This is a genomic window from Salipaludibacillus sp. CUR1 (assembly GCF_021028955.1).
Lineage (GTDB): Bacteria > Bacillota > Bacilli > Bacillales > Salisediminibacteriaceae > Salipaludibacillus.
On record NZ_JAIWPE010000018.1, the window covers coordinates 1 to 57,671 of the forward strand.

49 protein-coding genes and 3 riboswitches (1 of these 52 running past the window's edge) are annotated in these 57,671 nt (G+C 44.8%); of the genes, 35 read left to right on the forward strand and 14 right to left on the reverse strand.

Annotation, left to right across the window (positions count from 1 at the left end; translation table 11 throughout):
- Positions 1–204 precede the first annotated feature (204 nt).
- Complete coding sequence (locus K8O68_RS03945; RefSeq protein WP_230895640.1) at positions 205–1,791, reverse strand: alkaline phosphatase family protein; 1,587 nt, start codon at positions 1,789–1,791, stop codon at positions 205–207.
- Between the two features lie 259 nt (positions 1,792–2,050).
- Between K8O68_RS03945 and K8O68_RS03950 the strand changes: the two genes are divergently transcribed.
- From K8O68_RS03950 to K8O68_RS04005, 12 genes are all read left to right on the forward strand, one after another.
- Positions 2,051–3,649: an aspartate:alanine exchanger family transporter gene (locus K8O68_RS03950; protein ID WP_230895641.1), complete on the forward strand. Its 1,599-nt coding sequence runs from the start codon at positions 2,051–2,053 to the stop codon at positions 3,647–3,649.
- Between the two features lie 196 nt (positions 3,650–3,845).
- A complete protein-coding gene (gene srrE, locus K8O68_RS03955) occupies positions 3,846–4,922 on the forward strand; it encodes a respiratory selenite reductase-associated lipoprotein SrrE (protein ID WP_230895642.1) in 1,077 nt (358 codons plus the stop codon).
- A 22-nt stretch (positions 4,923–4,944) separates the two neighbouring features.
- A complete protein-coding gene (srrA, locus tag K8O68_RS03960; protein WP_230895643.1) occupies positions 4,945–7,158 on the forward strand; it encodes a respiratory selenite reductase catalytic subunit SrrA in 2,214 nt (737 codons plus the stop codon).
- A complete protein-coding gene (gene srrB / locus K8O68_RS03965) occupies positions 7,158–7,694 on the forward strand; it encodes a respiratory selenite reductase subunit SrrB (protein ID WP_230895644.1) in 537 nt (178 codons plus the stop codon). The genes srrA and srrB overlap by 1 nt, the downstream gene beginning before the upstream one ends.
- Positions 7,695–7,711: 17 nt before the next feature.
- Positions 7,712–8,908: a respiratory selenite reductase subunit SrrC gene (gene srrC, locus K8O68_RS03970; protein WP_230895645.1), complete on the forward strand. Its 1,197-nt coding sequence runs from the start codon at positions 7,712–7,714 to the stop codon at positions 8,906–8,908.
- Positions 8,909–8,939: 31 nt separating this feature from the next.
- Positions 8,940–9,563 carry a TorD/DmsD family molecular chaperone gene (locus K8O68_RS03975; RefSeq protein ID WP_230895730.1) on the forward strand — a complete coding sequence of 208 codons (624 nt, stop codon included), beginning with the start codon at positions 8,940–8,942 and terminating at the stop codon, positions 9,561–9,563.
- A gap of 5 nt (positions 9,564–9,568) precedes the next feature.
- Complete coding sequence (gene srrF, locus K8O68_RS03980; RefSeq protein WP_230895646.1) at positions 9,569–10,828, forward strand: respiratory selenite reductase-associated lipoprotein SrrF; 1,260 nt, start codon at positions 9,569–9,571, stop codon at positions 10,826–10,828.
- A gap of 237 nt (positions 10,829–11,065) precedes the next feature.
- Entirely contained in the window at positions 11,066–11,767 is a 702-nt protein-coding gene (locus K8O68_RS03985) for a response regulator transcription factor (RefSeq protein ID WP_370640483.1), read from the forward strand.
- Positions 11,764–13,176: a sensor histidine kinase gene (locus K8O68_RS03990; RefSeq protein WP_230895647.1), complete on the forward strand. Its 1,413-nt coding sequence runs from the start codon at positions 11,764–11,766 to the stop codon at positions 13,174–13,176. The genes K8O68_RS03985 and K8O68_RS03990 overlap by 4 nt, the downstream gene beginning before the upstream one ends.
- 97 nt (positions 13,177–13,273) lie before the next feature.
- On the forward strand, positions 13,274–14,239 hold the full coding sequence (locus K8O68_RS03995; RefSeq protein ID WP_230895648.1) for a calcium/sodium antiporter: 966 nt from the start codon (positions 13,274–13,276) through the stop codon (positions 14,237–14,239).
- 227 nt (positions 14,240–14,466) lie between these two features.
- The gene (locus K8O68_RS04000; RefSeq protein WP_230895649.1) at positions 14,467–14,919 is read left to right on the forward strand and encodes a GNAT family N-acetyltransferase; all 453 of its coding nucleotides are present in this window, start codon (positions 14,467–14,469) and stop codon (positions 14,917–14,919) included.
- 20 nt (positions 14,920–14,939) lie between these two features.
- Positions 14,940–15,725, forward strand: coding sequence for an SDR family oxidoreductase (locus K8O68_RS04005; protein WP_230895650.1), 786 nt, complete (start codon positions 14,940–14,942; stop codon positions 15,723–15,725).
- 115 nt (positions 15,726–15,840) lie between these two features.
- On the opposite strand, the gene K8O68_RS04010 is transcribed toward K8O68_RS04005, so the two are convergent.
- The 8 genes from K8O68_RS04010 to K8O68_RS04045 all read right to left on the reverse strand — a co-directional run bounded on the left by K8O68_RS04010 (position 15,841) and on the right by K8O68_RS04045 (position 26,434).
- The gene (locus tag K8O68_RS04010; protein WP_230895651.1) at positions 15,841–17,511 is read right to left on the reverse strand and encodes a glycoside hydrolase family 13 protein; all 1,671 of its coding nucleotides are present in this window, start codon (positions 17,509–17,511) and stop codon (positions 15,841–15,843) included.
- A 339-nt stretch (positions 17,512–17,850) separates the two neighbouring features.
- Entirely contained in the window at positions 17,851–19,254 is a 1,404-nt protein-coding gene (locus K8O68_RS04015; protein ID WP_230895652.1) for a sigma-54-dependent transcriptional regulator, read from the reverse strand.
- Positions 19,247–21,385 (reverse strand): sensor histidine kinase, encoded by a 2,139-nt coding sequence (locus K8O68_RS04020; RefSeq protein ID WP_230895653.1) that lies wholly within the window; start codon positions 21,383–21,385, stop codon positions 19,247–19,249. The genes K8O68_RS04015 and K8O68_RS04020 overlap by 8 nt, the downstream gene beginning before the upstream one ends.
- Before the next feature lie 107 nt (positions 21,386–21,492).
- On the reverse strand, positions 21,493–22,986 hold the full coding sequence (asnB, locus tag K8O68_RS04025; protein ID WP_230895654.1) for an asparagine synthase B: 1,494 nt from the start codon (positions 22,984–22,986) through the stop codon (positions 21,493–21,495).
- Positions 22,987–23,077: 91 nt separating this feature from the next.
- Positions 23,078–23,992: a glycine betaine ABC transporter substrate-binding protein gene (locus K8O68_RS04030; protein WP_230895655.1), complete on the reverse strand. Its 915-nt coding sequence runs from the start codon at positions 23,990–23,992 to the stop codon at positions 23,078–23,080.
- Between the two features lie 35 nt (positions 23,993–24,027).
- Positions 24,028–24,777, reverse strand: coding sequence for an ABC transporter permease (locus tag K8O68_RS04035; protein WP_230895656.1), 750 nt, complete (start codon positions 24,775–24,777; stop codon positions 24,028–24,030).
- A 14-nt stretch (positions 24,778–24,791) separates the two neighbouring features.
- On the reverse strand, positions 24,792–25,754 hold the full coding sequence (locus K8O68_RS04040) for an ABC transporter ATP-binding protein (RefSeq protein WP_230895657.1): 963 nt from the start codon (positions 25,752–25,754) through the stop codon (positions 24,792–24,794).
- A 20-nt stretch (positions 25,755–25,774) separates the two neighbouring features.
- Positions 25,775–26,434: an ABC transporter permease gene (locus K8O68_RS04045; RefSeq protein WP_230895658.1), complete on the reverse strand. Its 660-nt coding sequence runs from the start codon at positions 26,432–26,434 to the stop codon at positions 25,775–25,777.
- Between the two features lie 423 nt (positions 26,435–26,857).
- Here K8O68_RS04045 and K8O68_RS04050 point away from each other — a divergent pair, with 423 nt between their 5' ends.
- The 21 genes from K8O68_RS04050 (at position 26,858) to ade (ending at position 51,965) form a co-directional block, all read left to right on the forward strand.
- Positions 26,858–28,618, forward strand: a complete 1,761-nt coding sequence (locus K8O68_RS04050) for a nitrilase-related carbon-nitrogen hydrolase (protein WP_230895659.1) — start codon at positions 26,858–26,860, stop codon at positions 28,616–28,618.
- A gap of 44 nt (positions 28,619–28,662) precedes the next feature.
- A riboswitch (cobalamin riboswitch) is annotated at positions 28,663–28,863 on the forward strand.
- 137 nt (positions 28,864–29,000) lie between these two features.
- The gene (locus K8O68_RS04055; RefSeq protein ID WP_230895660.1) at positions 29,001–29,546 is read left to right on the forward strand and encodes a cob(I)yrinic acid a,c-diamide adenosyltransferase; all 546 of its coding nucleotides are present in this window, start codon (positions 29,001–29,003) and stop codon (positions 29,544–29,546) included.
- A gap of 26 nt (positions 29,547–29,572) precedes the next feature.
- Positions 29,573–30,946 carry a cobyrinic acid a,c-diamide synthase CobB gene (locus K8O68_RS04060; protein WP_230895661.1) on the forward strand — a complete coding sequence of 458 codons (1,374 nt, stop codon included), beginning with the start codon at positions 29,573–29,575 and terminating at the stop codon, positions 30,944–30,946.
- Positions 30,939–32,468: a cobyric acid synthase gene (locus K8O68_RS04065; protein ID WP_230895662.1), complete on the forward strand. Its 1,530-nt coding sequence runs from the start codon at positions 30,939–30,941 to the stop codon at positions 32,466–32,468. Before K8O68_RS04060 ends, K8O68_RS04065 begins: the two co-directional genes overlap by 8 nt.
- Positions 32,465–33,523, forward strand: a complete 1,059-nt coding sequence (gene cobT / locus K8O68_RS04070) for a nicotinate-nucleotide--dimethylbenzimidazole phosphoribosyltransferase (protein ID WP_230895663.1) — start codon at positions 32,465–32,467, stop codon at positions 33,521–33,523. Before K8O68_RS04065 ends, cobT begins: the two co-directional genes overlap by 4 nt.
- A 58-nt stretch (positions 33,524–33,581) precedes the next feature.
- Positions 33,582–33,790, forward strand: a riboswitch (cobalamin riboswitch).
- 172 nt (positions 33,791–33,962) lie between these two features.
- Positions 33,963–35,003 carry an ABC transporter substrate-binding protein gene (locus tag K8O68_RS04075; RefSeq protein WP_230895664.1) on the forward strand — a complete coding sequence of 347 codons (1,041 nt, stop codon included), beginning with the start codon at positions 33,963–33,965 and terminating at the stop codon, positions 35,001–35,003.
- On the forward strand, positions 34,969–36,039 hold the full coding sequence (locus K8O68_RS04080) for a FecCD family ABC transporter permease (protein WP_230895665.1): 1,071 nt from the start codon (positions 34,969–34,971) through the stop codon (positions 36,037–36,039). The genes K8O68_RS04075 and K8O68_RS04080 overlap by 35 nt, the downstream gene beginning before the upstream one ends.
- Complete coding sequence (locus K8O68_RS04085) at positions 36,036–37,508, forward strand: adenosylcobinamide amidohydrolase (RefSeq protein ID WP_230895666.1); 1,473 nt, start codon at positions 36,036–36,038, stop codon at positions 37,506–37,508. Before K8O68_RS04080 ends, K8O68_RS04085 begins: the two co-directional genes overlap by 4 nt.
- On the forward strand, positions 37,509–38,474 hold the full coding sequence (gene cbiB / locus K8O68_RS04090; RefSeq protein WP_230895667.1) for an adenosylcobinamide-phosphate synthase CbiB: 966 nt from the start codon (positions 37,509–37,511) through the stop codon (positions 38,472–38,474).
- 21 nt (positions 38,475–38,495) lie between these two features.
- Positions 38,496–39,584, forward strand: coding sequence for a pyridoxal phosphate-dependent aminotransferase (locus K8O68_RS04095; protein ID WP_230895668.1), 1,089 nt, complete (start codon positions 38,496–38,498; stop codon positions 39,582–39,584).
- Positions 39,584–40,138 carry a bifunctional adenosylcobinamide kinase/adenosylcobinamide-phosphate guanylyltransferase gene (locus K8O68_RS04100; protein WP_230895669.1) on the forward strand — a complete coding sequence of 185 codons (555 nt, stop codon included), beginning with the start codon at positions 39,584–39,586 and terminating at the stop codon, positions 40,136–40,138. Before K8O68_RS04095 ends, K8O68_RS04100 begins: the two co-directional genes overlap by 1 nt.
- Positions 40,135–40,899, forward strand: a complete 765-nt coding sequence (locus tag K8O68_RS04105; protein WP_230895670.1) for an adenosylcobinamide-GDP ribazoletransferase — start codon at positions 40,135–40,137, stop codon at positions 40,897–40,899. The genes K8O68_RS04100 and K8O68_RS04105 overlap by 4 nt, the downstream gene beginning before the upstream one ends.
- On the forward strand, positions 40,851–41,489 hold the full coding sequence (locus tag K8O68_RS04110; RefSeq protein WP_230895671.1) for a histidine phosphatase family protein: 639 nt from the start codon (positions 40,851–40,853) through the stop codon (positions 41,487–41,489). Before K8O68_RS04105 ends, K8O68_RS04110 begins: the two co-directional genes overlap by 49 nt.
- Positions 41,441–41,887: a bifunctional adenosylcobinamide kinase/adenosylcobinamide-phosphate guanylyltransferase gene (locus tag K8O68_RS04115; RefSeq protein ID WP_230895672.1), complete on the forward strand. Its 447-nt coding sequence runs from the start codon at positions 41,441–41,443 to the stop codon at positions 41,885–41,887. The genes K8O68_RS04110 and K8O68_RS04115 overlap by 49 nt, the downstream gene beginning before the upstream one ends.
- A 164-nt stretch (positions 41,888–42,051) precedes the next feature.
- Complete coding sequence (locus K8O68_RS04120; RefSeq protein ID WP_230895673.1) at positions 42,052–42,171, forward strand: putative holin-like toxin; 120 nt, start codon at positions 42,052–42,054, stop codon at positions 42,169–42,171.
- 443 nt (positions 42,172–42,614) lie between these two features.
- Positions 42,615–43,733, forward strand: coding sequence for a CdaR family transcriptional regulator (locus K8O68_RS04125; protein WP_230895674.1), 1,119 nt, complete (start codon positions 42,615–42,617; stop codon positions 43,731–43,733).
- Between the two features lie 118 nt (positions 43,734–43,851).
- Positions 43,852–45,117: a GntP family permease gene (locus tag K8O68_RS04130; protein ID WP_230895675.1), complete on the forward strand. Its 1,266-nt coding sequence runs from the start codon at positions 43,852–43,854 to the stop codon at positions 45,115–45,117.
- Positions 45,118–45,143: 26 nt separating this feature from the next.
- On the forward strand, positions 45,144–46,286 hold the full coding sequence (locus tag K8O68_RS04135) for a glycerate kinase family protein (RefSeq protein WP_230895676.1): 1,143 nt from the start codon (positions 45,144–45,146) through the stop codon (positions 46,284–46,286).
- A 243-nt stretch (positions 46,287–46,529) separates the two neighbouring features.
- The gene (locus K8O68_RS04140) at positions 46,530–48,263 is read left to right on the forward strand and encodes an ABC transporter ATP-binding protein (RefSeq protein ID WP_230895677.1); all 1,734 of its coding nucleotides are present in this window, start codon (positions 46,530–46,532) and stop codon (positions 48,261–48,263) included.
- The gene (locus K8O68_RS04145) at positions 48,253–50,085 is read left to right on the forward strand and encodes an ABC transporter ATP-binding protein (RefSeq protein ID WP_230895678.1); all 1,833 of its coding nucleotides are present in this window, start codon (positions 48,253–48,255) and stop codon (positions 50,083–50,085) included. The genes K8O68_RS04140 and K8O68_RS04145 overlap by 11 nt, the downstream gene beginning before the upstream one ends.
- A 140-nt stretch (positions 50,086–50,225) precedes the next feature.
- Entirely contained in the window at positions 50,226–51,965 is a 1,740-nt protein-coding gene (ade, locus tag K8O68_RS04150) for an adenine deaminase (RefSeq protein ID WP_230895679.1), read from the forward strand.
- A gap of 264 nt (positions 51,966–52,229) precedes the next feature.
- Here the strand turns inward: ade and K8O68_RS21380 are convergent, their stop codons facing one another.
- The 5 genes from K8O68_RS21380 to thiM form a co-directional block, all read right to left on the reverse strand.
- Positions 52,230–52,364, reverse strand: a complete 135-nt coding sequence (locus K8O68_RS21380; RefSeq protein WP_255717000.1) for a hypothetical protein — start codon at positions 52,362–52,364, stop codon at positions 52,230–52,232.
- On the reverse strand, positions 52,361–53,659 hold the full coding sequence (locus K8O68_RS04155) for a helix-turn-helix transcriptional regulator (RefSeq protein WP_230895680.1): 1,299 nt from the start codon (positions 53,657–53,659) through the stop codon (positions 52,361–52,363). The genes K8O68_RS21380 and K8O68_RS04155 overlap by 4 nt, the downstream gene beginning before the upstream one ends.
- 110 nt (positions 53,660–53,769) lie before the next feature.
- On the reverse strand, positions 53,770–54,426 hold the full coding sequence (thiE, locus tag K8O68_RS04160; RefSeq protein WP_230895681.1) for a thiamine phosphate synthase: 657 nt from the start codon (positions 54,424–54,426) through the stop codon (positions 53,770–53,772).
- The gene (gene thiD / locus K8O68_RS04165; RefSeq protein ID WP_230895682.1) at positions 54,423–55,253 is read right to left on the reverse strand and encodes a bifunctional hydroxymethylpyrimidine kinase/phosphomethylpyrimidine kinase; all 831 of its coding nucleotides are present in this window, start codon (positions 55,251–55,253) and stop codon (positions 54,423–54,425) included. The genes thiE and thiD overlap by 4 nt, the downstream gene beginning before the upstream one ends.
- Positions 55,254–55,266: 13 nt before the next feature.
- On the reverse strand, positions 55,267–56,064 hold the full coding sequence (gene thiM, locus K8O68_RS04170; protein WP_370640484.1) for a hydroxyethylthiazole kinase: 798 nt from the start codon (positions 56,062–56,064) through the stop codon (positions 55,267–55,269).
- A gap of 68 nt (positions 56,065–56,132) precedes the next feature.
- A riboswitch (TPP riboswitch) is annotated at positions 56,133–56,233 on the reverse strand.
- 85 nt (positions 56,234–56,318) lie between these two features.
- On the opposite strand from thiM, the gene K8O68_RS04175 reads away from it, so the two are divergent.
- Together K8O68_RS04175 and K8O68_RS04180 are read left to right on the forward strand one after the other, a co-directional pair.
- Entirely contained in the window at positions 56,319–57,416 is a 1,098-nt protein-coding gene (locus K8O68_RS04175) for a nitric oxide synthase oxygenase (protein ID WP_370640485.1), read from the forward strand.
- A gap of 130 nt (positions 57,417–57,546) precedes the next feature.
- Positions 57,547–57,671, forward strand: partial view of an anaerobic C4-dicarboxylate transporter family protein gene (locus K8O68_RS04180; RefSeq protein ID WP_230895685.1) — the start only. Its footprint extends 1,186 nt past the window's final position; the window shows 125 of its 1,311 coding nt (coding positions 1–125); it begins with the start codon at positions 57,547–57,549; its stop codon lies beyond the right edge, outside the window.

Sequence of the window (57,671 nt, forward strand, 5' to 3'; positions counted from 1 at the left end):
AATCTCCTAGTAATTTCCATTTAATTACTAGGCTAGTTTCTTACGGCCTTTTTCAGGAAAAATGGGACTTAATAATTTAATACCTGATTAATTGTCAATTGACATACCACCGCAGGACTTTAAAAGAATAGTCCATCAGTTTTATTATTGTTAAAGAAAGAGGAAAAAATGTATCCACACCATTAAAGTAATTACTTCCATTCCTTATTCCTTATCTTCAAAATGGTTTAATATATAATTTTTCAAATCGACGATACGAATGGTGTCCGGTTCCTGGTCAGTTCCGGCAATAACGAGTGCGCCAAGGAGGTCATTTTTATGGAGCCCGCCATGTTCTCCGCCATCCTCATGGACAGCAATACCATCTGCGTAAAAAGAATGGCCTGGTCTGGCAGTAAGAACCAGTTTGGCTGGTTCATGGCTTTTCAGCGCAGTTTCCAAATGGTTCAGGCCATCCGGATAATTACCATAGCTCATGTCATTATCACCCTTTTTATTCAAATCCAGGATCTTTTTATTTCCTTGAATCGTCCAATTTTGCCCGTATATATCCGTTTTTTCTCCGCCTCTTTTAAAACGCAGCTCTCCCTTATGGGCAGGACTCATCACTTTAACCCATCCATCCTCCATCCAAGCCGCAATGTCAATATCCGGATGATTTAGCGCACGCCCCGCTAGAGAGGGAATCAGGTCTCTGTTATGCAAGTCATAAATATAGGCGCTCCGCTGATTGATGCCTAAACCAATGTCTCCTTCACTGACCGGGTCCCCTAAATCAGCAATATAATAATCGCCATAAAGGCTCTCTAAATCAATCGCTGTCTCTTCTTCAGTTTTGTTAAGCTGGTCCTGGGCATGGTCACCGAAAATGATAAACACATTTTCTTCAAGCGCTTCTTCCCAGCTGCCATAGCTATTAAGGATTCCCTGTAAACAGCCATCGGCTTTTTCAAACCCATCCCGGTGCAAGGAACCGTGTTTATGGATTTCTTTATCATTGTCAGGAAAAAATAAAAGGAGAAAATCCGGCTGCCTATTATTTTTTATAAGGCGCTGGGCAGCTTCCATTGAATACTTGTCCACCAGGCCTGCACGGTTAAAAATACCATCTGTAAATGCCTCACTTTCAAATCCGTCAGGTTTCTTAATACGCCCGAAAGAGAGATTGTCAGGTCCCTTTGTTTCAATAGTGCCTGGCAGGTCACTCAAATGTTCGGTTAAGGGAGGCATGTCAAGCGTATGTTCTGTATTTCCGCGGTATAACACCGTATTGACAGCTCCGGAAGTAAATCCCTGGGCGTCAAGATCGTCAAAGACCGTAGGAACATCTTTATTTAGATGCTCATTATTCAGGTTATATAGCACATCATACAGTCCTTGGGATAATCCGTTTTCCCGCCAGAATTCCCAATTAGACCCGTAGTTCACAATCCGGTCTTCATCCTGTTTAAACCAGGATAAACCAGGAACGCCGTGTTTATCAGGCATTTCTCCAGTGATTAACGTACTTTCGACCGTGACAGACATGCTTGGAAAAGGCGCCACTAAATCTTTATAATACTGGCCATTCTCTATTAAGTATTCAAGAGCGGGAACGCTCCCTTCCTCCAGGCTCTCGTCAAGTGTGGAGCCCATTAATGAGTCAATCATCACCATCACCACTTTTTTATCAGACGACGAGTCGGGAGCCCGGCTGTACAAATAATCTCCCTGCTCGTTTTCAATACTGCTGCCCATCTGACAAGAGGTTAATAGAACTATTAGTACTAAAAGGTATTTAATTTTCGCCACCTCCCGTTATTCTCTGCCTAAAACGATCGAACGTATGATTATAGTGTTCTTTTGAATCCGTTTTTAATGCATGGGATTATCTGCTCATTTAAGAGATGTTTGAGAGCGTTATCATTGACAACTGTATGAACGTTTCTCTAAAAATGTGTGAATACTTTAGTTTACAGGGGGATAACACTTTTTTTTATTTGCAGGAGGTCTATAATTGAAAGTATTCATTTAATGGTCACCAGTTGTTTTACAGATGGAGGGAAACAGTATGGAACCGCTCATACAATTACTGCAAGAGCCGCTTGTGCTCCTTTTTGTTATTTTATTTCTCGGTTCACTTCTTGGCCAGGCAACAATAAAAGGGCTGAGTCTCGGTACGTCCGGTGTGCTGCTTGTGGCCATGGTATTCGGCCATTTCGGTTACCAGATCTCGCCGGTGGTACAAAACCTCGGCCTCAGTCTGTTTATTGTTGCTGTCGGGCTGCAGGCAGGCCCAAGGTTTTTCAGAATGATGAAAACATCCGGAATTATTTTTGGCATTATTGGTTTGCTGATTGTGCTGATCGCTTCTTTGACAACTATTTTAGTTTCAAAGGTACTTGGACTGTCGCCCGCTTTAAGTATCGGGCTTATGACAGGCGCTCTTACCAGTACGCCGGGCCTTGCTGCTGCCCTCCAATCGACTAACGATCCACTCGCGTCAGTCGGTTACGGGATAGCTTATCCGTTCGGTGTGGTGGCTGTTGTTCTGTTTGTTCAGCTGTTCCCAAAGCTGCTGCAGATTGATTTAGAAAAAGATTTAAAACGGAAAGTGGGGCCTGTAAGACACAAAACTTCTCCGGAAGCGATGACTATTGAAGTGACGTCGGACCATATGCATAAAAAAACGCTGAAGGAACTGAAGCTTGCGCCTAATAGTTCAGCTGTAATCAGCCGTGTCATAAGAGGAAACCGGAACATTATCAGTTTAAGCGATACAGTCATTTTAAAAGGCGACCGCCTTGTAGCTGTAGGGATACCGCGTGACCTGGAAAAATTATGTGAGGATATCGGCCGGAAAGTAGACACGAATTTTTCCAATGCCGACCATATAAAATTGAGAAAGGTCACCGTGGATTCGGAAGACATGATAGGAAAAAGTATAAGGGAGCTGCGGTTGCGAAGCAGGTTCGGTGTAACCGTCACGCGAATGGAGCGGGGAGGCTTTGAGTTCAACCAGAATCCCGGCTGGCGCCTTGAACGGGGAGACATCTTAACCGTCGTAAGCAGTGAGGACCGTCTGAATGAGGTTGAACAGATTTTCAGCAGAAAAAAGCTCGCTGTTACTAATGTGCATATTTTTTCATTAAGTTTAATTTTGCTTATAGGCATTTTCGTCGGCTTAATGCCGATCTATTTGCCTGGGCTTGGCACATTGACGCTCGGTGTGGCGGGCGGTCCATTATTCGTTGCCTTAATTATCGGCCACTTCGGAAAACTGGGGCCCATCCAGGCACGGTTTTTCCAGCCTTCCAATCAGGTCATTCGTGACATAGGCCTCGTGCTGTTTCTGGCCGGGGCCGGCACCACAGCAGGGGAAGGCCTGGTAGAGGTCGTCATGGCAGAAGGGCTTCGTCTAGTTTTCGGAGGGGCGCTTATCACCATTTTGCCCATACTGACCGGATTTTTAATTGCAAAAAAACTCTTCCACTTAAGCATTCTTCATTCGCTCGGCGCTCTTTGCGGGGGATTAACGAGTACGCCGGGTTTAGGAGCTGTGAACCAGCTTACTAAAGGGGATGAGCCTGCTATTGCTTACGCTGCCGCTTATCCGTTTGCTCTTATCTTTGTAGCGATCGCCGCACAGCTTCTCGTCTTTGTACTTTAACCATTTACAGGTTCGTGTTCGTTTATTTATAATCCGCGCCTCACAGGCCGTCTTAACGACGGTTTGTGAGGCGTTTTTTTTTCAGCTGTTCACAGAATGCTCTGAAGGATTTCATGCTCATTTCATAATTGTTTTCTAAGCTTAAATTATAACGGAAAGACGGCTTTATCAGGAAAAGTAAAGGGAGGTTGAATTTATGATACTTAAATGGGCAGGTTTATCAGTTGGACTGCTGCTGCTTGTGTTATCGGCCTGCGGAAATGAAGACGCATTAACGGCAAAGGAAGTAAAAGCGGATGCGGCAAATGACCAGGAAGAGACGGAAACTGCTCTTGAGACAGACGTCTTTGAGGACATCCGCCAGCAATCCTACGAGTATATGCAGGAGCCGGATTTTAACATCATAACCGCTAAAGAGCTGTATGAGAAAGTGATTTTTGAAGACAGTACGGAGTTTCTCATTCTGGATGTGAGGGATACATCCACTTTTGCTCAAGGTCATATCCCAGGAGCCGTAAATATCCCGTACCGGATTTCCGGGAAAGAAAACATGCTGGACCAGCTGCCTGAGGATAAAACAATTTATGTGGTATGTTTCTCAGGGCATACGGCAAGCCAGACGGCGGGGACGCTGAATCTTTTAGGTTATGAAGCGAAAACGCTTCAATTCGGAATGGGAGGCTATGCTGCAGGGACTGAGCTTGGCGCCAGTATTCCGGGGGCACCGGCGGAGCTGGAAGTTGTGACGCACTCTTCTGACACAGAAGGTTCCTATGAACTGCCTGAAGTGACTTATATGGACGATCTCACAATCAGTGAAATAGTTATGAACCAGGCACAAAATTATCTGGATAAAGACATGCCAGCGGTCATAGGCGTTTCAGATGTTAAAGAAATGGTTGAAAAAGAAGAATTTGAAGACTACCAGTTAGTTGATATCAGACTTGAAGACGATTATAAGAGAGGCCACGTGCCTCATGCGATCAACATTCCGTATACAGATTTATTTGAATCAGACCAGCTGAAGCTGCTTGATCCTGAAAAAACGACGGTATTAATTGGCTATAACGGCTATGATGCGAGCCAGGTGAACCGCCTGCTTAACCAGCTTGAAATACCGGCTGTCCCGATGGCTTACGGGATGAGTATGTGGGCTGGTGATGAAGGCATCATTGGACAGACGCCGCTTAATTTTGACGGCACAGAGACGCTCCCTGTTGAGGAGCTTAAATACGATTTAGACGGCGGCGAGGTAGAGACGAGCTGCAGTTAAACGAAAGGAGTGAAAAGACGAGATGAAAATGAAGCGAAGAAGTTTTCTAAAAGCGGGAGCTGCCACTGCGGCAGCAGCGGCCATCCCGTTTAAACTCTCAATCAGTGACTTTAAAGAAGCGGCAGAGAATGAAGATATGAAAAGAATTGCCACAACATGCAACGGATGTGCGAGTATGTGCGGTATTTACGCGTATATGAAAAATGGGCGCTTATGGCGTGTGGAAGGCCACCCCGTTCATCTGAAGTCGAAAGGCAGACTCTGCGCGAGAGGACATGGAATGGCAGCGGACCTTTACGGCAAGGGCCGTGTGCCGGGACCGATGAAAAAAGTAGCGGAAGGTGAATTTGAACCTATTTCCTGGGAGCAGGCATTTAAGGAAATAGGGGAAAAGCTGACTAAAATAAATGAGGAGCATAGCGGAAACAGTTTTCTCTGGCTTGAACACGGCGTCAGGGGCAAGCGGTACGCCGATCCTCTTCTCGATCGTATCGGATCATCCAACTATATCACGCATTACTCCACGTGCTTTTCCTCAAAGACGAATGCGTGGCAGCAGATGGTTGGCGGTATGCTTAACGGTGACCATGCCAACGCGAAGTATATGATCTTTGAAGGCAGAAACTTTGCCGGAGGAATTATTCCAAATGGTATGAATCAGATCACGAAAGCGAAAGAGAACGGGGCAAAAATCGTTGTTATTGATCCGAAATACTCTGAAATAGCAAAAATAGCCGATGACTGGATCCCGATAAGACCTGGAAGCGATTTAGCTCTCCGCCTTGCTATGGCCCAAGTGATGATCAGTGAGAACCTCTATGACAAAGCTTTTGTTAAAAAGTACGTCGACGGCTTTGAGGAATACTGGCACGAAAACAAAGATAAAACACCTGAATGGGCAGAAGAGCTGACTGGCATCCCCGCTGATAAAATCAGGGAGATCAGCAGGGAGTTTGCCGCAAACGCTCCTGAGGCGTTTATTGAACCGGGGTGGCACGGACTTCATTGCCATTATATTAACAGCACACAAACAGCGCAGATGGGAGTCATTTTAAACGCTTTGGCCGGCAATTTCTACAAACGCGGCGGTTTAATGCCGAGCGCGAACGTGGACTTCGGAGAATACCTTCATAAAGATATTGTTGAAACAGAGAAAGGACCGCGGGCAGACGGGGCAGGGGTAGAAGGCGAATATATGACTGTCGAGCCGGGCCGCGGCATTTCCCAAACGGTCCCTGATATGATTGCTGACGGCAAAATTAAATCTGTCTTTATTTATCACTTCAATCCTTTAAGAACAGCGCCTGACCCGGAGTATCAGAAGAAAATAAAAGAAGCGGAGCTGGTGGTTTCCATCCCTGTTGACTGGAATGAAACCTCTGTTTTTACAGCGGATTATATTCTGCCTGAAAGTTATTATCTGGAGAGAACAGAAGTGCCTACAGCCGTGTCCGGCCATATTTCACACGATTACCCTCAGATTTCAATTCGACAGCAGGTGGCAGACCCGCTCCACGATACAAAACCGCTGATTGATATTATGAGAGGGGTCACAAAAGCGATGGGTTATAATGCCCTTTATGATTTTACGGTAGAAGATGAAATGAAAGCGATGCTGGAGCCTGTAGGCGTGTCACCTGAACAACTAAAAGAAGCGGGGACTGTGGAACTTCAGACCAGCTCGGTTAAGCCTGAATTTCCGGTGAATATGCAAGGCAAACCAGCTCTTGGAACGTACACAGGTAAAATCCAGTTTTCTGCTGAGTTGTTCCGCATTGACGGCAAAAAAGGAATTCCAACATGGATTCCGCCTAAAGTGGAGCCGGACCGGTCAAAAGCTGATCAGTTCAGGCTGATTCATGGAAAGCAGCCGTATCATTCCCATCACGTCACAAGCAACAATCCCCACCTTGTCAAAATTACTGAAAAGTACAATGGGACCGCGATGTGGATGAATAGTGAAAGAGCTGAAAAACTAGGCATTAAAGACGGTGATCAGGTGACTATAGCTTCGGATCTGGCGACTAAAAGCATCCCCGTTAAAGTGACTGAACTGATTCATCCTGAATGCGTATGGATCTCTTCCGCTTATGGCGGATTCTCGGATAAACTACAAACTTCTTATAACCTGGGAGTTAACTACAATGATTTTATTCCTGCTATGGTTGAACCTTATTCCGGCACAACGATGTCACAGGAAGTCGTCGTGACTGTCAGCAAAGGTGGTGAAGCATAATGGCCCGTTACGGACTTTTAATAGACGCCTCAAAATGCACAGGATGCCACGCCTGCAGTGTTGCATGCAGTATGTATAACGAACTTGAGGAAGAAGTCACTTATAACAGACTTGAATTTATTGAACGGGGAAAATATCCGCATGCTGTCATGGAAATTGTCCCGCTCCAATGTATGCACTGCGATAATCCGCCGTGTGCCACGGTGTGCCCGACTAATGCCACTTTCAAAAGGGAGGACGGCATCGTTTCGATTGATGAAAATAAATGTATCGGATGTAAAGCCTGTATGACGGCTTGTCCTTACGATGCCCGTAACCTGAATGAAGGAAGAATACCGGAAAAATGCCGGTGGTGTCCTGAAATGCTGGAAAATGGAAAGCAGCCTGCGTGTTCAAGTACTTGTATGAATGAAGTAAGGCTTTTCGGGGATTTGGATGATCCGGGTAGTGAAATAAATAAAAAAATGGCTCAACATGAAGTGAAACAAATCATTCCTGAAAAAGGAACACAGCCGCGAATCTATTACATTAAATAATAAGCGAGGTGAGTATTATGCTGAAGCAAAAACTTTGGATCGGAATATCCGCTCTCCTGGTCTTAATTGGGATGGCAGGAATGATTAATATTTTTCTTCATGGAGAACATGTGATGGGGACCACTAACTATGTGCCATGGGGATCACTGATTGGAGCGTATGTCTTTTTTGTAGCAACCAGTACAGGGTTAACTTTTATTTCGTCATTGGCACACACATTTAAAGTTCATAAGTTCGATGTGCTAACGAAAAGAATGACGCTGGCATCGATTGCTACTTTGCTAATGGGTTTTGTCATGATCGGAATTGAACTTGGAAACCCTTTGGCAATGGTGTATATCATTCTTTCCCCAAACTTTACCGCTCCAATTTTCTGGATGGGCCTGCTTTACAGTTTCTATCTCGCGTTACATGTTGTCGAATTTTACTTTCAGCTTAAAGGGGATCATAAGAAAATTAATGTGATCAGTCCGATCGTTCTGGCCGTTGCAGTAGCTGCTCAAAGTACTCTCGGTGCTGTATTCGGTATGGCAGTCGCCAGAGGATACTGGAACGATGCTTACATTTCTATTTATTTTATTCTGCTGGCCTTTATTTCTGGTCTCGCATTTGTCAGCATTATGATGTTCCTCATGTCTAAAGCAGATGTTATTTCGAAAAAGACAAAAGACCAAATCAGTCAGTTGCCCCCCGTAATGTCTAAAATGATATTAGGCTTACTGGCAGCTGCCGTATTCTTTAATGTGTGGAAGTGGATTTACACTCTTTCCGGAAATGTACCCGGACAGGCTGATGCAGCTATGCTCATGGCCGGCGGGGCCCTGACACTGCCATATTGGCTTCTTGAAGTAGGCTTTGTCTTTGTTGTGCCAATTGTTTTGCTGCTCACCTTAAAAAAACAGCAAGGACTTGCACTAATGTTGTCGGGACTATCCATGCTAATTGGTATTTTTGCAATGAGAATGATTATGGTGTTTGCAGGGCAGGCCATACCTTTAAATATTATTCCAGGAGCAGAGTCTGCAACAGGTCTCAGAGAATTTTCTATTACGTGGTCTGAATGGGCCACTTTCGGATTTGGGGTTGGCGGGACTATTCTAATTTACATCCTGGGCGAAAAATTATTTAACTTAAATTTAGAAGATGACCACCACACTGAATCTGAAAAATCCGGGGAAAAAATGACCAATACCGGCTATAAATACGCTCGCTGAAATTCTAAATAGTGGAGGTGAGAAAGTGATCATGCCAGCTGTGAAAAATAATTATCAAATGCTGCTTACACTGTTTGCGGAACTGTATAAATATCCTGATGAGGAGATAGAAAGAGATATTATGAACGGAGCTGCTGAAAATGAAATGACCCGGGGGTTCATATCCTGCTCCGTGCCTGTTACAACAAAGCTCGATCTTCATCAGCTGAGCTTCGAAGAGAACAATGTACAAAAACAGTTTATGACGGCATTCAGCGGGTTGAGCAAACCTTTTTCGCCTCCCGTAGAATCTCTTTATAAACCTTGGAGTACCGACGCTGATGCTCCTAAACAGCTTGCGAAAAAAAGAGGCTATTATATGGGGGACAGCGCACTTCATATGAATCATTTACTAAGCTGTTACGGCTTTGGAGTGCCTGAAGAATTTAAGATGATGCCTGACCATCTTGTGATTGAACTGGAATTTTATGCTTTTTTGCTTGGAGAAGACACCCGTATGGCTGTCACCTTCTATGAAGAACATTTGGACTGGATAAAAGATTTTGAGAAAGAGATGAACAAATTAGGCGGGGTGCCTTTTTATCAGGAAGTGACGAGAAGGCTGAGAAACCTGCTGTCGATCCATCCATTGGAGATAATAAACGGAGAGGAGTGATGACAATGAACCGGATTTACGGGCTGCTGTTGGGAGCTTTAATCATGGCCGGAGCTGCCGGGTGCGGAACAGAGGCCCAACTGGAAGCAGCCGAACCGGAGCCTTTCACAAGCGCTTCTGAACAGGATCTGTCTGACTACATCATAACGGAGGAAGAGGAAGACGAAGAGGAGCATGTTCCTTATAATGAAGACTGGAACTATATTACCACTCTTGAATTAATGAGGGTACTGGACGGACAGGAGACGACCAGCCAGGACCGGAGTTCATATGACGAAGTGCCTCCTGAATGGAACGGCGTAGCCCTGATCGATTCAAGACCGAGGGAAGTTTTTGCAGCCGGGCATATCAATGGGGCGGTAAACATCCCTGACAGCGAGTTTGATTCCTTTACAGACATGCTTCCGGAAGATAAAGAAACAATGCTTATTTTTTACTGCGGAGGACTTCACTGTCCTTTAAGCGGCAATTCTGCTGAAAAAGCGATGGAACTTGGCTATGACAATTCGTATGTCTATCAGGAAGGCACGCCGGCCTGGAAGAAGGCAGGGAATTACTTTACGGTCGATGAGTCCTACGTGGAAGAAAAAATCATGGAATCCTACGTTGCCAGAGAGGATACCAAACCTGTTTTATTAATTGACACCAGAACGTATGAAGGCTACTTTAATGAACACATTCCTACCGCTGTTTTTTGGGATGATACGCAGTACGGTGTCAAATATGCCGGGTTTGCTCCGGAAAATAAAGAGGCAGAAATCATTGTATACTGCGGAGGTTTTTTCTGTCATAAAAGCCATGAACTGGCTGAAAGTTTACTTGGCGACGGTTATACGAATGTGAAAGTGTTTGCCGGTGGTATGCCGGCGTGGAAGCAGGCAGCGCTTCCGGTGTTTGGAATGGAAAGCGGCGGAGAAGACTTTGACGTATCAGCCGGAAAAGTCGACAGATCGGTCAGCTCAGATGAGTTTGATGATCTCGTACAAAAGGGCTCAACCGTGATTGACGTACGCGGCGAATCTGAGACAGCCAGCGGGATGATCGATAACGCTATCCATATTCCGGATGGAGATATTCATGCAAACGATCCTGGGGTAGAAGAGAATTTACCAGAAGATAAAAATGATACGCTTGTTATCCACTGTGCAAGCGGCGCCCGGGCAGCCGGAGTGGTAGAAAAGATAGCAGATCTCGGTTATGAAGAGGTATATTATTTAAACGGACCGATTTCAATTTCTTCTGACGGCAGTTATTCTCTTGATTAAACCTATTTTGAGGGGTTGTCCCAAAAGTTAACCTTTTGAGGACAACCCCTTTGCATCTTCATTTTTTTGTCCAAGTACTGCTCAATCGCCCATCCGCTCCATTGCCTCACCCTAATCATCCTCACCCAAAAACTTTATATGCTTTTTTTGTCAATTATCGCACACTTTAACGGATATGCTAGGAGAGGGATGAATTTTTTCGTATGATAAGGGTAACAGGTAAAAACGGGGGCGGGTATGATGGGGCAGAGAAACTTCACAATTTTAGTAGCCGATGATGAAGCCGAAATGGCGGCGTTTATTTCTGAGTATATCGAGAAGGAAGGCTACCGGGTGGTTACGGCAGAAAACGGGCGTGAACTACTGGATATAATTAACACCCATAAAATAGATCTTATTCTTCTCGATGTGATGATGCCGGTAATGAACGGGTTTGAGGCATTAAAAGAAGTTCGGATGACCAGGAAAATTCCAGTCATAATGGTCACAGCAAAGTCAGATGAGAATGACCGGATCCAGGGACTTAAATCCGGAGCTGATGATTATATTATTAAACCTTTCAGTCCAAGGGAACTGCTGGCCAGAGTTGAAGCCCAGCTGCGGAGAAACTACGAATTTAATGAAGAAAACGATACAGGGGAGATCACCTACGGAATTATAGAAGTAAACCCTGGTGCCCGTAAAGTTTATGTTAAGAATGAACTGATCAGCTTAACCCGGAAAGAGTATGATCTGCTAATCCATTTTTTGAATCATCCAGAGCAGGTGTTTAACCGGGAACAGTTGCTGGACCGGGTATGGGGAATGAATTATACGGCAGGCGGGCACCGCACGGTCGATACTCATATGAAAACATTAAGGTTCAAGATGAAACAGGCTGGGGAGTATTTCCAGACTGTTTATGGTGTCGGTTATGTCCTTGAGAAGGTGAAAACATGACATGGTCGCTTAAGAAAAAAACGTGGATTTTCATTATTGCTTTTACAAGTGTCACGATGTTTTCAATTATTATGCTGACAAATTATTTATATGAGCAGTATTATATGGAAAACCAGGTCGCCCAGTTAAGCGCAAGGGGGGACGTCCTTGCTGAAGCTTACTATGAGCAGAATGATGAGGAAAAGGAAGAATTCCATCAGCTTATTTCCTTTATGTCCAGGTGTGCTGCTGCCAATATACAATATGATGACTCGGAAAACCTGTTGAATGGGCAACTCCCGTTAAATATTCCTTTACACGACGCTGAACGCCAATTGACTGATGAAGAAATGGTGAACCTGGCTCAGAATAATCCTTTGATTTCGACCAAAGCAGGCCACAATGAAGATTATCTCGTTATACTAAACCCATTACTGGATGATCACGACACGCTGCTCGGGGCTGTCATAATATCTACTCCAGTTACCGCTACTTTTGCACCTTTCCAATCGGTTCAAGGGCTGATATTTGCTGTTTTAGCTTTGGCATTTACAGTCATTGTGTTTATTTTAAAAAAAGTGGCAGATTACGTCATTAACCCGGTTGAGAAAATAACAGCTATTTCAAAGGACGTAGCCAAGGGGGATTTTTCAAGGAAGATAGAGGTTTCTAATAAGGACGAAATAGGTGACCTTGCCGCCTCTTTTAATTACATGAGTACTTCCTTAGCTGAAGCTGACCAGAAAAAACAGGAATTCCTTGGCAATGTGTCGCATGAATTAAGGACACCTTTAAGTTATTTAAAAGGATATTCGGAAGTGCTGTTGGATCAGAAGGGAAAAGGGGAACCACTGGAAACAAAATATATAGAAAAAATACAGGCCGAGGGGAACAGGATGGAGAGTCTTATTCATGACCTCCTTGATTTAGCGAGGCTGGAAGGAGACTCCTACCCAATGTCGCTCGCTCCGATACCCTTTGCGCAACTCATAGAAGAGGCAGTCGAACGAATGGATTTATTATGCAGGCAGCAGGATATAGAAATCAGAACTGACCTGGATTACAGCGCCATTATTAATGGGGATGAAAAACGGATTGAACAAGTTCTCGTCAATTTAATAGAAAACGCTGTCCGATACGGAAAAGAAGGACATTATATCGACGTCTTAATGGAAACAGAAGGAGACGAGGCTGTATTAAAGGTTATTGATTACGGGGAAGGCATCCCGGAAGAAGCATTGAAGCAGCTCACCGAACGTTTCTACCGGATTGATAAATCGAGATCACGCGCCTCTGGAGGGACAGGATTGGGCCTTACGATTGTTAAAGAAATAATCAAAAAGCATAACGGTTCGCTGGCATTTGAATCTGAACCAGGTAAAGGCATGACTGTGACAGTAAAACTGCCCTTGTTTAGAGAGAGCTTTTAGCACGGGAGAAGGTTTCTACTCTTCTCCCCGAATAGAATAAAAGACCGTTTAACCATGCATAATAAAACCGTTGCAACAGATAAGGACGGTGAGATGCATGGTTTATGTTTTGCTCGTTGCAGGTTTTATACTTTTAATTAAGGGAGCAGACTGGTTTGTAACCGGTGCGTCAGAAATAGCCCGTATTTTAAAGGTCTCACCTGTACTGGTCGGATTAACCATTGTCGCTTTTGGAACTGGCGCGCCTGAGGCGACTGTCAGTATTATTGCTGCGCTGGAAGACAGCCCGGGGCTCACTTTCGGAAACGTGATAGGCAGTAATATTATTAATATTGCAGGGGTTGTCGGCCTTACTGCTGTGATCTTACCGTTAAAAGTTGAAAGCCAGACGGTCCGTAAAGAAATTCCATTTACCTTGCTCGCAGGGATCGCCATTATGGCCCTGGTAGCCGACACCTGGGTGGATGCAGAAGCGTCTAATATTCTATCCCGCGGGGACGGCATTGTCCTGTTACTATTTTTCGCTATTTTTATGTACTATGTATTTGAATTGGCGAGAAACCATAGAGACAAAGCCATAACCGAGGGTGTGGATGAACGCACAGCCTCAGGGGGCGGGTGGGGAAAAAACAGTTTATTTACTCTTGCTGGGCTTGGAGCGGTAGTTCTTGGCGGCTACTGGGTCGTGGAAAGCAGTACAGACATAGCTCTCCAGTTTGGAATGAGCGAAACACTTGTAGGTTTGACTGTCGTCTCTGTAGGTTCATCTCTTCCTGAATTTGTTACCGCGATCACTGCAGCCATCAGGAAGTTCAGTGATCTGGCTTTAGGAAGCATTGTCGGAAGCTGTATTTTTAATATTTTATTTGTATTAGGAGCTGCTTCTATTATTAATCCGCTTAACATAGACAGCAGAATATTTGTTGATGTCACATTTATGATTATTCTTACGGTCTCGCTGCTCATGTTCTCCAGGACAGGCTGGAAAGTCGGCAGGCTGGAAGGAGCCGTACTTGTCAGCTCCTACATTATTTATCTCATTTATATTATTTATCGTAATTAAAAGCACCTGCCGCATGAGCCTGGCAGGTGCTTTTATATGAGCTGTATACTTTTTATATCAGGCTATTCTCACCCACCCCGCATCAGCACGGAAATATAATTATAATCGACGTTCAGCACGAAAGGGTTTATAATAATTTGAAAATTCCACAAACATTGATAGAATGAAGCTGATGCACAGGCTTTTTTGCTTGCTGTGTCAAATTGCTGCAGGAGGTACTATTCGGCATGGACTGGTACATAAAAAAATTTGAAGAATTAACTGCAAATGAACTTTACGCCCTGCTCAGGGAAAGAGTGAATGTTTTTGTCGTAGAACAGAATTGCCCTTATCCCGAAGTAGACGATAAGGATCAGGCATCCTATCACCTTTACGCTAAAAAAAATGGCGAAGTGGTTGCCTATACGAGGCTTCTCCCAGCTGGTGTCAGTTATGAACAGGCATCGATCGGCCGTGTGCTTGTAAAAGAAAGCTGCCGGAAAACAGGCCTTGGCAGAGAATTAATGGAGCGGTCTATGGATTTTTTAAAGAATCACCTGAAAGAAAAGGAAGTTAAACTGCAGGCTCAGGAATATGCAATGCACTTTTATGGCTCATTCGGATTTAAACCAGTGTCAGAAGTATATTTGGAAGATGATATTCCCCATGTAGATATGGTTTGGAAGGATGTCTCACACTAATTTTTCTAGGAGCTGATTAAATGGACTTAGGGTTAAAAGGAAAACGTGTACTTGTACTGGCTTCGAGCAAAGGTCTCGGAAAAGCGGCAGCAGAGGCTTATGCGAAAGCAGGAGCGAATGTCATGCTGACGAGCCGGACGGTGAAAAATGTGAAACAGACAGCTGAGAACCTCTCATCCTTTGCAGAAGGAACAATTGCGTATCATCCTTGTGATGTGTCAAAAAAAGAGGACATAAAAAAATTAATTGATGAAACGGCAGCCCGCTTTGGCGGAATCGATGTGTTAGTCAACAATGCGGGAGGACCGCCTCCGGGAAAATTTGAAGACCTTGACGAGGAAGACTGGGAATGGGCTTATCAGCTCACATTAATGAGCACCGTCAGGGCCATCCGGTATGCTCTTCCGTATTTAAAACAGTCTAAAGGACGTATCGTCAATATTACCTCTTCGTCAATTAAAGAGCCGATTGACGGCCTTCTGCTTTCAAACGTTTACCGAATGGGGATAGTTGGACTGGCTAAAACTCTGTCTAAAGAGCTAGCTCCGGACGGCGTATTGATCAATACGGTAGGCCCTGGAAGAATTGATACTGAGAGAGTAAGGACGCTTGATGCAGCTAAAGCAGAAAAAATGCAGCTCACTCCAGAGGAAGTGCGTGAACAATCGGAAGCTGCTATTCCGCTCGGCAGGTATGGTGAACCTGAAGAGTTTGCCAACATTATTCTGTTCCTGGGCTCAGGTTTAAATACCTATGTGACAGGGCAGATGTTTGTTGCTGACGGAGGGATGACCCACTCTTACTAGATGGCGCTCTGACAGGTGCGTGCAAAATAGACCTGTAGTGAAGTAGGTAAACAAGGAATATAAAACAAGAAGCCCGGACGGTGATTGCCACTGCCCGGGCTTTAAGTGTGTCAATTTATTTGATTAAATACACTCTTGCTTCATAAGGTTTTAACGGAACTTCAGAGACATCTTTGTGCGCTTCCGCTTCATAATTTGAGAGTGCAAGATCAGAGCCGGATACTTTAGGCGCCTCTTTACCTGCCTTCCAGACCGCGTCATCCTCTGTCAGATTAGTGATAACGAGAGCTGTTTCACCGTTAAGCTCTCTTTTATAAGCAAAAATCTGAGTATCTTCAGCCATCAGCAAGTCGTAACTTCCATACGTAAAGATATCATTAGCCTTTTTAAGCTTAATCATCTCTTTATAAAACTGAAGGATAGACCTGTCATCATTCAGCTGTTTTTCTACGTTGATGTCTTTATAGTTCGGGTTAACCTTCAGCCATGGCTTTCCTGTCGTGAACCCGCCGTTCAGCTCATCTGACCATTGCATTGGCGTCCGGCTGTTGTCTCTTGACGTATGTGCCAGGACATCAAGAATTTTTTCGGGAGACTCACCGGCTGCTGTTTGTTCTGCAAACATATTTATGGCAGCGACATCGTTATAATCGTCGAGGTGGTCAAAATAAATATTCGTCATACCGATTTCCTGGCCCTGGTAAATATAAGGCGTGCCTTTCATTAAGAAATACATGGCACCCAGCGCTGTGGCGCTTTCCCTCCAGTATTCCCTGTCATTGCCCCAGGTGGAGACCACTCTTGCTTTATCATGGTTTTCAATAAACAAGGCATTCCATCCGTCGTGTTCCAGTCCCTTTTGCCAGCGGGTGAGAGTTTTTTTCAGCTGGCTGACATCCAGTCCTCCGCCTACTTCATAATCCCAAAGATCCAGGTGTTCGAACTGGAAAACCATATCCATTTTCCCGTGTTCGCCTACCCATAAGTGAGCTTCATCTACACTTACACCGTTGGCTTCACCGACTGTCATCGCGTCCGGGTATTTTCCGTAAGTTTCGTCTTTATATTCCTGCAGAAAGTCATGGATGCCTTCCTGGTTCATGTGCATGTCGAATGAAGGGACATATTTATTTTCTTCAGGATTTGGCATATCCGGAAAGCCGGGCCGTTTTTTAATATGGCTGATTGCGTCAATACGGAATCCGTCTATTCCTTTTTCAAGCCACCAGTTCACCATATCATAGAGGGCGTATCTCACTTCTTCGTTTTCCCAGTTCAAGTCAGGCTGTCTCCGGGAAAAAACGTGAAGGTAGTACTGGCCAGTCTGTTCGTCGTATTCCCAGGCAGACCCGCCGAAAATGCTTTCCCAGTTGTTAGGCTCTTCTCCATTTACTCCGTCACGCCAAATGTACCAGTCCCGTTTAGGGTTGTCCCTGGAGGAACGGGATTCAATGAACCAGGGATGCTCATCGCTTGTATGGTTTAACACAAGGTCTATAATCAGCCGCATACCGCGTTTATGTACCTCTTGGAGCAGCTCGTCAAAATCAGCCATTGTACCGAAGTCTTCTAAAATATCCTGATAGTCAGAAATATCGTAACCGTTATCATCTAACGGAGATTTATACATAGGGCAGATCCAAATAAAATCCACTCCCAAATCTTTCAAGTAATCAAGCCTTTGAATCATTCCGCGCAAGTCACCAAAGCCGTCCCCGTTGCTGTCCTGAAAACTGCGGGGATATACCTGGTAACCAACTGCTTCTTTCCACCATACTCTATCCATTACTTCCACCTCTTTACATCTTTGAAAACAATTAGTATCTTTCGGTGCTGCAACTGGTGTGCAAACGTTTTTCCTGACACTAGATTATCATAACTGGACTAAACATGGAATACAATTCTCTTTGGGCAATTTTGTATATTGTGTACCTGATAAAAAACAGGGAGGGAGTAGTAATCACATTTCGCCAGGCGAACGCTTGCCTTAATATCCGGTTCACTCTCGCGGAAGGCTTACACCACAGGCATAAGTGCAACATCGTCGCAGGGGTCTTGGGCTAACCCCTTCACGTCCTGTGAAAACGCCCAAGTCACCACATCTGTGTGAAAAAATGCAACCTTGTTAAATATGCTCGAGATCAACGTCATACTTTCTCACTTTATAAAGCAGGCTTTGTCTTGAAATTCCCAATGTTTCAGCTGCTTTGGACTGATTTCCGTTTGCTTCTTTTAAAGCATTTTCTATAGCGTTCCGTTCAAAGTATTCCATTTGTTCAGGGAGGGACCGGGATTCGGCATCTCTGTTCAGGTTCCCATGGTCGTATGCTTTTTCTGCTGTCTGGCGCAAAAGGTTCAATTCTTCTTGTATTTCTTTAGGGAAATCTTTTAATTCAAGCTCAGAGCCTGCCGATAAAACTGTCGCCCGGGCCAGGGCATTGTAAAGTTCCCGGATGTTTCCGGGCCAAGAATAGTGCGCGAGCTGTTTGACTGTTTCTTCTGATAATGAATAAGCCCTGCGATGTTCAGTTTCAAAGTTTGAAAGAAGCTGATAGATAAGAGAGGGGATATCTTCTTTTCTCTCTTGCAAAGGCGGGAGGTCGATCCCTATGATATTTAAACGGTAATAAAGGTCTTCGCGAAACTTTCCTTCCTGTACAAGTTTCCATAAATTACGGTTCGTTGCTGCAATTAGCCTCACATCAGCCTCTTTAGTCGTAGAACTCCCTAAAGGGATAAACTGTTTTTCCTGGGTGACCTGAAGCAGTTTGCTTTGAAGCTCCAAAGGCATGTCTCCGATTTCATCCAGAAACAATGTTCCTCCTTCAGCGGCTTCTACTTTACCTTTCCGGTTATCCGCAGCTCCTGTAAAAGCCCCTTTCACGTATCCAAAAAGTTCACTTTCCAGAAGGTTTGCGGGTATAGCGGCACAATTTAATGAAATGAATGGTCCGTGCTGCCGTGAGCTTTCAAGGTGAATAGCTTTAGCGCAGTGGGATTTCCCAGTACCGCTTTCCCCTTGCAGAAGAACCGTTACATCCTGTTTTGACACCCGTTGAATCATGTCAAATACTTGTTTCATATTTTCACTGACACCAATCATTCCGTGCAGCTGAAATTTGGTTTGCATTTCTTTTTTTAATTCACGGTTTTCTTCATTCATAGCCTGCCAGCGTAACGCCCGTTCAATAACAACCTTTAACTCTTCTGATTTGACTGGTTTAGTCAGATAATCGAAAGCTCCAAGTTTCATTGCTTCTACCGCATCTTCCACATCCCCGTAGGCAGTCGAAAGTATTAACGGTATACCGGGATACAAAGGCTTCCATGCTTCCAGCAGTTTTATTCCTGTCGTATCCGGGAGAAGGATATCAAGGACGGCTGCATCTATCCAGTGGTCTTTCATTAACTGGTTTGCTTCTTTGCCGTTATGGGCCCCGTAGACAGTGTAGCCTTCTTTTTCTAATGTTTGCCGAATAAGCCGGTGAAGTTTTTTGTTATCTTCCACCAGCAGGATTGATTTACTCATTATGAGGGCTCCTTTCTTTTGCTTCAGGTAAATACAGTTTAAAAGTGGTCCCGAGTCCCGCTTCGCTTTCAACGTCAATTCTGCCGCCATGCTCTTTAATAATGTCATGGGTGATGGACAGGCCAAGGCCTGTCCCTTCCTGTTTATTGGAGAAAAAAGGATGAAAGATTCTGTTTATTTTTGAAGGTTCTATTCCTTCACCGGTATCGCTGATCGTTAGTATCAGGTCATTATGTTGTTTTTTTACTGCCACTCGCAAATTTCCGCCCTGTTCCTGCATTGCCTCAACCGCATTAAGATACACGTTCATAAATGCCTGAATTAATTGACTTTCGTCTCCCAGTACAAGGTCCTTCTCAGGGAAACGGCCTGAATAAAGGTCAATATCGTAGTATCGGAACTGATGAGCTAGTAAGTGGAGCACTTTATCATTCACTTCTTTTAGTTTCAAAAGTTTTTCTTCAGATTTTTTATTTTTACTCACTTGTAAAAATTTTTTTACGAGGTTATCCAGGCGCTTTGTTTCGTCCTGAATATCCCCGGCTGCTTCAAGAATCATGGAAAAACGGCCCGTGTCCCTCGGATTATTAAGAAAGATTTCTTTGACTTCTTCATGGATCACTTCTGCAGCCATCTGAACTGTCCCGAGAGGGTTCTTTACTTCGTGGGCAAGACCGGCAGTCATTTGGCCAATGGCTGCTAAATGCTCAGACCGCTGCAGGTGGCCCTCTAATTCCTTTATCGTTGTATAATCCCACAGTGTGACGAGTTGGCCGATTAATTGATTGTCCTCATTCCGCAGCGGAGAAATAGTCAGTTTCATATGTTTTGTTTTACCTGTCTGATCTACGTATTTTATCTCGTCCGTGACTGTTTCGGTCAGCCTGGATTTCTTCAGGTGGCGGTCAAACAGTTTAACGAGCTTTTTAGAAGGGAGCCGGCGGTAGGATTTGCCGACAAACTGTTTTTTCGAATGTTCAATTAACTGTTCTCCGACTTTATTAAGAGAGGTCACAATGCCTTCTTCATCGATTGTGAGCACTCCATAGGGGAACGATTCCAGAATAAGTTTCAGGTAGCGTTCTTTCGCTTTCAGATCTTCCGCCATATGATGCATCGATTTAGAAAGTGTTTTGATTTCGTTTTTTTCGCTTAGCAGATTTATTTTCCATGCTTCACCTTCAGCATAATCATAGGATTGTTTAGTCAGTTTTTTTATAGGGACCACCATTTTTCTCCGCGTAATAATAATCATCGCAATTCCTGACGTGAAAAGGATCATCCAGCCTAATGCAAGCACTTCTGTTAATCTCTCTGTAGAAGCATAAGCGTAATCTTTATCCGTAATAATAACCGTATATAAAGGATGGCGGTCTACTGCATGGTGGGCAATTAACACCTCATTCTCACGCCAGGATGTATCGATCACCTCGGTGCGTTCTCTTTTTATGTCACGGTAGAAATTTTCACCGGCGATACTTTCACCTGTTTCCCTGTAAGAACTGTCCATATAAACGTTCCCTTGACTGTCTGCCAATAAGGCACGGGTTCCTGCTTCGTCTGCAAACGTCCGGAAAAAGTTATGTAAGTATGTGGAGCTGATTTTTGAAACAATAACACCTTCGATGGGCGAGTGATCTTCATTCTGTATCGGCACCGCCATATAAAGGCCCAAAGGCTCTTGAGAAGAATTAGTAAAAATAAAAGAGGAACGTCTCCATTCCATTTTTTCAGCTACATTACTGAGAACAGTCTGAAGCGCCGGGGACACGTTCGTACCTTGAGAGGAAAATTCAACATTTCCCTGGGCATCGAGAATATTGGATCCCCGATAAAAAGGGTCACTGAGATGCAGCTCATTTACTAAAGCTTGAAAGGCTTCCGCATTCCCTGTATCACGGTAATGATAGACGGCACTTTCCATACGGTTAATTTTATCCTCAACCATCTGATTAGTCTGAATAGCCATATATAATGCTTCCTGGTTGGTCTGATTATGGGTTCTTTCAGTCAGATAGGCCTGGGAGACAGTTACAGCAACAATAAACACTAACGTGACGGGCAAAAGAATCAAAAATAAACCGAGGAAAAAAAACCTCCCCGTCAGTCCTTTAGGAAATAAGTTTTTCATACATTTCTCCTTCAATAGAAATATATTCTTACTCTTTCATCATATCATGATTCGACAAATTATATATAAAAGGGCTGCCGTATTAAATTGGCAGCCCTTCCGTATTGTTAAGTTACAGCCCATTGTCCGACTGTATCCAGCGCAGATTTATGAGGGTAATGTTCTTTGAAAATATGGTAATAGAGATGTTCCTGTTTGCTTCTTAATCCGCTTTCTTGAAGTTCCTGGTCTGACACTTGTTCATTGGCATAGGTTTCCAAAACATCCAAAGCCCCGCTCCCTTCAGAGAATTCTGCTTTTTTGCGCCATAGAAGAGAATCAGGGAGATACCCGTTAAATGCTTTTCTTAAGAGAGTTTTTTCCATTGACTCGTCGCTCGATAACTTCCATTCTGCAGGAAGAGAGAGGACGTAATCAATTAATTCCAAATCTAAAAACGGCACCCGGCCTTCCAGGGAGTGAGCCATACTCATGCGGTCAAGCCTCTGAAGGTTTATGTTATGCAAAGAATTCACAATGCGGTAAAGTTCTTTATTTAATTCTACCGGATTCTGAATCTCCTGAAGGTACGCATAGCCGGAAAACAGCTCATCAGCCCCTTCTCCTGACAGAATAACTTTGACATAGTCAGAAGCAAGCTTGGATACAAAATAAGTAGGAATAGCGCTTCTGACGAGAGAAGGGTCGTAAGATTCCAGATAGTAGATTACTTTAGGCAGAGCTTCTACTAATTCTTCTTTTGTATACACGTATTCATGATGTATCGTACCAATGTAGTCAGCGACTTCCCGGGCAGCTTGTAAATCCGGGCTCCCTTCATTTCCTACACAGAAGGAGTGTAAGGGCTGGTCCTGCCGTTTAATCCGTTGCCCGATCGCTGAAATTAAGCTGCTGTCGAGTCCTCCGCTTAGAAGGACACCGACCTCCACATCTGCCATAAATCTTTTTCTTACGGCGTCCGTTAGTTTATTGCGGATGCCTTCAAGGACTTCGTGCTCTTTGAAATTTTCAGCAGGGACGGGTTCCTGTCCGGCTTCGATAGTGCGGTAGGCCTTGAAGCCTGTTTCCGGAGTATAATAATATCCTTGCGGAAATTCTTTCGCATCGCTTGTAAACTCATAAATTCCTTTTAATTCAGAGGAAAAAACCATTGACCCGTCCGTCATTTTCCCATAATAAAGCGGCTTAATGCCTAACGTATCACGCGCGGCCATAAAGGTATTATTCGTTTCATCCGCAAGAAAAAAGGCAAACATGCCATCGAGCTTTTCTACACCCTGAGGCCCCTCTTTTTCATAAACTTTTAACACGGCTTCACTATCGGAATGCGTGTGAAACGTTTCAGTAGTCTGTAAGTCTTTTTTTAAAGACAGGTAGTTATAAATTTCACCATTACATACAATATGCACGTTCTTCTCTTCATTTGAAATTGGCTGTATCCCGTCGTTTAAGCCTACTATTGAGAGGCGGCGGTGGCCGATATGAAAATTGCCCCTGACTAATTGTCCCCCTTCATCCGGCCCCCGGTGGTAGAGCTTATCTAATACTCTCGTCATTTTGTCTTTTGAAACTTCTTTGGTGACAGCGATAATGCCGCACATAAAATAGATTCACCTCATATTATCCCATTGTATTTCTCTCTGCCTTAAAAGAAGGAGAGAGATAAATAAAACATTTTACATTGGAAGACAGTTAATCAATTAACCCGTTCTCTTCAAGCCATTCTCTGGATACTTCTGTTTCGCTTCTTTGTTCCATATCCACCTGGTAATTCAGTTCTGTCATTGTTTCAGTATCCAGTTGTTCAGACAGAGCCTGTAATGTGTCTTCCAGTTCCGGATTATTTTCCAGGATGCCTTCACGTACAGTTGGTGCTGCGTTGTAGGCAGGGAAGAAGCCCTCGTCATCCTCTAATGTAAGTAAATCAAATCCTTTAATTCTGCTGTCTGTCGCAAAGCCCATTGCTACGTCGACCTGCTCTTCATCCAAGGCCTGATAAGTAAGACCTGAATCCATACGGACAACCTGGTTACTTCCGAATTCAAAACCATACGTTTCCTGTACCCCTGCAAGTCCGTCCGCACGTGAAGCAAATTCCGCATTGGAAGCGAACTCTAATTCCCCTGGATTGTTATTAACATAATCGGCCAGATCACTTAAAGAAGAAATGCCAAGTTCATCAGCGTTCTCTTCGCGCATCATGAGTGTATACGTGTTGTTAATCTCAGCAGCATCCAGCCAGATAATGCCGTTTTCTTCATCTAACTCTTTTACTAAGTCATAGGCTTCTTCTGAAGAAGCAACAGGGTCCTCATTTAAATAGTTTACGAGTCCTGTGCCGGTATATTCCCAATAAAGATCAACCTGTTCATTTTCTAAAGCCTGGCGCAAAACTTCAGAGCCCATGTTCGTATTCTCAGTTACATCATACCCTTGTTCTTCTAAATAAATTGATGTGATTTTCGCCAGAATAAACTGTTCAGTAAAATTTTTTCCACCGACTTCAATACTTCCTTTTGAATCACCGTTCCCGCCGGCATCTTCATTATTTCCGCAGCCGGCCAGTACGGCAGCTGCCAGAGCAGATAACATTAAACTTTTCTTCATAAAAAAATTCCTCCTTGAAAGTAGAGATAGTGATATTAAGACGCTTCAGCAGTTTCGGCAGAGCGCCTAAGCCCTTTGGAAACTGTTATTTTTTCAATAAAACGTAAGAAAAAGTCAATACAAATGGCAAGCAGTGTGACTGGTACAGCGCCGGAAATAAGGTATTCCTGACTCTGCATCACAATGCCTGTAAAAATAAAATCGCCCAGACCTCCGCCGCCAACAAGATAAGCTAAAGCAGCGGAACCGACGTTCATAACCATTGCTGTCCGTATCCCTGCCATAATTGGATAGGCAGCATTGGGCATTTCTACTTTGAAAAGAATTTGGGAGGGTGTAAACCCCATTCCTTTTGCAGCATCTTTTAAAGCCGGGTCTACTGAATTCAGCCCTGCGACAGTATTCCGCAGCACAGGGAGAATAGAAAAAACAAACAATGCAAAAACGGCAGAATAAAATCCTATTCCTAAATAAGTCATTACGAGCGCCAGAATGGCGATACTCGGGATTGTTTGACCAAGGTTAGCCAGGTTTAATACCGGCCATTCAAGTTTACGAAAAGCAGGTCTCGTAACGAGGATACCTGCAGGGATGGCAATCCCTACCGCAAGAAGCGAAGAGACGAGTACAAGAAGCACATGCTGGCGTAACAGCCGGAGAAACTCGTCAGTCTGTTCAAATATGAGGCTGAAGTATCCTTGGATAAAAGCCCACAAGAAGAAGACAAGAACGATGCCATAGAAAAAATAGCGGATGAACGTTGATGCTTTCCGTTTATTAGTCATTTCTTCCCTCCTTTCTAGGCTGATTGGTTCGTCTGATGAAGGTATTTTTGGACATCCTGAATCGTAATGCTCCCCATAGGTTTCTTTTCCTCATCGACTACCACAAGCTCTTCATAGCCTTCATTAAAGAAGATGGATAAAATCTGGCGTAAATCTGTTTTGAGTGAAATCTGTTTCGAATCAGCAGCCACCGGTGTAACTTTGAGCTGATTAACTAAGTCAGCAACGGTATGGAGGCCAAGACTCTTAATGGCACGGTCTGCCCCTACAAATGTGGAAACAAATTCGTTAGCCGGATTTGCTAAAATATCGTCCGGCGCATCATACTGCATCAGACGGCCATCCTTAAAAATAGCGACCTGATCACCCATTGTTATAGCTTCATCAATATCATGGCTGACAAAAAGGATTGTTTTCTGGACTTCTTTCTGAATCTGCAAAAATTCCTTTTGGAGGTGCGAACGTATGATAGGGTCCAAAGCCCCGAACGGTTCGTCCATCAGCATGACTGGCGGGTCGGCTGCCATAGCTCGTGCAATTCCTATTCTTTGCTGCTGTCCGCCTGACAGTTCATGCGGATACCGTTTACGGAAGTCATCAGGCTTCAAGCCGATAAGGTCCATAAGTTCAAAGAAGCGGCTGCGCATTTTCTCTTTATCCCATCCGAGAAGCTTAGGAACGACAGTGACGTTATCTTCAATGGTCATATTCGGAAAAAGACCGTTGCTTTGTATGACATATCCAATATTCCGCCTTAATTGAATTTCATTTAAAGAATTTGTATTTTCCCCATCGATAAATATTTCCCCTTTCGTAATAGGGACCAGGCGGTTGACCATTCTTAGGAGTGTCGTCTTGCCGCAGCCTGAAGGTCCGAGAAAGACAGCAATATTGCCTTGAGGTACTGTAAATGACACGTCATCCACAGCATTGACTTTTCCATCATATGTTTTCGTCACATTTTTAAATTCAATCATAAAACAGGCCTCCTTTACTATTAAGCGTTTATATTCATTCCTTTAGGTGTGAGCACTCGCTGTAAAATTCCTAACACTGTATCCGCAATAATTGCAAGCAGCGATACGCCGACTGCGCCGACGACTATCATATCCCGGTTATACCTTGAAATGCCCTGGTCTATTAACACGCCCAGGCCTCCTGCGCCAATAAATGCCGCAATGGCACCGATACCGATACTAAGAACTACTGCATTCCTGACGCCGGCCATAATAACAGGAAGAGCAATAGGAATTTCCACCATGCGTATCCGTTCCCAGGAAGACATGCCAATGCCTTTGGCTGCATCACGCATGTTCGGATCCACATTCTGCACGGCCACATAAGTATTTCGGATAATCGGCAGCTGTGAATAAAGGATTAGCGCTATGAGAGCCGGTAAAAACCCAATTCCCTGATTAATCACAGACAGGACCGGAATCATAAGACCAAATAAAGCAATACTTGGAATTGTCATGATGATCGCCGCTATTTGCAGCACCACATCGGCAACTGCATCATTTGTTGTGAGGTAGATGCCGATTGGCACTCCTATTAAAATAGCGATTACTGTAGCCAGGCCGACCAGCTGGATGTGTTGTAACGTCAAAGCTAACACTTCGTCCTGGTTATTCATAAAATATTGAAACGCTCCGTTCATTCATATTTCACCTCCATAAATTCGTACAAAAATCTTCCTCTTTTATCTGATGCAAGATTAATGCCAATTTTTTCAGAAATTGGGAGGAGGTATGGCTGATGGGGAAAGATTCTATTTTTTCGTAAATTTAACGCTCCGTAAAACAGAAAAATTGTCCTGGATTTGTAAAGAAATTTTACCAGGACAGGGCGAATGTAAAATAATTTTTACAAGTGTGTGATTGGATTCCGAAAAATACAGCTTTGTTAAAGGCTTAAAGGATAAAAAAATTTAAGCCTTCCGCCACGACTTGGCGTCACCCGTATTTTTAATGGGATGATGAGTAAATAGACTATTGCCAAAGTATATAAGAGTATGGTAAATATATCTTTGGTTAATGGAAAATTAAGACCGATTATCGTCGTAAAAGGAGGTATACGGGCTATGAACTTTTTAGCTTCAGCCATTCAATTTCATCCACAATTAGGGGAAATGGAAAATAATATACAGCGGCTGGAGGCAGCTGTTGAGCAGTCAGCTTCTTCAGGCGCAAGGCTTATCGTCACACCAGAGTTAGCAACTTCAGGTTATATGTACAAAGAACGTAAAAATATTTTACCTTTTTCAGACACCATTCCCGGTGAAACGACAGACCGGTTTCACCGCTTATGCGTGAAATGGAACAGTTATCTTGTTCTCGGAATGCCTGAATATGATAAAGAAACAGGCCTTCTTTATAATTCGGCGGTATTAATCGGTCCGGAAGGATATATAGGTAAATACCGTAAAACTCATTTATGGGAAGCCGAAGCTCATTGGGCCACTCCTGGAAATCTGGGTTTTCCCGTGTTTTATACAGAGATAGGCAAGATCGCTATCAATATTTGCATGGATGCTGTTTATATGGAAAGCTCCCGAATACCAGCACTAAATGGCGCCGATATTCTTGCTTTTCCGACAAACTCCAGCGCCCAGACCATTTCCATGCTCCAAGGCTGGGCAACGCTTAATGGCATGTATGTTGTCAGTTCCAACCGGGCTGATGAAGAAGAAGGATTTCAAATGGCAGGGGCCAGTGCGATCTGGTCTCCTTATGGGGAGAAGCTTGTTGAAGCCAACACCTCGCTTGATGGAGGAAACGAAGAGATTATTTACGCTGTGATAGACCCTGCGCATTATCTTAATCCAAATAAGGAACGGCTGTTACGGCGCCGGCCTGATATTTATAAAAGTCTTATGCTCCATATCGGTCCGTGGAATTACCGGAAATCCCTTCATCCGGCAGAAGTCACCATTCATTGTCTTTCAGGACCGGCTCAAGGAGAACTTAAGTCACTCAGTGATTTTTTTGCTTACTGGGCGGCTCAAGTCACACCGCTCAGGGAGAAAGATAAATATGAAGGTGTAGAATCATTATTTGTTCTTCCAGCTTTAAGCGCCACGGGCTTTGTATCTCATTTGCCTTACGAAGAGTTAGTGCTGCTCTCCCAGAGGTTTGCGGTAGAGTGGCTGCCTGAGTATCAAATATATGCGCAAACACTGGAGGCGAATTTAGTGGTAAGCGCCCCGGAATGCGCTGACGGTAACGTGTACCTGTCAGCCTGGATCATTAATTCAAGTGGAGAGATTGAACATGTGCACAGAAGTACGCATCTCAGAGAAGAGGAAATGCAGTGGGCTACCCCGGGGGATGACCTAATAACAGTGCCAATTAAAGGACTGGGCAGGGTCGGTGTAATTTTTGAAGAAGAAGGCTACTATCCTGAGGTCACAACGAGTTACGGTATTCAGCGGGCTGATGTGGTCGCCCTTTTAGCCGGCGAGCATTCTGACGAAGAATACGCGCCGTTAATAAAGGACGCTTTTCACGCAAATGGAAAAGACAGAAAAACATTAAAAGCGGTGTGGGAAAACTTAGCAATGAGTATACAGGCTTACATTGCATTCGCTGCGTGGGAAAAATCTGATGGGACTTCCACAACCGCTGTTTATGCCGTCGATCCTTATTATGAAAAAGAAAAGACAGCCGCGGCCAGAAATGGCACAGCCTCTAAAAAAGTCACCACTCTAAGGAATGAAGCCTGGTATAATCAGCAGCAGTGGATTGTCTCAAGGAGAGTGGAGCATTATTATCCGTTAATTTCAGAGGGGCATGCCCTCGCGCCAGCACTCTCTCCCCAGGAAGAGGATGATATGATGGCTTAATAAACAGTTGTGTTTCTGTTTATTCTTCATTACACTTAAATAAAATAAATACGATGCAACCAGGTTCCTTGCATTTTCAAAATGAAAGTTTGCAAGGTTAAAAGGGAAGCCGGTGAAAATCCGGCACGGTCCCGCCACTGTAAACGTTTAGGAAAGCTTTAATTGCCACTGTGCTGAAAACACGGGAAGGCTGGCTCTTCCGGAAAGACGTAAGTCAGGATACCTGCCTGTTTGCCGGTTAAAACTCCTTCGAGGAAAGGGTGTTTAACGTCTGCCCAGTCCGGCTTCCAGTGAGTGTATACTGTCAGCTGCACAAAGCGAGCGTTTCACGCTTTCCTTTAACGAAGGAAGGCGTTTTTATTTTTTTAAAGGAGGATTTAAAATGAGAGAAGAAAGCCGTCACGGAATGACGCTCGTTTTTACAGGAAACGGCAAAGGGAAAACAACGTCAGCTGTAGGGGTGGCTGTACGCGCTGCCGGCCATAATTACAAGGTGAAAATGTTTCAGTTCATTAAGTCACCTGAGAGAACTTATGGAGAACAAAAAAGCCTTGAAAAACTTGGGGTAGAGATGGTCCAGTTGGGGAGAGGATTTACTTGGACGAAGACCCCTGAAGAACACAGGGAAGCTTTAAGAAAAGGCTGGCCGCTGGCAAAACAGGCTATATTAAGCGGGGACTACGATGTGATTATTCTTGATGAAATAAATAACGCTCTTGCAATAGACAGCTTTCCGGTCAATGATGTCCTGCCTCTTGAAGAGGTTGTGGAGACCATTAACAAGAAGCCTTCACACGTGCACCTTCTGCTGACTGGAAGAGACGCACATGAGCGCGTTAAAGACGCGGCAGACCTTGTATCAGTGATGGAACCTGAAAAGCATTATTATGATGAAGGACATCCGGCGATTAAAGGAATTGAGTTCTAAAAACACAAAAAACAGGAGGACTGAACATGTCAGACAGACGGTTAGTCATAGCCGGAACGGGAAGCGGCGCCGGTAAAACGACCCTTACAATCGGACTTATGGCAGCCTTTAAACAAAAAGGATATACGGTCCAGGGTTTTAAGTGCGGCCCGGACTATATTGACCCTTCCTACCATACAGCCGTGACGGGACGGAAATCACGAAACCTCGACAGCTGGATGCAAGGGAGAAATGTTTTGAAAGAAGTATTGGCTTATGGAAGCAAAGGGGCGGATATCTCCATTATTGAAGGGGTGATGGGGCTATATGACGGAAAAGATCCTGCTTCTGATGAAGGAAGCACGGCGGACATCAGCGTAATCACTGATACGCCGGTTATTCTCGTTGTAGACTGTTCGGCAATGGCAAGAAGCGCAGCTGCGATTGTTCACGGATTCCAGACTTTCAACCGACAGGTAAACGTCGCAGGCGTCATTGCTAACCGGACGGGCAGTGAAGGGCATTATAAGCTGGTGAAGCAGGCAATTGAACAGGAGTGCGGGGTGCCGGTTGTGGGCTATTTAAATAAGGATGACCAGTTAACGATGCCGGAACGCCATTTAGGCCTTATTCCGTCAGTGGAACGGGGCGAGTTAAACACTTATTTTGAAGAGCTGGGCCATACAGTATCTGAGACAGTGGATGTGAACCGGCTGTATGCTGTGGCAGAAACAGCGCCGGTCCCGGAAGCCGGTCCTGGATTATTTGACCGGAAAAGGGAGCCCGTTATCACATTGGCGGTCGCAAGGGATACAGCTTTTAATTTTTATTATGAAGAGAATTTAGAGTTGCTGGAAGCGTACGGAGCTGAACTTGTTTATTTTTCGCCGGTGGCAGGAGAAGAGCTTCCGGAAGGCGTACACGGTCTCTACATAGGCGGCGGATTCCCCGAAATATTTGCAAAAGAGCTTTCCGGACAGGAAGGTGTAAAAGCGTCTGTCAGAGAGGCCATTCATAAAGGGATGCCTGTTTTTGCAGAATGCGGCGGCTATATGTTTTTAAGCCGGTCTATTAAAACGGTGAATGGCGAGGAATATGAGATGGCAGGCGTCATTCCTGGCACAATGGCGATGACCGGGCGTCTTCAGGCGCTCGGATACAGAGAAGCAGCCGGGTGCAGCGGCAATTTCCTTTTATCTTCCGGGGAAACCGTAAAAGGCCATGAATTTCATTATTCGGCTTATTCCCCGGATAATCCTCTTGACACTGCGTTCCGGTCTGTCGGAAGAGGTGGAACCCATCTTGAAGGAGTTCTTATGAAGAACGTTGTGGCCGGGTATACTCATCTGTATTTTCCATCAAACCCGGCGGTGCCGGAAAGGTTTATAAATAAATGCGCGGAGTGGAAAACCTATGGCTGAGTGTTTACCGGTTATGATTCAAGGCACCCATTCAGATGCAGGGAAAAGTATTCTCGTTACCGCTTTATGCAGGATTTATGCTGATGAGGGCTATCGTACAGCACCTTTTAAATCCCAAAACATGGCGCTCAACTCTTATATTACAACAGACGGCAAAGAAATTGGCCGCGCTCAGGGAGTGCAGGCAGAAGCAGCGGGGACACCGGCGACGACATGGATGAACCCAATTTTAATTAAACCGTCAGGAGACCACAATTCGCAAATTGTCGTTCACGGGAAACCTTTTAAAAACATGAAAGCAGGGGAATACCGGGAGGATTTTTACGAAAAAGGGCTGAAGCTGATAGAAGAAAGCTATAACAGGCTCGCAGCGGAATTTGAACGGATTGTAATCGAAGGGGCGGGAAGTCCGGCGGAGATTAATTTAAACGACCGGGAACTCGTTAATATGAGTGTTGCCAAAATGGCGAAGGCACCAGTTGTTTTAGTCGGAGACATTGATAAAGGAGGCGTTTTTGCAAGTCTTGCCGGCACCCTCCAGCTTCTTGAACCTGAAGACAGAAAACGGGTGATCGGAGTTATTATTAATAAATTCCGGGGCGACCGGGAGCTGCTGGAACCGGGCCTTGACTGGTTCGAAAAGTATACAGGTTTGCCGGTGCTGGGCGTCATTCCGCATATTCCGAATCTGAATATAGAAGCGGAAGACTCACTTGCACTTGAGCATCAGACTGTTGCGGGAGAGGTGGATAAAGAAATAGACATTGCTGTCATTTGTTATCCCCGTGTGTCTAATTTTACTGACGCGGACCCTCTCGTGAAGGAGCCTGACTGCCAGGTCCGCTTCGTAAGGACAATAAATGAATTAGGCAAGCCGGATCTTGTTATCCTCCCCGGCAGCAAGAACACTCTTTCAGATATGCAATGGCTTCAGACTTCCGGCATGGCTGAACAGGTTATGTTATTGGCGGAGACAGCCTGCGTCATCGGAATATGCGGCGGATACCAGATGCTTGGCCGGCAGCTGGAGGACCCTGACGAAGTTGAATCGTCAAGTAAACGCATTACAGGGCTGGGCTTGATTAAAGAGATGTCCACTGTCCTCCTCAAGTCAAAAAAGACAGTTTTATCCCGCGGAAAAGCCCGTTATGGAAAACATAACATGCCGGTTTCAGGGTATGAAATCCATATGGGAATCTCTTCTTATACGAGTAAGGAAAACGACTTTTTTATTGAACTGGACAGTGGGGAGAAGGACGGTTATATCAGCCCGGACGGCAGGCTGATTGGCACTTACTTTCATGGAATCTTTGAAAATGATCAGTTCAGAAGCATTCTGGTAAATGAGCTCAGGCAAGCTAAAGGGCTGCCTCCGTTTTACAGCCGCCCGGCCTACAATCAAATAAAAGAAGAAGCTTTTTCCAGGCTCGCTGAAACGGTAAAGACCCACCTGAATATGGATTTGCTTGAAGAAGAAATTACGAAGTATCAAATGAAGGTAAGGGGAAGAACAGCTAAATGAAGCATACAATCAACGCCATTAAACCAGTAAATAAAGAGGCCGGAAAAAGAGCGAAGGCTCATTTGAACCGGTTGACCAAACCGCCGGGGAGCCTGGGAAGACTTGAGGAATTGGCTGTAAAGCTGGCAGAAATCACAGGGCATCCGTTTCCTGAGACGGCTCCGCCCGCTTCCATCGTTTTTGCTGCTGATCACGGGATCGCGGAGGAAGGTGTATCAGCCTATCCTCAGAAAGTGACAGAGCAGATGGTTTACAATTTTCTTAATGGCGGGGCGGCAATTAACGTCCTCGCAAAACAGGCAGGCGCATTGTTTAAGCTGGTTGATGTAGGGGTGGCAGCTGACCTAGAAGGCACAGGCTTAATTGATAAAAAAATCCGCTATGGAACTGGCAATTTTCTGAAAGAAAAGGCTATGACCCCAGCAGAGGCAGAACTGGCAATCCTGACTGGCATCGAACAGGCAGAGGAAGCGATCAACCAGGGGGCTTGTTCTCTCATACTCGGAGAAATGGGAATAGGTAATACAACCTCTGCCAGTGCGATACTTGCTGTGTTAAGAGGCAGTAACAGTGATCAAATTGTTGGGTGTGGTACCGGTATATCCCCTGAAAAGCGGCTCCTTAAAGAAAAAGTGATCCGACAGGCATTGGCTGCCCGAAAACCTGGCCGTGACCATGTGGTCGATATTCTGTCTTCAGTCGGAGGCCTGGAGATTGCAGGAATGACCGGAGCCGTGTTAGGAGCAGCTTCAAAACAGACGCCTGTGATTATTGATGGATTTATTTGCACCATTTCAGCCCTGCTCGCTGTAAAACTTTCACCCAGCGTTAAGGAGTATTTGATTTTCAGCCACCTTTCCCAGGAACCTGGCCACAAGGTGGCACTGGAAATGCTTGGAGAAGCCCCCTTGCTGGATCTGAACTTACGGCTTGGTGAAGGAACAGGTGCAGCACTGGCCTATCCGCTGCTTGAGTCGGCGGTAAGAATTTTAAAAGATATGGCAGTCTTTACGGACGAAGGGGTTCCGGCTCTGCAAAACTCTGAAAAGGCATAAAATTAAATTTACAATACTTCAAAACTCATTTATACTGAATTTGTTAACAAAAAGACGAATTTCATAGATGCAATCAGGTTCTTTATTCTGGTCTTACCAGTCCGGATAAAGTTAAAAGGGAACCCGGTGAAAATCCGGGACGGTCCCGCCACTGTAAGCGTTCAGGTTCTCTGCAAGCATCCCACTGTGCTTTTTATAAGGTATGGAAAGGGGCAGATGAGCCAGTGATGCGCAAGTCAGGAGACCTGCCTGTTTGTTTTTTTAAACACCTTCGAGGAAAGGGATGTTTAACGTTCATGTTCAGCTGTCCACGGGCGGCTGGGCTCCGGTCCCGAGTTTATACAGGCCGGTATTAAGAACATTAACATTCAGCGCTTTTCCTTAAGGAATGGCGTTTTTTTGTGGCAAAAATTTATTACATATGCAGGAGGAACGGGAGATGGAAAACGTGTTGAAAAAGTGGGGAAAGTTAACCGCAGGACTAGCAATGGCCGCAGCGTTATTAACAGCATGCGGAAATGAAGAAAACAATGCCGGCAATGAACAGAATGACGGCAATAACGCCGTACAAAATAACGCCGAAGAAAATGCCGCAGGGAATGAGAATGCAAACGAGGCAGGAGAAGGAAATGAAAATGGGTTCCCGGTAACTTTAACAGACAGCACCGGCAATGAAGTGACGATTGACGAAGAACCTGAGACGCTGGTCTCATTATTGCCGAGTAATACGGAAATTCTTTTTGAGCTTGGGGCAGGGGACAGGCTGATCGGTGTATCTGAATACTGTAACTACCCTGAAGAAACAGCTGACATTGACAATGTGGGCGCACAGGATATGGACCCTGAACTCATTCTCTCGCTTGACCCGGACGTCGCTTTTGTCCAGGCCTACCATGAGGAAAATCATGCAGATATCCTCAACCAGTATGAAGAGGCGGGAATTGATGTCATCGTTGTTGAAGGCGGAAACTCTTTTGAAGAAGTATATGAGACAATCCAGATGATAGGCGAAGCTACGGGCACGGATGACCGGGCTGAGGAAATAGTGGGAGATATGGAAGAGAGACTCGAAGAAATTAAAGACCAGGCTGCTGATATACCTGAAGAAGACCAGAAAAAAGTCTGGGTAGAAGTCGCGCCGTCACCGGATATTTTCACGACGGGGCAAGGCACATTTATGCATGAAATGCTTGAGGCAATTAACGCGGTGAATGCAGCTGAAGAAGAAGAAGGATGGGTTAATTTAAACGAAGAAGAAATCGTCATGTTAAATCCGGATGTGATCATCACCACTTACGGCTATTATGTAGATGACCCGCAGCAGGAAGTCCTTTCTCGGGACGGATGGACTGAAGTGCCGGCCGTACAGAATGAGCGAATACACGATGTGGATAATGATACAGTGACGAGGCCGGGTCCCCGTTTAATTGAAGGAGTGGAGACTCTTGCCGAGCTCGTTTATCCGGACGTTTTTGAGTAAACGTATTTTTTGGGTGTACGTGCTGAGTGGAGGATTTGTTTTAGGTGCTGTCCTCCTCTCGCTCATTTGGAGCAGTGTCTCAATCCCTGTCGGCCATGTGGTTCATATTATTTCAGACAATGCACTCGGCTGGTCTTTGATAGCCGATGTGCCCGATAATGAAGAGCGGATCATCTGGAATATTCGATTACCCCGCGTCCTTCTGGCGCTTTGCGTCGGCGCCTCATTGGCACTTGCGGGGGCAGCTTTTCAGGGACTTCTCAGGAACCCGCTTGCTGATCCTTACACTATCGGCGTGTCTTCCGGGGCCGCTTTAGGAGCTGTCATCGTCATATTTTTTCAGCTGACTATCTTCGGGCTTGGAAGTTTCACGTTGCCCGTGATGGCGATTATTGGCGGCTTTCTTGCACTGATGCTCGTTTTTGGACTGGTGAAAATTGCGAGCAGGAGCCTCGCGATAGAAACGATTATCCTGGCTGGTATTATTATGAGTTCTTTTATCGGGGCGGTCATTTCACTGATTATCGCACTTGGGGACCAGGACGCGATGACCCAGATTATCTACTGGCTTTACGGCAGTGTCGGCATGAGAGGTTGGAGCCATGTACAGCTTATAGTGCCGTTTATGCTTATTGGCATGTTTCTTCTTCTTATTCATTACAGGGAGCTGAACGCCCTGGCTTTAGGAGAAGAAGTCGCAGAACATATAGGAGTGAACGTGCAGCGGGGAAAAATAATGATTTTACTTGGTGCTTCTTTATTAACAGGGGCCTCTGTCGCCGTCTCAGGGATGATTGGGTTTGTCGGTCTTGTTATTCCGCATTTAGTCAGGCTGATTACCGGCCCTAACCACCGGCATGTCCTGCCTTTATCTTTACTGGCAGGCGGAGGATTTCTTATCTTAGCTGATTTGGTGTCACGGACAATTATCGCGCCAAAAGAACTGCCGATCGGTGTCATTACGGCATTAATTGGCGCACCGGTATTCGCATTGCTGCTTATCAGAAACCGGCTTGGAAAGGGGAAAACGGCATGATCGGGATTAAAAATCTCACTGGCGGATATGGAAACAAGCCAGTGATACAAAATGTAAATTTTTCTCTTGAAAAAGGGGAGTTCTTTGGTCTTCTAGGTCCAAATGGAAGCGGGAAAACCACCCTTTTTAAACTGATTACAGGTGCTCTGCCTGCAGCCGGCGGAGAAATCACGGTGGAGGGAAAGCCTCTGTCCGGATTTTCAAAGCTGGAAAAGGCCCGGATGATTGCTGTACTTACTCAGGAAGCCCACGTGTCCTTTGATTTTACTGTGGAGGAAATTGTCAGTCTCGGCCGGTACGCCTTTCAAAAAGGCCTGTTTAAAAGCCTTTCCAGGCAGGACCGGAAAGTGATTGATGACGTGATGGAACTAACAGGTGTAACAAAATACCGGGACACACAGTTCCGTTTAATCAGCGGAGGAGAAAAACAGAGGGTTCTTCTCGCTAAAGCTCTGGCACAGGAACCAAAAATTATGCTGCTTGATGAACCGACTAATCATCTCGATGTAAAACATTCTTTTCATATGCTTGACCTGTTAAAGGAATGGCAGCGCGAATATGGTCTGACTGTCTTTGCTATTTTACATGATTTAAATGTGGCCGCCCTTTATGCCGACAGAGTCGCTTTACTTCATGAAGGCAGTTTCCTGAAAACAGGAGGGGTGGACATTCTCCGGGATGAATCGCTCCTTCGGCAAGTCTATGAAGTGGATGTGAAATCCCAGCCGCACCCGTATGTGCCGAAACCCCAGCTGCTGATGACACCTGAGGATAAGGAAGGTCCGCCAAAAGATCACTTCTCACGCTCATACCGTGTGCGGCAAAATGAAGGGCTGATCCATATCGAGTTTAATGAGCCGTTAAGAACGATCTCAAACGGCGTGACTGGAGAAGGGATTCAATGGTTAAACCATTTCTGTAATTTTCATGTCAATAATAATTACGACGGCGGCGAGCCTGTCGATGACATGACGAACTGGATGAAAAACCAGGGAATCCCTCCTGAAAAGGCTGCCGGTATGATGACCGCAGTCAAGCTTGAAGATATGGTGCTGCTTGAAAAAGAATATGAAGAAATCAGGCTTCTGGCCATGGTCACCGCCGGAGCGGGAAATGCCGTCGATATTACAAGTGAAGAACTGGACAGTGAGATAGGAAAAATAGGAACCATTAATATCATGGTCTTCCTTGACAGTCATTTCACAGACGGAGCACTCGTCAACGCCTGTCTATCCGCGACTGAAGCAAAAACTAAAGCACTGCAAGATTTAAATATAAAAGATCCTTATACTGGCACAATTGCTACCGGGACATCTACTGACAGCCTGTTAATCGGGACGACTCAGAAAGGCGAAAGAACCCCTTATGCCGGCTCGGGAACTATTGCCGGGAAGGCGATAGGCACGGCTGTCTATGACGCGGTCACAGGCGCTGTCCGTAAATATGAGAAAAGACAGCGGCGGTCTTAAATGGAGATGCTGAGCCCGCCGGGAATGATTATTTTAATTGGAGCCGCTGTCCTCCTCGACCTTGTGTTTGGCGACCCGAAATGGCTGCCGCACCCTGTCGTGGGATTTGGCAAACTGATTTCTTTTCTGGAGAAAAAGCTTAATAAAGGGTCCGGCCGTCAAAAAAGAAGAAGAGGCGTGCTGCTTACGGCCGTTATTGTCACCATCGTGTATGGTGCTTCTTTTTTATTGCTTTCATTATTTTATAATATCCATTGGCTTGCCGGGGCTGTTTTGGAAGCCTGGCTCATTTCAACCGCGATCGCCATTAAGGGGCTGAAAGAAGCCGCTTTAAATGTGGCAGTTCCTTTATCGAAGGGAAGGTTAGCCGAAGCGCGCCGCCAGCTCAGTATGATTGTCGGACGTGATACAGAGGATCTTGACGAAAGCAGCATTGTGCGGGGTACTGTGGAAACCGTGGCAGAAAATACTGTAGATGGCATAACTGCCCCTTTATTCTGGGCTTTAATCGGCGGAGCACCTTTAGCACTGGCCTACAGGGCTGTGAATACAATGGATTCGATGGTCGGCTATAAAAACGAACGTTTTTACTCGTTTGGCTGGAGTGCTGCGAGACTCGATGATCTTGTTAACTGGCTTCCGGCCCGGCTTACATTTGTGACTATGCTGGCAGGGGCCCTGTTTGTGCCCGGAGCACGAATCACACATGCTTTCAGAATGACGATAAGAGATGCCCGTAAGCATCCAAGCCCTAACAGCGGCTGGGCAGAAGCGGCAGCAGCCGGCCTTCTCGGAGTTCAGCTTGGCGGCCGGAACACTTATAACGGGGTGGTCTCGGAACGGGAGCCTATGGGAGAGCCGCTAGAAAAACTAAGGTGCTGTCATATAAACCGAGCTATCACATTCATGCATGGCGGCTGGATTGTTTTTCTGCTGCTGCTTATTTTATCAGCCATCATTTTTTAATCGCCGGAAAGGAGAATGGGAATGGACTGGCCTAAACATGGCGGACAGCCTGACGTGTTACATAAACAATTTAACATTTCAAAAGGCAGGGAAACACTGGACTTCAGCGCGAATATTCATCCTGGAGGCCCTCCGCCTTTTGTAACTGAAAATCTCAGGGAAAGTATAGAATCGATTGCGCGTTACCCTGACCCCGATTACAGTGAGGCGCGCTCTCATATAGCAGCCTTTAACAGCACAGGGGCAGACCAGGTTCTCATCACAAATGGCGGGGCCGAGGCTGTATTTTTAGCTGCAAAATACTTTGAAGGAAAGCGTGCCCTTATTGTTGAACCCACCTTTGTGGAATATGAACGGGCCTGCGGTCATTATCATCTTGAAGTAAAGCCTGTTTTTTTGAAGGTCGAAGAAGAATTTCATTTCCCCCTGGATCAGGTTCTGGATGAGTTGCCTGAGGCAGAAGTGGTTTTTATCTGCCGTCCGAACAATCCTTCAGGAACAGTAGTGTCTGAAGCAGATATCCGCACACTTTTGGAAAAAGGGAAAGAAACGGGTACCTTTCTCGTGATCGACGAGGCATTCGCGGATTTTCTTCCAGAGGAAGAGGGGGATCTAACGCCCCTTTTAAACGAGTTTTCCAATCTTATCTTATTAAGATCCCTTACTAAAATGTTTGCGGTACCTGGGGTTCGTGCTGGCTATATGCTTGGGGCTCCTGAGGTGATACGTGCTGTCGGGGAGTGGCAGATGCCATGGAGTGTCAACAGTTTCGCCAGTTCGCTCATCCCGGTGCTGGCAGGCGAAGAAGCAGCGGAATTTGCAGCTGTGTCCAGCCGGTATGTAAAAGGGGAATTAGAAAGGATCCGGCTCCGTTTATCCTCACTCGAATTTGATATGCCCCCTTCGTCCGTGAATTTCTATCTCCTTCGGGACAGGAGAGACCCTGGTTTAGCGGATGATCTGCTTAAATTTTTATTGAAAAACGGCATCGCTGCCAGGCACACACATAATTTTAAGGGGCTGGACGGGAAATATCTCCGGTTTGCTGTTCTGGACAAACCGGCGAATGACCAGCTGCTTGAAAAACTCGCTGAATGGAGAGATAACTGATGATCTGGTTTATTTCCGGAGGAGCCCGTTCCGGCAAAAGTACATATGCCGAAAATAAAGCAGCAGAGCTTTATGAAGAGGCAGAGCGAAAAAATGGAGCAGTGAATCTTATTTATGCAGCGACAGCGAGAGCTTCTGACGAAGAAATGGCAGAACGGATCAGGCGCCACCGGGCCGGACGTTCGGAAATATGGCAGACGATCGAAGTCCCCTGGGATCTTAGGCAGTTGGTTGAGGCAGGCGGGAAAGGTGATGTCTTACTGGTTGATTGCCTGACTGTCTGGCTGAATAACATGCTGTTTAATAAAAAGGAAACACGCACGTCAAAACTGATAGACATCATGAGCGATTTCATTCAGTCTGCCAAAGAGAAAGAACAGCAGCTCCTTTTTGTCTCTAATGATGTCAATGAAGATCTGCCATCCAGTAACCGGTATATAGCTGATTATACTTATAAACTGGAGGCTGTTCACCGTTTCATAGTGTCACAGGCTGATCGGGCCGTACAAGTTAACGCAGGCCTTCCGCTGCACTGGAAGGGGGAGGCGGGATGAAGAACACGGTATATGGCTTTTTACTGGCAGTTCAGTTTCTTACGAGAATTCCAGTCCCTGTGGAGTGTCCCTGGACGCCGGAAACGAGCCGGTGGGCTATCCGTTGTTACCCTCTGGTTGGGATCGCAGCCGGCGGTATTCTTTTAGGGGTATCCTGGGGTCTGTCCCCATTTTTACCAGCTGAGATGATGGCTCTAATGATCGTCACTCTCTGGGTATGGCTGACTGGCGGCCTGCATCTGGACGGCGTGATGGACGTCGCCGATGCGGCCGGCTCAAATGCTCCGTTAAAAAAGAAGTGGGAGATAATGAAAGATCCTCACGTCGGAAGTTTCGGCATCGTTGCGCTGTTTTTTCTGCTCGGCTGGAAAACGATGCTTGTATACATGCTTATAGGAGCGGTACCAGCTGGAAGTCTTTTATTTCTGGTAATGGTTCCGGCACTCGCCAGGTTTGCCGCGGTGTGTCTGCTTATTTTACTGCCCGCTGCAAAAAAGGAAGGACTCGCCTGGCACTGGAAACAGAATACTGGTCCGGCGGATCTACTGGCAGCCTTTCTGCCAGCGGCAGTGCTGGTGTTTTTCCTGCCGGAGTATTGGGTGATCCTTCCTGTGTTTGCGGTAGGGATTGGGCTGTACGGATGGTGGACAGTCAGAACATTTAAAGGAATTAACGGGGATTTAACAGGTACTGCAATTGAAGGAGGCGAACTATGGGGACTGCTCCTAGTTTGGATATTTACCTCGTTCGTCACGGGGTGACCAGGTGGAATAAGGAGAAGCGTTATTTAGGTCATACAGACGAAGCTTGCATGAAAGACCGCCTTGTTGATCTGGCTGATTTGAAATCTGATCTGGCCGGCATGGAGTTTGACCAGGTTTGGACGAGCGACCTGCTCCGCTGCCGGGAAACAATACATTATCTCATGCCCGGAGCACATCCAGTGACAGATAAGAGATTACGAGAATGCGATTTTGGAGACTGGGAAGGCAAAACATATGAAGACCTTAAAAATTTGAAAGATTACCGCCGGTGGATTGATGATCCGCAGCTCCAGCCCATTCCGGGCGGAGAATCGTGGGAAGAATTTTCAGAGCGGATTGACGAGTGGCTGAATGAGCTTTTGGCTGGACAGGAAGATGTTGCAGCCGGGAGAACAACAAGAGTACTTACCGTGACACACGGCGGAGTCATCCGGTATCTTGTTTCAGTCTTTAGGGGAAGCAACTCTTTCTGGCACGTCAATATAAGGAATGGGCAGGCACTTTATTTGAAGCTCATTTACGAAGGAGGCAAGTGGACATGCAACTCGTTACAGGCGGTGCCTTCAGCGGAAAAAGAAGAATTGTAAAGGAGCTCTTCAAAGAGGATCCCAGGGAGCTGTCCTGGCTGTCGAGCTATAATGATGATAGTTTGGATAACTGGTTACACGTTTGGCAGCCGGGTGAGGGCCTTGTACTTGAGGGGTGGGAAAACTGGCTGCGGGAGGATATCAGACTCGGAGAAGCCAGTCAGATGGATACACTTCGCAGGAAGTATTATAAGCTCCTTACAGATCTTGTGAGAGAAGAAGAATTTCGCGGCGTCAGGGTGTGTCTTATTATGCTCGAAATGGGTAAAGGAATTGTCCCGGCAGAAGCGGAAGACAGAGCCCTCCGTGATTTGCATGGCTGGCTTCAGCAGGATGCGGCCAGGTTGTCTGAGGAAGTTTACTACGTATGGCATGGCTTATCGCGGAGACTGAAATGAATTGGCCTGCGGCGCTTATTTTTTTCGGTAATAATAGAAGTAAATACTTTGTAAATTCTATGATTTCAAGCGACTTGAAAGTGTGGATTTATCAAGGGTTAGCGTCTCATTTTAAGAAAAATATGGTATAATAGCCTGGTGATAGTTTGGAAACTCATAGGGGGTTGGCTCACCTTCCGAAAGGGGGTGATGCCTATATGGTCACAGTTGCAGAAGCGTTATCGTTAATGATCTCTTTTGGGATATTAATTGTCGCTATGCTGGCATTTAACCATAAAAAATAAGCCCCCACTTATGAGTTGACGGCTCAGTGGTAAAGGCTTATTAAATGGGCTTTCAATCCTGTGCCAATCCCCTTAAGGGAACTGAACTATTGCAGACCGTCAGTGTTACCCGCACTGGCGGTCTTTTTTATATTATGACTTCTTGTAATTATTATACCCGAGAATTCTTTAAATATAAACCCGTAAAACCAAGCGAATAAATGAAGAGGGGGCCAAGGTTCTTTTGCTAAGAGTGTCTATTTTAACGGCTTGCTCTTCCTGACGAAAGGCTGTGTGGCGTATAGTGAACAATACCCAGTCGTCGACAAATGGATTATTTAACACGAATTAGTTATTCTAAGTGAAGAGCAGGATAAAGGGGAACTAAAGACCTTTTATTTTCCTTACTGCCAGTTATAAATTATCCACCTTTTATTGTTAATGAATAGAATGGAGAGATGCGTGTGTTAACGCCGGAAGTAGCACAAAACATTGTAAGCCGAACGATGGAAATATTAAATTATAATATTAATGTGATGGATAATAAAGGTGTAATTATAGCGTCAGGAGATAGAGACAGAATAGGCACTATACATGAAGGTGCTAAGGAAATTCAGAAAAAAAGAGACAATATTGAAATATCAGCACAGGAGGAACAAGTTTGGAAAGGGGTAAAACAAGGCATTAATTTACCCATTTGTTTTCAAGAAGAAGTCATGGGCACGGTAGGTATTACTGGTGCTACTTCCGAGGTGAGGAGATATGGCGAGTTAGTAAAAATGACAGCAGAAATGATTATAGAACAGTCATTTTTACTAAAGCAAATTCAGTATGATGAGAGAATTAAGCGTGAATTTACGAACCAATGGATTTCAGGGAAGGGTCTTACAGAAGGAGTATTTTTGAAAAAAGCAAAATTTTTAGGTGTAGATTTATCTAAAAAAAGAGGAATTATTGTTATAAATCTTCAAATGGAAAACAATTACTATATCAGGGCGTCTTTAGAAAAGTTAGAAAAAGCTTTTGCACCATTATTGAATGTGGAAGATGTACTGAGTATTATAAATGAAAATATTATTATTATTAAATGTGCTGAGTCTAACCTCCAATTATCTAATACAGCAAAACAATGGGCAGGGTATTTTGGAAGAGATGACCTCTTATTTACAACAGGTCATGTATATGACAATTATAAGGATATTATTTTTTCATACGAACAGGCAATTAATACATTGGATGTCAGTAAAAAACTTGAAGTACAAGATAAAGTGATTCCTTATGATGAGAGAATTATTGACGTGTTAATCCATAAGCTATTTAAAGATGAAGCTACGATAATGGGGTTTCCAATTTATAATCCTCTGCCAAAGAATAAAGAAAATAAAGAGTTGCTTCAAACGCTTGAGTGTTTTATTGATAATAATGGTCAAATTAATAAAACTGCTAGTGATTTATATATTCACCGTAATACTCTTACCTACAGATTAGAGAAAATTTATGACTTAACCGGTAAAGATCCTCGCAAAATTAAAGACTTATTTTACTTATATTGTATCTGCTTATTAAAAAATAAATTCTATTAGACTCCTATGCACAAATATTTTGGTAAGAATTCGTTTACATTTATGCATTTGCATAATGAACTTCAAATTTTAAGCGCTTACACTTAAGTTATCAATCTAAAGATAACTTAAGGAGTGGATGATCATGCCAGTGAGTGCTTTAGGGGCAGTTATAGCATTAGTGATCTCAATTGTATTAATTTTAAGGAAAGTTCCTCCTGTTTATGCACTTGTTGCTGGAGCTTTAACAGGCGGATTGCTGGGCGGTGCAGGTCTTACTACAACAGTTGATTTAATGATGGAAGGTGCAGAAGGCATAATACCAGCTGTACTTCGTATTTTAGCAGCAGGTGTACTTGCAGGTGTGCTTATTGAATCAGGGGCTGCTGCTTCACTTGCTAATGGCGTAGTCCGAAAACTCGGAGAAAAGAAAGCATTGTTGGCTCTCGTGTTAGCAACAATGGTGTTAACAGCGGTCGGTGTATTTGTTGATGTGGCAGTCATTACAGTAGCTCCTATTGCTTTAGCCATTGCTAACAGAGCTGGTTTGTCCCGGACAGCGATCCTGCTTGCTATGGTAGGGGGAGGTAAAGCCGGGAATATCATGTCTCCTAATCCGAATACCATTGCTGTAGCAGAATCTTTTAACGTACCTTTAACTTCAGTGATGGCTGCGGGGATTATTCCGGCTGTGTTTGGAGTAATTGTTACATATATTTTAGCTAAAAGAGTTTCACAAAAAGGTACGATGGTGCCTAATGAGGATATTCAAGATAATTCAGACCAACGTATCCCGTCGATGTTCACTGCGATTATTGCTCCGTTAGTTGCTATTGGTTTGTTAGTTTTAAGGCCATTGTTTGGTATAGAAGTTGATCCAATGCTTGCTTTACCGGCAGGAGGTATTGCAGGAGCCCTTGTAATGGGAAAAATAAAAGGAATTAACACTTTTATTATTTCAGGTTTAAGTAAGATGGCACCAGTAGCAGTTCTTTTATTAGGGACTGGTACACTCGCTGGTATCATTTCAAATTCAGGTTTACAGTATGTTCTTATTGATAGTATTGAATTTCTTGGCTTGCCAAGTTATGCTTTGGCACCTGCCTCGGGGATATTTATGTCAGGAGCCACTGCTTCTACTACAGCAGGTGCAGTAGTTGCTAGTGAAGTGTTCAGCGGAACCTTGTTAGAGATGGGAGTAGCCGGGCTTGCAGGAGCAGCGATGATTCATTCTGGGGCCACAGTAATTGATCATATGCCGCACGGGAGCTTTTTCCATGCAACAGCAGGAAGTGTACTGATGGGAATTCAGGAAAGGCTGAAGCTGATTCCGTATGAATCGCTTGTAGGTTTGACTCTGGCTATTATTTCAACCCTCCTGTTTGGAGTTTTTCAATTATTTTAATATAAGCAGAAAAGGAGAATACTATTATGAAGGTTATTTTAGCACCAGACTCTTTTAAAGAAAGTTTAACAGCGATGGAAGTTGCTGATTCTATTAAATCAGGTATACAAAAAGTTTGGAATGATGCGGAGATAATCAAATGCCCTATGGCAGACGGAGGAGAAGGAACGGTCCAGTCTTTAGTAGACGCTACAGGGGGGCGATTTGTAGCTCAAGATGTACAAGGTCCTTTGGGAGATAAAACTGAAGCTTTTTTTGGGATATTGGGAGATGAAAAGACAGCAGTCATAGAAATGGCTTCTGCATCAGGAATACACCTTGTACCTAACCATTCAAAAGATCCTAAAATAACTACAACTTACGGAACCGGTGAGCTAATAAAAGCCGCATTAGATCTTGGGGTTAAAAAGTTTATTATCGGAATTGGCGGAAGTGCCACTAACGATGGAGGATCAGGTATGTTTCAAGCTCTTGGAGGAAGTCTTTTGGATTATTCTGGAAACGAGATTGCAAAAGGCGGCCTAGCTTTGAAAGAGTTAGCAACCATTGACACTTCAAATTTAGATCCTAGATTAAAGGACGTAAAGATCCGAGTGGCATGTGATGTGGACAATTCGCTCACTGGAAGCAAAGGAGCTTCAGCCGTCTACGGACCGCAAAAAGGGGCGACAGATAAAGATATCCTCTTATTAGATGAGGCTTTGGCTCATTATGCTGCACTTATTAAATCGCAATTAGGAAAAGAGGTAGAGACTGTCCCGGGAGCAGGGGCAGCCGGTGGTCTCGGAGCAGGATTTTTAGCCTTTATGCCTGCTACACTTGAACGAGGCGGTAAAATTGTTACTGATGTTACCGGATTAGAAAGCTTCATCCAAAATGCAGACCTGGTTATTACGGGTGAAGGTGGAATTAATCATCAGACAATTTATGGAAAAACACCTGTTTATGTTGCAGAAGTAGCTAAAAAATATAATGTACCTGTGATAGCCATTTGCGGCAGTGTTTGTGAAGGGTATGAATCTGTTTATGAAGCTGGTATTGATGCTGTTTTCAGTTCACTATCTGAAATTGTCACCTTCGAAGACCTTCCAGCTGTTTCTAAAAATCACCTTAAACAAACGGCAGAGAATGTAGCCAGATTGATAAATCTTAAAATACACCCAGTATAAATTGAGGATAATAATCCTCAATTTTTTTATGTCTTTTTTTTCTCTGGTTGTAAAATAGCTTTCCATAAGTGCTATCCAATCCGAAGCAAATTCCCCGCCGCCTGGCTTAAAGTATGGTAAAGTAATTACCAACTGACAAATAAATGGAGGACGCCGGGGGAGCCTTCAATGGAAGATTGTCCGGCCCTCACACAACCCATAAAAAATGTTTATTAACAATAGATTTTGAAGGAAGCGGTAGGAATGAAAAGAGTATTATCTTTTTTAGGGCCGTACCGGTTTGCTGTATTTATAGCACTCAGTTTAACTTTAGTTGAGCTTGCTGTGGAGCTGGTACAGCCGTTCCTTATGTCACGGATTATAGATGACGGGATTATGCAGGAAGACCTTTCAGTGGTGATGACGTGGGGAGGAGTGATGGTTGGATTGTCGTTTCTGGCTTTTGCAGCAGGAATTACGAATTCGTTTTATGCCGCACACGTGAGCCAGAATACGGGCTTCGATATTAGAAGCAGACTATTTGATAAAGTACAGTCGTTTGCTTTTTCAAACTTCAGCCAGTTTCCTACTTCATCACTGATGACACGGATGACAAATGACGTGAACCAGATTCAGAATACGATATTCATGAGCCTGAGGATTATGCTGCGAGCACCTCTTCTTGTAGTGGGATCGGTCATTATGGCCCTGCTGGTCAATGCTCAGCTGGCCCTCATACTTGTCCTGACGATCCCTGTGCTTGTGGTGTTTTTACTGTGGCTCGTCAGAAAAGCGGGCAGCCTGTTTAAAGCTGTCCAGGCAAGGGTAGACAGAGTCAATAATGTGGTGCAGGAAAATTTAACAGCGATCCGCCTGATAAAGTCATTTATCCGCCGCCATCATGAATCAAAGCGGTTTACAGGAGCTTCAGATGAGTTGAGGCAGAAAACCGTTAAAGCGCTCAGGCTGATAGAAACAACGATGCCGGTCATTTTGCTTGTGATGAACGGAAGTATTATGGCGGTTCTCTGGTTTGGAAGCATTGGGGTAAACACAGGAGGAGCATCTGTCGGTGAAGTGGTTGCGATCGTTAACTATGTGACCCGTATGACAGGGGCGCTGTCGATCTTTTCAATGATTATCATTATTTTTTCACGGGCTCGGGCCTCCTCGGAAAGAATTGCGGATGTGCTTGAGACGGAAGCTGACCTTAAAGATACTGACTCAAGTGAGCCGGCTGCAAAAGTGGAGAAGGGGGCTATTGAGTTTGATGGTGTATCGTTCCGTTATCCTGGATCCAGCCAGCAGGTGCTGAATAATCTCTCTTTCAGGGCGGAACCTGGTGAAAGAATTGCAGTACTAGGTGCAACAGGGTCGGGAAAGACCTCGATGTTCCAGCTGATTCCGAGACTTTACGATCTTGACGACGGATCGGTGAGGATAGACGGACATGATATACGCGAAATGAAGCTTAATCATTTGCGTCGTGAAATCGGATATGTCCCCCAGGAAGTGATGCTGTTTACGGGAACGATTGAAGAGAACCTTCTCTGGGGTAAAGAAGATGCCGGCACAGATGACATGATCAAAGCATTAAAAGATGCTCAAATACATGATGCGGTGACTGAACTTCCTAACGGATCAAAAACGGTTATCGGACAAAGGGGCGTCAATTTGTCCGGAGGGCAGAAGCAGCGGATTTCCATTGCCAGAGCGCTCATACGGCAGCCGAAAATTCTTCTTCTGGATGACAGCACGAGTGCACTGGATGTCAAAACGGAGAAGAAGCTTCTCGAAGCCTTAAAAGAGTACTCATGCACCACGCTGATGATTACCCAGAAAATGAGCACGACCATGAATGCTGACCAGATTCTTCTTATGGAGGACGGGACCATTACAGCGAAAGGCACGCATGATGAACTGCTCAGCACCTCTCCTCTTTACCGGAAAATCTATGAATCCCAGTTTGGAAAGGAGGGGATGGCAGATGTTAGATAAGCTGACTGAGCCTTTCCGCCATGAAAAAATCAAATTAACAGAACAGGACACGGATGGAGCAGCCCCTTCAAAGAAACGCGCTGAGGATTGGAAAGGGACGTTAAAACGGATTTGGAAGTACCTTTCAGAAAGCAGGGGAAAACTGTTCCTCGTTCTCCTGATGATCTTTTTCAGTTCTTTCTTTGCTTTACTCGGGCCGTTTGTTGTCGGTGTGTCAATCGATGAATTTATTGTCAACCAGGATACGGCAGCCCTTCTATGGGTGCTTGGAGGACTGGCTCTGATTTACCTTTTCCATTCTTTGTCCGTGTTCCTCCAGCACTTCTGGATGGTCCGGATTGCGCAAAAAACGGTTTTTACTATACGCACACAGCTGTTTAACCATCTTCATAAACTACCAGTCCCGTTTTTTGATAAACGAAAGCACGGGGAGTTAATGAGCCGGCTGACTAACGATATCGAAAATGTAAGCAACACATTGAACAGTTCCGTTATCCAGATTTTTTCCAGTGTACTGACTCTCATTGGAACTATTTCTGTCATGCTTTATCTGAGCCCGTTGCTGACGCTGATCACTTTGACGATTGTGCCGGCGATGGTGCTCGGCATGAAGTGGATTACAAAGCGGACGGGTAAGCTATTCAAAGCCCAGCAGTCGAATTTGGGCGAATTGAACGGCTATATTCAGGAAACGATGTCCGGCCAGCGGATTATCAAAACATTCTCACAGGAAGAGAAAGTTATTGAGGGGTTTGAAGAGCGGAATACCGAATTAAGAAAAGCCGGTTTCTGGGCCCAGACGATTTCCGGGTTTATCCCTAAGCTCATGAACATGCTGAATAACTTGAGCTTTGCAATTATTGCCGGCGTGGGCGGGATCTTTGTCCTCTACGACATGATTACAATTGGTGTGATCGTTATCTTTGCAGAATACGCCCGTCAGTTTACACGTCCGCTGAACGATCTGGCCAACCAGTTTAACACCCTTCTTTCGGCTATTGCGGGTGCGGAACGAGTCTTCTCAATCATGGACGAACCTGATGAGATAAGTGATGAGGAGACACACGGGGAATTAGAAGAGGTAACCGGGGAAGTCACATTTGACGACGTGTCTTTCTCATATGAGAAAGAGGAGAACACGGTTACTAATATCTCTTTCCGCGTGCAGGCAGGTGAAACGGTTGCCTTTGTTGGTCCAACAGGCGCCGGAAAAACGACGATGATCAGCCTGTTATCAAGGTTTTATGACCCTGATAAAGGGGCATTACTGGTAGATGGGACGGATACTTCAACCGTTAAACGGGAATCCTTAAGAAAACACATGGCTTTTGTTCTGCAGGATTCGTTCCTGTTTCAAGGAACCATCCGGGAAAATATCCGTTATGGCAGACTGAATGCATCAGATGAAGAGGTTGTTGAAGCCGCCAGACTTGCCAATGCCCATTCTTTTATCAGCAGGCTGCCTGATGGATATGATACTGAAATTGATGCAGAAGGAGGCGGGATCAGCCAGGGACAGAAACAGCTGCTGTCGATTGCAAGAGCTCTCCTTTCTGACCCGTCCATTTTAGTCCTCGATGAAGCAACAAGCAGTATTGATACGGTTACAGAGCTTAAAATCCAGGAGGCGCTCGAGCGTCTGATGAAAGGACGAACGAGTTTTGTGATTGCCCACAGGCTGAATACAATCCAGCAGGCGGATCAAATTATCGTGCTCCATCAAGGCCGGATGATTGAAAAAGGCTCACATGACGAACTGCTGGAAGAAGGCGGGTTTTACGCTGATCTGTATACCAGCCAGTTGAAAAAAGAAACAGGTTAAATAGTGTGAGATGATCTGACAATTTAGTGAAACAGGATAGATGTCTGACCTCTTATTATGTATAATAAAGACAATTACATTTATAAAGCTTCAGGGTATGAAAATACCTGAAGCTTTTTTATAAAAAGGGAGTCATGGCGATGAATAATAAAAAAGAGTTAATTAATCAAATAAGGTCTGCTAATAAAGCACAGGAAGCCGATCTCGTTTTTAAAAACGGCAAAATCGTAAACGTCTTCACTTTGGACGTGGAGACGGCAGACGTGGCAGTTACAGATGGAAAAATCATTGGAATTGGAGAATATGAAGGAAAGAAAGAAGTGGATGCCAGCGGGAAATACATTGTCCCAGGGCTGATTGACGGGCACGTTCATATTGAATCGTCAATGGTGCCGCCAAGCCATTTCTCTCAAATTGTCGTGCCGCACGGAGTGACCTCGGTTGTAACGGATCCCCACGAGATTGCCAACGTGACAGGAGAAAAAGGAATCCAGTTTATGCTGGACGATTCTGAAGGCATTCCGTTAGATGTGTTTGTCAATTTGCCATCTTGCGTCCCGGCCACACCGTTTGAAAATTCGGGTGCCGTTCTCTCAGCGGAAAATCTGGAAGGGTTTTACAGCCATAGTCGTGTCCTCGGTCTGGCAGAAGTGATGGATTATCCGTCAACAGCTGAGGCACAAGAAGATATGGCGGCCAAAATCCACGATGCACGCGTTCGCGATCGGGTGATTGACGGGCATGGGGCAGGCCTGGGTTCCCATGCGATGAATGTGTACGGCACAGCAGGAATTTCAACAGACCACGAGTGCACCACAGCCGAAGAAGCCCGTGACAGGCTTCGCAAAGGCCTGTATGTCATTATACGTGAAGGCTCGGGTGCAAAGGATTTAGAAGCCCTTATTCCTGTGGTGAATGAAAGAAACTCACGAAGGTTTCTTTTCTGTACAGACGATAAGCATCTTGATGAACTTCTTGAAAAAGGCAGTATAGACGATAATGTCAGATTAGCTGTTAAAAACGGACTCGATCCCCTTCTCGCCATTCAGCTTGCAACTTTAAATGCCGCGGAATGTTACGGGCTTAAGACGAAAGGAGCAGTGGCGCCAGGTTTTGACGCTGATCTGCTTCTGGTGGATGATCTGAAGGCTTTTACCGTCTCAGACGTTTACAAAAACGGGAAGCTCGCTGCACGTGACGGGAAAATGCTCACAGATGAAAAGCTTGTAAAAAGACCAGGCAACGATCTTCTGAAAACCGTTAACTTGCCTGAGATTACGGAAGAAAGCCTGGCTGTTCCGGTGTCAGAAACAGGAAAAGCCCATGCAATTAAGCTCCGGCCAAACAGCCTGGTGACTGAAAAAATAATTGTTAATCCAGACGAGAGAAAGGGATTATTTGAAGCGGCGCCAGCAAAGGATCTTTTAAAAATGGCTGTAATTGAACGCCACCACATGACAGGAAATATCGGTTTAGGATTTATTAACGGATTGGGCCTGTCCGGGGGAGCGGTTGCTCTGACGGTCGCGCATGATTCCCACAATCTTGTTGTTGCTGGGGCTAATGATAAAGATATGCTTCAAGCTGCCAGGGAAGTTGAAAAAATGGATGGAGGAATGGTCCTTGTCGAAGAAGGCAATGTCATTGCCCGTCTGCCGTTAAACATCGGCGGGCTGATGTCCTCAGGCGGTGTGGAAGAGACATATACTAATTTAAAAGAGCTGGATAAAGGTCTCGAAACTCTTGGATTTACCGGCCAGTTTAACCCTTTTTCAGCACTTTCCTTTATGTGCCTTCCTGTTATTCCTGAACTGAAACTTACTGATCTCGGTTACTTTGACGGAGTGGCTGGCAAGCATATCCCGCTTGAAGCGGACTGAAAAGGTGGTTGGCAGGGGGCTGCTTTGAGGTGAAGGGGAGCTCCCTTTATGCGGGACTCTGCCGTATAAATGAGTAACTCTACCTTATAAATGGCGGACTCTACCGTATAGATGTTGTACTCTACGTTATAAATGGCGAACTCTACCGTATAACAAATTTTGACAAAAATCCCCCCCTGAGAAATACCTCACCCTTACACCTTTCAACCGAAAAGACCGGCCTTGAGTTTTCCTCAAGGCCGGTCTTTTTTTACATGAAAACGGCTACTCGCCAATACTTAATGATGAAGGACGGGGATCATCATAATCTTGTGATGCTGTGTCCTCCCTTGGTGAAAAAGTGAATATAAGCATGAGCATAAGGACAGTGACAACGGTTTTACGTGTTTTTTTTATCACCGAGACCGCTCCTTATACAGTTTTTTCACAGCTTCTAATTCAATTTTCAAATACTCACCGGCTTTCTTGTAATGCCTTTTATCTGAGAGGTAGCTGCTGAATTGTTCAGCTATTTCCTCTATATATTCCCATAGCCTGTTTTTGAAAAAATAATCTATCGATTGTTTCATTTTGTTTTCATAAGTCTCGAAATCTTTTAATTCGAAAGCCAGCTTTGCTTCCATAACCTGTATTCTGTATCTGTGCAACTCGGTATGGCAATAGCTGTCTGCATCTTTTAACAGCTTGTCCAGTTCATCTAACCTTTTAGATGAGAAATAACCAGCTAAGATGCAGTAGTAAGATTTAAACAGACTGTTTACGTGGTAAGAGTCATTACTGGAGAAATGGCGCTCTTTTATCTCCAGGCTTTCTTTGAAACAAGCAATGCTTTCCTCATATTTTCCCTGCTCTTGTTTTAACATGCCAAGGTTATGAAGGATATTAGCCTGCTCTTCTGTATAATTGCGGTCTCTGGCTAACTCAAGTCCTTTTGATAATACTTTTTTTGCCGAGTCATATTCTTTATTTTCCGTATACAGAATTCCCATGAGCGTATCTGCTTTAACGGTATCCAGCCACTTATGCAAGTTCATAAACAGGTTTCTTGCCTTCTTGACGTGGATTAACGAGCGATGATAATCATAGGTCTGGAAAAGAAGCAGAGCTGTATTCTGCCTGACGCGCGCTTCATCCTCTTCTTCTGTCACATTGTTTAAGGCTAGCGAGTAGTTTTCATAGCATTCAGGATAGTTTCTCTTTAAAAAATGACGCATTCCTGAAACATAATAGAATTTGAACCGGATTGGTTTTGGATGGCTTTCAATTGAGGAAGCTTCCAGGTAATAAGAAATTTGTTTATACTTCTCTTCAGCGGCAGAGAGATCGCCTTTGCGAAGCAGATGGCCGGAGTGTATTAAAAGAAAGTCAAATTCCTGTGTCAGGGAAGGAATATATGATAAGTCTTCTCTATATTTTTCCAGTACGATGTCACCGTCGGTTAAAGACTGTTTTACAGCTTTTTCGTATTCCTGGATTTTTCTTGCTAAAGACGGAGAAGGGAGGCTGTACAGAGTTAAATAATCGTCAGGGACTTCAAGCCGGCTGGCGATCTGGCAAAGGATATCACTGGACGCTTCATAACGGGCGCTTTCGATATTACTGTAATGGGAAGCTGAAATAATATTTTTAAAGATACTGGTTTGGGAAAGTCCCTTCTGATTGCGGAGAAATTTAATTCTTTTGCCGATATGCAAAGTTTTTCCCTCCATTTTTTAATTTCCAAGAATACTGGAATAGTTTGGTTATAAACGTATTCCAGTATTTTTATTTTAGCCCACCTCCGGAAATGAAAACAAGCCTTCTCTCAGCTGGACGCTTTGCGGTAAAGTTTATTTGCCGCATCAGCAGGTGAAGCGGAGGAGGCGATCGCAGATATAACAGAAACGCCATCTGCCCCTGCACGAATGACAGCTGGCGTGTTTTCAAATGTAATGCCGCCAATAGCCACAATGGGAAGATTCAGGCCCTCTTCCCGAAATTCTGATATTCTTTCGGGGCCGCAGACCTCTTCAGCGTCATCCTTTGAGGAGGTGACAAAAACAGGGCCGACGCCTATATAATCAGCCCCATCTTTTTCTGCCTGAACAGCTTCAGTAAGTGAATGGGCAGATACTCCCAAAATTTTATCAGGACCAATCTTAGCTCTTACTTCCCGGGCACTCGTGTCATCCTGACCTACGTGAACGCCGTCAGCATTTAGTTCGACGGCAAGTTCGACATCATCATTAATAATAAAAGGAATGCCATTTTCAAGGCAGATGGCCTGCAGCTTGGCAGCCTGCTCTTTTTTCTTTTCCCCTGTTAAGGCTTTTACCCCTTTTTCGCGAAATTGAAAAATCGTGGCTCCGCCATGGATGGCTTCTTTTAAAATTTCTGTCAGTGGTCTGCTGACGTTTGGCGTTCCGCATATAAAATAGACTTTTAACGCTTTTTTCAAGGTGACAGGATCTCTTCTGATCATTCCGTTTCCACCTCCATTTCAACTCCCGCATCCGGGTAAAGCCGCAGGGCGGCATGATTCGTTGGGCCGGGGCCTTTACCGATTGAAAACCCGTGCATAATAGCAGCATGAATAAACATTTTAGCTTTCCTGACTGCCTCAGAAAGAGGGAGCCCTTTAGCTAAGTTGGCAGTAATAGCTGCCGCATACGTACAGCCTGTCCCATGAGTATGAGGGGTGTCAATTTCGGACACAGAGAGATAATGGAAGGTGCGGCCGTCATAAAACAGATCAACCACTTTACCTTTATTTTTTTCATGTCCGCCTTTAAGAAGGACGGCTGAAGCGCCCATCTTATACATTTCTTTAACGGCGTTTTTTTTCTCGTCAACAGTTTGGATCGGCAGCCCTGTTAATTCCTTTGCTTCAGGAATGTTGGGGGTTATAATCGCCGCCTGCGGTATCAGCTCATTAATTAACGCATCAATAGCTTCATTTTTTAATAGTTTGGATCCTGAAGTGGATACCATCACCGGGTCAACCACCAGGTTAGGCCACTTATAATAACGGGCTTTTTCAGCAACGATCCCGATGATTTCTTTATCAAACAGCATACCGGTCTTTACAGCGTCTGTGCCGATATCGTCCATAACAGAAGTAATCTGCTGGTCTATTCCTTCGCTTTCTACAGGATAAACGCCCTGGACGCCTTCGGTATTCTGGGCGGTTACCGCAGTGATGACGCTCATGCCGAAAGTGTCCAGCTCCTGAAAAGTTTTAAGGTCAGCCTGGATACCGGCGCCTCCGCCACTATCAGATCCAGCGATTGTAAGAGCTTTTGGCAGCATAGCAGTTCCTCCTCTAATTGTTTGAAAGTCTCTCAATTTGTTCAGATGTTACTTGGTGAAGCGCATCAAGGAAGTGAATCTGGAAGTGGCCCGGTCCCATATTTTCCTCTTTTAAAGCAGCCACTTCGGCTGCAATCCCGTAAAAGCTTACGGCCGCAGCAGCAGCTTCCAGGGTAGAGTCATGAACAGCAGCAAAAGCCCCTGTTACAGCACTCAGCAGGCACCCTGCACCAGTCACTTTTGACTGGAGGGGATGACCGTTAGTCAAAGTGTACGTTTGTGTTCCGTCAGTAACGATGTCTGTTTCCCCAGTTAACGCCACTACGCAATTCCACGTTTCAGCTGTATTTTTCGCTGTCTCAGCTTTATTCTCCAGGTTTGCAGTGGAATCGACTCCTCTCATTTCTACCTTGTTCTCAGAAAGATTAGCTATTTCACCCGCATTTCCCCGGACAATTGAAATATCCAGTTCGCTCAGCAGCTGCTTTGCTGTTCTCGTCCGGAAAGGGGTGGCTCCGGCGCCGACTGGATCGAGAATGACCGGGGTTCCGGCTTTATTAGCAGCCTTTCCGGCGAGAAGCATGGCATCGACTTCCGTCTGAGTCAGTGTCCCGATATTCAATACAAGCGCCTGGGCCGCCCGTGCCATATCTTCAACTTCTTCTTCCGCGTAAGCCATGACCGGGCTTGCCCCAATCGCGTACAGGCCGTTTGCTGTAAAGTTTGTCACTACCATATTGGTGATGTTATGAATAAGCGGGGAAGTCTCCCGGATTTTCTCCCGTAAATGGTGTACTGGTAACATAATCATCCACCTTTCTCATTTTTAAAAACAAAAAGACGCTGTCCAAAATGGAACAGCGCCAGAATATTTCCGTTGCCAGCTTTGTTCCACTTTCCTACGCTGGTATCACCCAGATCAGGTTCAAAGGGATCAGGACATAGCCTGTCTCAGCCAGACGGCACCCCCAGTGGTTAAAACATTTTATTTTATGTTAATTATATACTATCATATGAGGAATGGATGGACAAAAGATTCCAATTAATCATGAAGGTGGGAGCCGCGTGAATCAGTTATTTCAAAAGGCAAAAGCATTTATTTCGATCTGTTATAAAGAATTAAATAAAGAAGAAGACATAGAGAACAGGCTGAAAGAAATTAAAACAGAAATATGGGAGACAAACCATTACACACATACATTTACCGAGCTGGAACACGGGGCAAAGATGGCATGGCGGAATGCGAATAAATGTATCGGCCGTTTATTCTGGGAAACGCTCACAGTCATAGATGCACGAGATTTACGCCATGAAGAAGATGTATTCGAAGCATTAGAGAGTCATCTCCGCTTTGCCACTAATAATGGAAAAATAAGACCTGCTATGACCTTCTTTGCGCCTAGAAAAAATGGGGCCGCCCCTGTTACACTGTTAAATCATCAGCTCATCAGATATGCGGGGTATGAAAAAGAAGAAACAGTGACAGGAGATCCAGCGTCTGTGCCTTTTACAAAGCTGTGCCATTCTCTGGGCTGGCAGGGAGAGGGGACGCCTTTCGATGTCCTTCCACTCGTCATTAAACTGGAAGACGGTACAGTCACATGGCGTGAACTGAATGAAAAAGACATTCTCAGAGTACCGATCACCCATCCTGACATTCCGGCAATAGACGAATTAGGATTGGAATGGTATGCAGTCCCTGCCATTTCAGACATGCTCGTTGAAATCGGCGGTTTGGAGTATCCTGCTGTGCCTTTTAACGGCTGGTATATGGGAACGGAAATCGGTGCGAGAAATTTTGCAGATGAAAGCCGCTATCATAAGCTTCCGGCTGTCGCCGAGAAAATTGGCCTGGATACGTCTAAAGCTTCTTCTTTATGGAAGGATCGGGCCCTCGTTGAGTTAAATCGCGCTGTGCTTTACTCTTTTCAAAAAAATGGGGTCAGTATTGTTGACCATCACACAGCTGCTGACCAGTTTAAAACGTTTGAGAGACGTGAAGCGGAAGCCGGAAGGCCGCTTACAGGAAAGTGGAGCTGGCTGATCCCGCCTGTATCCCCCGCGGCTACACATATTTTTCATAATGAATATAATGATGAATTTGTATCACCTAATTTTCACTATCAGAAAAAAATCTATGATAGTGAAGGAAAGCTGATCTGACACGTCAGGGAGATATTGCAAAATCTCTGAAAACTTTGTGAATATATGAGCATTTGCAACATTTTTACTGCTGACAGTTGTATGATCGAAACATCTTAGAAATCAAACTTAAAGAGAAAAGGTGAGTCAGTTGTTCTGGTTACAGTTTTTAGTTGTTATTATTGCTATTTTTATAGGTGCAAGAATCGGGGGGATCGGCCTCGGGGTTATGGGGGGCGTAGGTCTCGCCATACTGACATTCGGTTTTGGGCTGCA

Coding starts and splice junctions, on each gene's coding strand:
- K8O68_RS03950 (WP_230895641.1), top strand. CDS start 2,051: ATGGAACCGCTCATACAATTACTGCAAGAGCCGCTTGTGCTCCTTTTT.
- srrE (WP_230895642.1), top strand. CDS start 3,846: ATGATACTTAAATGGGCAGGTTTATCAGTTGGACTGCTGCTGCTTGTG.
- srrA (WP_230895643.1), top strand. CDS start 4,945: ATGAAAATGAAGCGAAGAAGTTTTCTAAAAGCGGGAGCTGCCACTGCG.
- srrB (WP_230895644.1), top strand. CDS start 7,158: ATGGCCCGTTACGGACTTTTAATAGACGCCTCAAAATGCACAGGATGC.
- srrC (WP_230895645.1), top strand. CDS start 7,712: ATGCTGAAGCAAAAACTTTGGATCGGAATATCCGCTCTCCTGGTCTTA.
- K8O68_RS03975 (WP_230895730.1), top strand. CDS start 8,940: ATGCCAGCTGTGAAAAATAATTATCAAATGCTGCTTACACTGTTTGCG.
- srrF (WP_230895646.1), top strand. CDS start 9,569: ATGAACCGGATTTACGGGCTGCTGTTGGGAGCTTTAATCATGGCCGGA.
- K8O68_RS03985 (WP_370640483.1), top strand. CDS start 11,066: ATGATGGGGCAGAGAAACTTCACAATTTTAGTAGCCGATGATGAAGCC.
- K8O68_RS03990 (WP_230895647.1), top strand. CDS start 11,764: ATGACATGGTCGCTTAAGAAAAAAACGTGGATTTTCATTATTGCTTTT.
- K8O68_RS03995 (WP_230895648.1), top strand. CDS start 13,274: ATGGTTTATGTTTTGCTCGTTGCAGGTTTTATACTTTTAATTAAGGGA.
- K8O68_RS04000 (WP_230895649.1), top strand. CDS start 14,467: ATGGACTGGTACATAAAAAAATTTGAAGAATTAACTGCAAATGAACTT.
- K8O68_RS04005 (WP_230895650.1), top strand. CDS start 14,940: ATGGACTTAGGGTTAAAAGGAAAACGTGTACTTGTACTGGCTTCGAGC.
- K8O68_RS04010 (WP_230895651.1), bottom strand. CDS start 17,511: ATGGATAGAGTATGGTGGAAAGAAGCAGTTGGTTACCAGGTATATCCC.
- K8O68_RS04015 (WP_230895652.1), bottom strand. CDS start 19,254: ATGAGTAAATCAATCCTGCTGGTGGAAGATAACAAAAAACTTCACCGG.
- K8O68_RS04020 (WP_230895653.1), bottom strand. CDS start 21,385: ATGAAAAACTTATTTCCTAAAGGACTGACGGGGAGGTTTTTTTTCCTC.
- asnB (WP_230895654.1), bottom strand. CDS start 22,986: ATGTGCGGCATTATCGCTGTCACCAAAGAAGTTTCAAAAGACAAAATG.
- K8O68_RS04030 (WP_230895655.1), bottom strand. CDS start 23,992: ATGAAGAAAAGTTTAATGTTATCTGCTCTGGCAGCTGCCGTACTGGCC.
- K8O68_RS04035 (WP_230895656.1), bottom strand. CDS start 24,777: ATGACTAATAAACGGAAAGCATCAACGTTCATCCGCTATTTTTTCTAT.
- K8O68_RS04040 (WP_230895657.1), bottom strand. CDS start 25,754: ATGATTGAATTTAAAAATGTGACGAAAACATATGATGGAAAAGTCAAT.
- K8O68_RS04045 (WP_230895658.1), bottom strand. CDS start 26,434: ATGAACGGAGCGTTTCAATATTTTATGAATAACCAGGACGAAGTGTTA.
- K8O68_RS04050 (WP_230895659.1), top strand. CDS start 26,858: ATGAACTTTTTAGCTTCAGCCATTCAATTTCATCCACAATTAGGGGAA.
- K8O68_RS04055 (WP_230895660.1), top strand. CDS start 29,001: ATGAGAGAAGAAAGCCGTCACGGAATGACGCTCGTTTTTACAGGAAAC.
- K8O68_RS04060 (WP_230895661.1), top strand. CDS start 29,573: ATGTCAGACAGACGGTTAGTCATAGCCGGAACGGGAAGCGGCGCCGGT.
- K8O68_RS04065 (WP_230895662.1), top strand. CDS start 30,939: ATGGCTGAGTGTTTACCGGTTATGATTCAAGGCACCCATTCAGATGCA.
- cobT (WP_230895663.1), top strand. CDS start 32,465: ATGAAGCATACAATCAACGCCATTAAACCAGTAAATAAAGAGGCCGGA.
- K8O68_RS04075 (WP_230895664.1), top strand. CDS start 33,963: ATGGAAAACGTGTTGAAAAAGTGGGGAAAGTTAACCGCAGGACTAGCA.
- K8O68_RS04085 (WP_230895666.1), top strand. CDS start 36,036: ATGATCGGGATTAAAAATCTCACTGGCGGATATGGAAACAAGCCAGTG.
- cbiB (WP_230895667.1), top strand. CDS start 37,509: ATGGAGATGCTGAGCCCGCCGGGAATGATTATTTTAATTGGAGCCGCT.
- K8O68_RS04095 (WP_230895668.1), top strand. CDS start 38,496: ATGGACTGGCCTAAACATGGCGGACAGCCTGACGTGTTACATAAACAA.
- K8O68_RS04100 (WP_230895669.1), top strand. CDS start 39,584: ATGATCTGGTTTATTTCCGGAGGAGCCCGTTCCGGCAAAAGTACATAT.
- K8O68_RS04105 (WP_230895670.1), top strand. CDS start 40,135: ATGAAGAACACGGTATATGGCTTTTTACTGGCAGTTCAGTTTCTTACG.
- K8O68_RS04110 (WP_230895671.1), top strand. CDS start 40,851: ATGGGGACTGCTCCTAGTTTGGATATTTACCTCGTTCGTCACGGGGTG.
- K8O68_RS04115 (WP_230895672.1), top strand. CDS start 41,441: ATGCAACTCGTTACAGGCGGTGCCTTCAGCGGAAAAAGAAGAATTGTA.
- K8O68_RS04130 (WP_230895675.1), top strand. CDS start 43,852: ATGATCATGCCAGTGAGTGCTTTAGGGGCAGTTATAGCATTAGTGATC.
- K8O68_RS04135 (WP_230895676.1), top strand. CDS start 45,144: ATGAAGGTTATTTTAGCACCAGACTCTTTTAAAGAAAGTTTAACAGCG.
- K8O68_RS04140 (WP_230895677.1), top strand. CDS start 46,530: ATGAAAAGAGTATTATCTTTTTTAGGGCCGTACCGGTTTGCTGTATTT.
- K8O68_RS04145 (WP_230895678.1), top strand. CDS start 48,253: ATGTTAGATAAGCTGACTGAGCCTTTCCGCCATGAAAAAATCAAATTA.
- ade (WP_230895679.1), top strand. CDS start 50,226: ATGAATAATAAAAAAGAGTTAATTAATCAAATAAGGTCTGCTAATAAA.
- thiE (WP_230895681.1), bottom strand. CDS start 54,426: ATGATCAGAAGAGATCCTGTCACCTTGAAAAAAGCGTTAAAAGTCTAT.
- thiD (WP_230895682.1), bottom strand. CDS start 55,253: ATGCTGCCAAAAGCTCTTACAATCGCTGGATCTGATAGTGGCGGAGGC.
- thiM (WP_370640484.1), bottom strand. CDS start 56,064: ATGATTATGTTACCAGTACACCATTTACGGGAGAAAATCCGGGAGACT.